Source organism: Undibacterium sp. GW821-FHT07F11, from assembly GCF_059418665.1.
In genome coordinates this window covers 343,292-400,962 of sequence record NZ_JBWKQH010000006.1, presented here as the reverse complement: position 1 = coordinate 400,962, position 57,671 = coordinate 343,292, and the positions used below count along the sequence as shown (strand labels likewise).

The 57,671-nt window shown below is 51.5% G+C and carries 45 protein-coding genes and 1 tRNA gene (2 of these 46 running past the window's edge); 24 read left to right on the top strand and 22 right to left on the bottom strand.

Going from position 1 to position 57,671, the window contains the following annotated elements:
- Nucleotides 1-7,822, top strand: the 3' portion of a protein-coding gene (locus tag AC07OI_RS17505; RefSeq protein ID WP_495258068.1) for a DUF4347 domain-containing protein. It extends 3,017 nt beyond the left edge of the window; 7,822 of the gene's 10,839 nt are visible here — the last part of the coding sequence; its start codon lies off the left edge, out of view; the stop codon is at nucleotides 7,820-7,822.
- Between the two features lie 120 nt (nucleotides 7,823-7,942).
- Here the strand turns inward: AC07OI_RS17505 and AC07OI_RS17500 are convergent, their stop codons facing one another.
- Nucleotides 7,943-8,077 (bottom strand): hypothetical protein, encoded by a 135-nt coding sequence (locus AC07OI_RS17500; protein ID WP_255431525.1) that lies wholly within the window; start codon nucleotides 8,075-8,077, stop codon nucleotides 7,943-7,945.
- Between the two features lie 220 nt (nucleotides 8,078-8,297).
- Between AC07OI_RS17500 and AC07OI_RS17495 the strand changes: the two genes are divergently transcribed.
- From AC07OI_RS17495 to AC07OI_RS17455, 9 genes are all read left to right on the top strand, one after another.
- Nucleotides 8,298-9,167, top strand: a complete 870-nt coding sequence (locus AC07OI_RS17495; protein ID WP_492705038.1) for an ABC transporter ATP-binding protein — start codon at nucleotides 8,298-8,300, stop codon at nucleotides 9,165-9,167.
- The gene (locus tag AC07OI_RS17490; protein WP_495258067.1) at nucleotides 9,164-10,738 is read left to right on the top strand and encodes an ABC transporter permease; all 1,575 of its coding nucleotides are present in this window, start codon (nucleotides 9,164-9,166) and stop codon (nucleotides 10,736-10,738) included. Before AC07OI_RS17495 ends, AC07OI_RS17490 begins: the two co-directional genes overlap by 4 nt.
- A gap of 319 nt (nucleotides 10,739-11,057) precedes the next feature.
- Complete coding sequence (locus AC07OI_RS17485; protein ID WP_495258066.1) at nucleotides 11,058-12,902, top strand: M48 family metallopeptidase; 1,845 nt, start codon at nucleotides 11,058-11,060, stop codon at nucleotides 12,900-12,902.
- A gap of 193 nt (nucleotides 12,903-13,095) precedes the next feature.
- On the top strand, nucleotides 13,096-14,364 hold the full coding sequence (locus AC07OI_RS17480; RefSeq protein WP_495258065.1) for an efflux RND transporter periplasmic adaptor subunit: 1,269 nt from the start codon (nucleotides 13,096-13,098) through the stop codon (nucleotides 14,362-14,364).
- Nucleotides 14,365-14,407: 43 nt separating this feature from the next.
- Complete coding sequence (locus AC07OI_RS17475) at nucleotides 14,408-15,163, top strand: ABC transporter ATP-binding protein (protein WP_492705034.1); 756 nt, start codon at nucleotides 14,408-14,410, stop codon at nucleotides 15,161-15,163.
- An 8-nt stretch (nucleotides 15,164-15,171) separates the two neighbouring features.
- Nucleotides 15,172-16,476, top strand: coding sequence for an ABC transporter permease (locus tag AC07OI_RS17470; RefSeq protein WP_492705032.1), 1,305 nt, complete (start codon nucleotides 15,172-15,174; stop codon nucleotides 16,474-16,476).
- Nucleotides 16,477-16,483: 7 nt separating this feature from the next.
- Complete coding sequence (locus AC07OI_RS17465; RefSeq protein WP_492705031.1) at nucleotides 16,484-17,731, top strand: ABC transporter permease; 1,248 nt, start codon at nucleotides 16,484-16,486, stop codon at nucleotides 17,729-17,731.
- A 41-nt stretch (nucleotides 17,732-17,772) separates the two neighbouring features.
- Nucleotides 17,773-19,107: a sigma-54-dependent transcriptional regulator gene (locus AC07OI_RS17460; RefSeq protein WP_492705030.1), complete on the top strand. Its 1,335-nt coding sequence runs from the start codon at nucleotides 17,773-17,775 to the stop codon at nucleotides 19,105-19,107.
- Nucleotides 19,104-20,468 carry a sensor histidine kinase gene (locus AC07OI_RS17455; RefSeq protein WP_492705028.1) on the top strand — a complete coding sequence of 455 codons (1,365 nt, stop codon included), beginning with the start codon at nucleotides 19,104-19,106 and terminating at the stop codon, nucleotides 20,466-20,468. Before AC07OI_RS17460 ends, AC07OI_RS17455 begins: the two co-directional genes overlap by 4 nt.
- 102 nt (nucleotides 20,469-20,570) lie before the next feature.
- On the opposite strand, the gene AC07OI_RS17450 is transcribed toward AC07OI_RS17455, so the two are convergent.
- Complete coding sequence (locus AC07OI_RS17450; RefSeq protein WP_492705026.1) at nucleotides 20,571-21,836, bottom strand: ATP-binding protein; 1,266 nt, start codon at nucleotides 21,834-21,836, stop codon at nucleotides 20,571-20,573.
- Nucleotides 21,837-21,838: 2 nt separating this feature from the next.
- Nucleotides 21,839-22,528 (bottom strand): response regulator, encoded by a 690-nt coding sequence (locus AC07OI_RS17445; protein WP_423005881.1) that lies wholly within the window; start codon nucleotides 22,526-22,528, stop codon nucleotides 21,839-21,841.
- A 195-nt stretch (nucleotides 22,529-22,723) separates the two neighbouring features.
- On the opposite strand from AC07OI_RS17445, the gene AC07OI_RS17440 reads away from it, so the two are divergent.
- A complete protein-coding gene (locus AC07OI_RS17440; protein WP_492705024.1) occupies nucleotides 22,724-23,623 on the top strand; it encodes a dioxygenase family protein in 900 nt (299 codons plus the stop codon).
- Nucleotides 23,624-23,921: 298 nt separating this feature from the next.
- Nucleotides 23,922-25,670, top strand: a complete 1,749-nt coding sequence (locus tag AC07OI_RS17435; protein WP_495258064.1) for an ATP-binding cassette domain-containing protein — start codon at nucleotides 23,922-23,924, stop codon at nucleotides 25,668-25,670.
- 75 nt (nucleotides 25,671-25,745) lie between these two features.
- Here the strand turns inward: AC07OI_RS17435 and AC07OI_RS17430 are convergent, their stop codons facing one another.
- From AC07OI_RS17430 to AC07OI_RS17420, 3 genes are all read right to left on the bottom strand, one after another.
- A complete protein-coding gene (locus tag AC07OI_RS17430; RefSeq protein ID WP_492705021.1) occupies nucleotides 25,746-26,018 on the bottom strand; it encodes a hypothetical protein in 273 nt (90 codons plus the stop codon).
- 71 nt (nucleotides 26,019-26,089) lie between these two features.
- Nucleotides 26,090-27,598, bottom strand: a complete 1,509-nt coding sequence (locus tag AC07OI_RS17425) for an ATP-binding protein (RefSeq protein WP_492705019.1) — start codon at nucleotides 27,596-27,598, stop codon at nucleotides 26,090-26,092.
- 58 nt (nucleotides 27,599-27,656) lie between these two features.
- Nucleotides 27,657-28,298 carry a response regulator gene (locus tag AC07OI_RS17420; protein ID WP_495258063.1) on the bottom strand — a complete coding sequence of 214 codons (642 nt, stop codon included), beginning with the start codon at nucleotides 28,296-28,298 and terminating at the stop codon, nucleotides 27,657-27,659.
- Nucleotides 28,299-28,729: 431 nt separating this feature from the next.
- Here AC07OI_RS17420 and AC07OI_RS17415 point away from each other — a divergent pair, with 431 nt between their 5' ends.
- The 3 genes from AC07OI_RS17415 to AC07OI_RS17405 all read left to right on the top strand — a co-directional run bounded on the left by AC07OI_RS17415 (nucleotide 28,730) and on the right by AC07OI_RS17405 (nucleotide 31,595).
- On the top strand, nucleotides 28,730-29,395 hold the full coding sequence (locus AC07OI_RS17415) for an energy transducer TonB (protein WP_492705015.1): 666 nt from the start codon (nucleotides 28,730-28,732) through the stop codon (nucleotides 29,393-29,395).
- Between the two features lie 99 nt (nucleotides 29,396-29,494).
- The gene (locus AC07OI_RS17410; RefSeq protein WP_495258062.1) at nucleotides 29,495-29,881 is read left to right on the top strand and encodes a hypothetical protein; all 387 of its coding nucleotides are present in this window, start codon (nucleotides 29,495-29,497) and stop codon (nucleotides 29,879-29,881) included.
- An 85-nt stretch (nucleotides 29,882-29,966) separates the two neighbouring features.
- Nucleotides 29,967-31,595, top strand: coding sequence for an alkaline phosphatase D family protein (locus AC07OI_RS17405; protein WP_495258061.1), 1,629 nt, complete (start codon nucleotides 29,967-29,969; stop codon nucleotides 31,593-31,595).
- 91 nt (nucleotides 31,596-31,686) lie between these two features.
- Here AC07OI_RS17405 and AC07OI_RS17400 read toward each other — a convergent pair whose 3' ends face one another.
- The 7 genes from AC07OI_RS17400 to AC07OI_RS17370 form a co-directional block, all read right to left on the bottom strand.
- Nucleotides 31,687-32,526, bottom strand: a complete 840-nt coding sequence (locus tag AC07OI_RS17400; RefSeq protein ID WP_492705009.1) for a hypothetical protein — start codon at nucleotides 32,524-32,526, stop codon at nucleotides 31,687-31,689.
- A 46-nt stretch (nucleotides 32,527-32,572) separates the two neighbouring features.
- Nucleotides 32,573-33,187: a penicillin-binding protein activator LpoB gene (gene lpoB / locus AC07OI_RS17395; RefSeq protein ID WP_492705007.1), complete on the bottom strand. Its 615-nt coding sequence runs from the start codon at nucleotides 33,185-33,187 to the stop codon at nucleotides 32,573-32,575.
- A 47-nt stretch (nucleotides 33,188-33,234) separates the two neighbouring features.
- Nucleotides 33,235-33,636: a YcfL family putative periplasmic lipoprotein gene (locus AC07OI_RS17390; RefSeq protein WP_495258060.1), complete on the bottom strand. Its 402-nt coding sequence runs from the start codon at nucleotides 33,634-33,636 to the stop codon at nucleotides 33,235-33,237.
- Between the two features lie 23 nt (nucleotides 33,637-33,659).
- Nucleotides 33,660-35,201 (bottom strand): COG3014 family protein, encoded by a 1,542-nt coding sequence (locus AC07OI_RS17385; protein WP_492705003.1) that lies wholly within the window; start codon nucleotides 35,199-35,201, stop codon nucleotides 33,660-33,662.
- A 216-nt stretch (nucleotides 35,202-35,417) separates the two neighbouring features.
- A complete protein-coding gene (locus tag AC07OI_RS17380; RefSeq protein ID WP_495258059.1) occupies nucleotides 35,418-36,311 on the bottom strand; it encodes an alpha/beta hydrolase family protein in 894 nt (297 codons plus the stop codon).
- 92 nt (nucleotides 36,312-36,403) lie between these two features.
- Nucleotides 36,404-36,790, bottom strand: a complete 387-nt coding sequence (locus AC07OI_RS17375) for a hypothetical protein (RefSeq protein ID WP_492704999.1) — start codon at nucleotides 36,788-36,790, stop codon at nucleotides 36,404-36,406.
- A gap of 82 nt (nucleotides 36,791-36,872) precedes the next feature.
- The gene (locus tag AC07OI_RS17370; RefSeq protein ID WP_492704998.1) at nucleotides 36,873-38,069 is read right to left on the bottom strand and encodes a toxin-antitoxin system YwqK family antitoxin; all 1,197 of its coding nucleotides are present in this window, start codon (nucleotides 38,067-38,069) and stop codon (nucleotides 36,873-36,875) included.
- 235 nt (nucleotides 38,070-38,304) lie between these two features.
- On the opposite strand from AC07OI_RS17370, the gene AC07OI_RS17365 reads away from it, so the two are divergent.
- From AC07OI_RS17365 to AC07OI_RS17350, 4 genes are all read left to right on the top strand, one after another.
- Nucleotides 38,305-39,438 carry a hypothetical protein gene (locus tag AC07OI_RS17365; protein WP_495258058.1) on the top strand — a complete coding sequence of 378 codons (1,134 nt, stop codon included), beginning with the start codon at nucleotides 38,305-38,307 and terminating at the stop codon, nucleotides 39,436-39,438.
- A gap of 247 nt (nucleotides 39,439-39,685) precedes the next feature.
- Nucleotides 39,686-42,034 carry a Tex family protein gene (locus tag AC07OI_RS17360; RefSeq protein ID WP_495258057.1) on the top strand — a complete coding sequence of 783 codons (2,349 nt, stop codon included), beginning with the start codon at nucleotides 39,686-39,688 and terminating at the stop codon, nucleotides 42,032-42,034.
- Between the two features lie 293 nt (nucleotides 42,035-42,327).
- The gene (adh, locus tag AC07OI_RS17355) at nucleotides 42,328-43,848 is read left to right on the top strand and encodes an aldehyde dehydrogenase (RefSeq protein WP_492704993.1); all 1,521 of its coding nucleotides are present in this window, start codon (nucleotides 42,328-42,330) and stop codon (nucleotides 43,846-43,848) included.
- 190 nt (nucleotides 43,849-44,038) lie between these two features.
- Nucleotides 44,039-44,428 carry a DUF779 domain-containing protein gene (locus AC07OI_RS17350; protein ID WP_492704991.1) on the top strand — a complete coding sequence of 130 codons (390 nt, stop codon included), beginning with the start codon at nucleotides 44,039-44,041 and terminating at the stop codon, nucleotides 44,426-44,428.
- On the opposite strand, the gene AC07OI_RS17345 is transcribed toward AC07OI_RS17350, so the two are convergent.
- Entirely contained in the window at nucleotides 44,429-46,276 is a 1,848-nt protein-coding gene (locus tag AC07OI_RS17345; protein WP_495258109.1) for a sigma-54-dependent Fis family transcriptional regulator, read from the bottom strand.
- Between the two features lie 283 nt (nucleotides 46,277-46,559).
- Between AC07OI_RS17345 and grxD the strand changes: the two genes are divergently transcribed.
- Nucleotides 46,560-46,871 (top strand): Grx4 family monothiol glutaredoxin, encoded by a 312-nt coding sequence (grxD, locus tag AC07OI_RS17340; protein ID WP_110256538.1) that lies wholly within the window; start codon nucleotides 46,560-46,562, stop codon nucleotides 46,869-46,871.
- 7 nt (nucleotides 46,872-46,878) lie between these two features.
- Nucleotides 46,879-47,469 (top strand): UbiX family flavin prenyltransferase, encoded by a 591-nt coding sequence (locus tag AC07OI_RS17335; protein ID WP_492704989.1) that lies wholly within the window; start codon nucleotides 46,879-46,881, stop codon nucleotides 47,467-47,469.
- A gap of 192 nt (nucleotides 47,470-47,661) precedes the next feature.
- On the opposite strand, the gene AC07OI_RS17330 is transcribed toward AC07OI_RS17335, so the two are convergent.
- On the bottom strand, nucleotides 47,662-48,504 hold the full coding sequence (locus AC07OI_RS17330; RefSeq protein ID WP_495258056.1) for a hypothetical protein: 843 nt from the start codon (nucleotides 48,502-48,504) through the stop codon (nucleotides 47,662-47,664).
- A 168-nt stretch (nucleotides 48,505-48,672) separates the two neighbouring features.
- On the opposite strand from AC07OI_RS17330, the gene AC07OI_RS17325 reads away from it, so the two are divergent.
- On the top strand, nucleotides 48,673-50,760 hold the full coding sequence (locus AC07OI_RS17325; protein ID WP_495258055.1) for an esterase-like activity of phytase family protein: 2,088 nt from the start codon (nucleotides 48,673-48,675) through the stop codon (nucleotides 50,758-50,760).
- A gap of 55 nt (nucleotides 50,761-50,815) precedes the next feature.
- On the opposite strand, the gene AC07OI_RS17320 is transcribed toward AC07OI_RS17325, so the two are convergent.
- The gene (locus AC07OI_RS17320) at nucleotides 50,816-51,712 is read right to left on the bottom strand and encodes a LysR family transcriptional regulator (protein ID WP_492704984.1); all 897 of its coding nucleotides are present in this window, start codon (nucleotides 51,710-51,712) and stop codon (nucleotides 50,816-50,818) included.
- A gap of 78 nt (nucleotides 51,713-51,790) precedes the next feature.
- Between AC07OI_RS17320 and AC07OI_RS17315 the strand changes: the two genes are divergently transcribed.
- Together AC07OI_RS17315 and AC07OI_RS17310 are read left to right on the top strand one after the other, a co-directional pair.
- On the top strand, nucleotides 51,791-52,219 hold the full coding sequence (locus tag AC07OI_RS17315; RefSeq protein ID WP_495258054.1) for a DoxX family protein: 429 nt from the start codon (nucleotides 51,791-51,793) through the stop codon (nucleotides 52,217-52,219).
- A 14-nt stretch (nucleotides 52,220-52,233) separates the two neighbouring features.
- A complete protein-coding gene (locus AC07OI_RS17310) occupies nucleotides 52,234-52,896 on the top strand; it encodes a glutathione S-transferase family protein (RefSeq protein ID WP_495258053.1) in 663 nt (220 codons plus the stop codon).
- 47 nt (nucleotides 52,897-52,943) lie between these two features.
- Here the strand turns inward: AC07OI_RS17310 and AC07OI_RS17305 are convergent, their stop codons facing one another.
- The 6 genes from AC07OI_RS17305 to AC07OI_RS17280 all read right to left on the bottom strand — a co-directional run.
- A complete protein-coding gene (locus AC07OI_RS17305) occupies nucleotides 52,944-55,133 on the bottom strand; it encodes a S9 family peptidase (protein ID WP_495258052.1) in 2,190 nt (729 codons plus the stop codon).
- A gap of 184 nt (nucleotides 55,134-55,317) precedes the next feature.
- Nucleotides 55,318-55,393: transfer RNA gene (locus AC07OI_RS17300), tRNA-Thr, on the bottom strand.
- Between the two features lie 58 nt (nucleotides 55,394-55,451).
- Complete coding sequence (locus AC07OI_RS17295; protein WP_492704976.1) at nucleotides 55,452-55,943, bottom strand: ClpXP protease specificity-enhancing factor; 492 nt, start codon at nucleotides 55,941-55,943, stop codon at nucleotides 55,452-55,454.
- A gap of 123 nt (nucleotides 55,944-56,066) precedes the next feature.
- Nucleotides 56,067-56,678: a glutathione S-transferase N-terminal domain-containing protein gene (locus AC07OI_RS17290; protein ID WP_110256517.1), complete on the bottom strand. Its 612-nt coding sequence runs from the start codon at nucleotides 56,676-56,678 to the stop codon at nucleotides 56,067-56,069.
- Between the two features lie 151 nt (nucleotides 56,679-56,829).
- Nucleotides 56,830-57,594, bottom strand: a complete 765-nt coding sequence (locus AC07OI_RS17285; RefSeq protein WP_492704974.1) for a cytochrome c1 — start codon at nucleotides 57,592-57,594, stop codon at nucleotides 56,830-56,832.
- Nucleotides 57,595-57,616: 22 nt separating this feature from the next.
- Nucleotides 57,617-57,671, bottom strand: the 3' portion of a protein-coding gene (locus tag AC07OI_RS17280; protein WP_495258108.1) for a cytochrome b. The gene runs 1,358 nt beyond the window's last position; only the last 55 of its 1,413 coding nucleotides appear in the window; its start codon lies off the right edge, out of view; its stop codon occupies nucleotides 57,617-57,619.

Below are 57,671 nucleotides of genomic sequence, written 5' to 3'. Positions count from 1 at the left end.
CACGTCCTCCGCCAGCAGTTCCACCACTTATAATCTCGCTGCAGCCGACGACTGGAATAGCGTCATCACTGGCGGCAATATCGCCGACCTGACTGGCAATGGCATCACCGTTTCCAATGCTGCACCTAGCATACTCAGTTCTACCTATGATGCGGCAACAGGCATCCTGAGTGTGTCCGCCATCAATATTGTCGGTGGTGACACCATTGATGTATCCAAACTGTCGATCACCGGTCAGGCTGGTTCATACACGCTGACCACCGCCAATGTCACCGCCAGCAGTTCGACTGCTTTTTCAGTTACTCTCAATGCCGCCGACAAACTGGCGATCAACGGCATATTGAACAACAATGGTACGACTGCAGTTGATACCACTACTTTCAACCTGGCCGCTGCCGCCAGTTGGGATCAGACCACAACGTCCAGTGCGGATTTGACTGGCAATGCCGTCACCGTCTCGAACGTCACAGCACCAACAATCACGTCAGCAACTTATGACGGCACTACCCATGTCTTCACCATTACAGGCACCAATCTGGTCAAGACCATAGGTGCCACCAATGACATCACGATTTCTAAACTGACCATCACCGGCGAAGGTGGTGCCACCCGTACTTTGACCACCACTGGCAATGTAGAAGTTACCAGTGCCACCAGCTTCACGTTCACACTCGCTGGCGCAGACATTGCAGCGGTCGATGCCTTGCTCAACAAGAATGGCACCTCCTCAGTCACCAGCGCCACAACGTATAACATCGCAGCAGCCGATGACTGGGACAGTGTCATTACCGGCGGCAATATCGCCGACCTGACAGGTAATGGCATCACCGTATCGAATGCCGCACCAAGTATTTTGAGTTCCACTTACGACGCAGCGACTGGCATCCTGAGTGTGTCTGCTGTCAACATCGTTGGCGGCGACACCATTGATGTATCGAAATTGTCCATCACCGGTCAGGCTGGTTCTTATACCCTGACCACCGCCAACGTCACAGCCAGCAGCTCGACTGCTTTTTCAGTCACGCTGAACGCTGCCGACAAGCTGGCCATTAACGGGATTTTGAACAACAACGGCACGACTGCCGTTGACACCACCACGTTCAATCTGGCCGCTGCTGCCAACTGGGACCAGACTACCACGTCCAGTGCAGATCTGACCGGCAATGCAGTGACAGTGTCGAACGTCACTGCTCCGACGATTACTTCAGCAACCTACGATGGTACTACCCATGTCTTCACCATCACTGGTACCAATCTGGTCAAGACCATAGGCGCGACCAATGATGTCACGATATCCACACTTACCATTACTGGCGAAGGCGGTGCAACGCGTACGTTATCCACCACTGGCAACGTCGAAGTCACATCTGCGACCAGCTTTACCTTCACTCTGGCTGGTGCTGACATTGCAGCTGTTGATGCCTTGTTAAATAAAAATGGCACATCCTCTGTCAGCACCACTACCTACAACCTGGCTGCAGCCGATGACTGGAACAGCGTCATCACTGGTGGCAATATCCAGGACCTGACTGGCAACGGCATCACCGTTTCGAATGCAGCACCAAGTATTTTGAGTTCCACCTACGATGCTGCTACTGGCATCCTGTCGGTATCTGCGGTCAATATCGTCGGTGGCGACACCATCGATGTCTCCAAACTGTCGATCACCGGCCAGGCTGGTTCTTATACCCTGACCACCGCCAATGTCACTGCCAGCAGCAGCACCGCTTTCTCCGTCACGCTGAATGCTGCCGACAAACTGGCAATCAACGGCATATTGAACAACAACGGTACGACTGCGGTCGATACAACGACGTTTAACCTGGCCGCAGCTGCCAACTGGGATCAGACGACAACGTCCAGCGCAGATCTGACCGGCAATGCAGTGACTGTCTCGAACGTCACTGCTCCGACGATTACTTCAGCAACCTACGATGGTACTACCCATGTCTTCACCATTACAGGCACCAACCTGGTCAAGACCATCGGTGCCACCAACGACATCACCATATCCAAGCTGACGATTATCGGAGAAGGCGGTGCGACACGTACTCTGAGTACTACTGGCAATGTAGAAGTGACGTCGGCGACCAGCTTTACTTTCACACTCGCCGGTGCCGACATCGCCGCCGTTGATGCTTTACTCAATAAGAATGGCACCTCTTCTGCCAGCAGTGCAACTACCTATAATCTGGCTGCTGCCGATGACTGGGATAGTGTTATCACTGGCGGCAATATCCAGGATTTGACCGGCAATGGCATCACCGTTTCAAATGCTGCACCAAGCATACTTAGTTCGACCTACGATGCCGCAACCGGCATCCTCAGTGTGTCAGCTGTCAATATCGTCGGTGGTGACACCATAGATGTATCCAAGTTGTCAATCACAGGTCAGGGCGGCTCCTACACCCTCACCACTGCCAACGTCACAGCCAGCAGCTCGACCGCTTTTGCAGTCACCCTGAACGCTGCCGACAAACTGGCCATTAACGGGATTTTGAACAACAATGGCACCACAGCAGTTGATACGACGACTTTCAACCTGGCCGCTGCTGCCAACTGGGATCAGACCACAACGTCCAGTGCGGATTTGACCGGCAATGCCGTGACCGTCTCAAATGTCACAGCCCCAACGATCACGTCTGCAACCTATGATGGTACGACACATGTCTTCACCATCACTGGTACCAATCTGGTCAAGACCATCGGTGCCACCAATGACGTCACGATATCCACGCTTACCATTACTGGCGAAGGCGGTGCAACGCGTACGTTATCCACGACTGGCAATGTCGAAGTTACTTCCGCCACCAGCTTTACCTTCACCCTGGCTGGTGCTGATATCACGGCAATCGATGGCTTGCTCAACAAGAACGGCACCTCCTCCGCCAGCAGTGCTACCACCTACAATCTTGCTGCAGCCGATGACTGGAACAGCGTCATCACTGGCGGCAATATCCAGGACCTGACTGGCAACGGCATCACCGTTTCGAATGCAGCACCTAGCATACTCAGTTCTACCTATGATGCGGCTACTGGCGTCCTGAGTGTGTCAGCCGTCAACATCGTTGGCGGCGACACCATTGATGTATCGAAATTGACCATCACTGGCCAGGCTGGTTCCTACACCCTGACTACCGCCAACGTGACTGCCAGCAGCAGTACCGCTTTCTCCGTCACCCTGAATGCTGCCGACAAGCTCGCCATCAACGGCATATTGAACAACAACGGTACCACAGCGGTTGATACCACCACCTTCAACCTGGCCGCTGCTGCTTCCTGGGACGCCACCACCACCTCCAGTGCCGACCTGACCGGTAATGCCGTGACCGTCTCCAACGTCACCGCACCAACGATCACCTCTGCAACTTACGACGGCACCACCCATGTCTTCACCGTCACCGGCACCAATCTCGTTAAAACGATAGGTGCCACCAATGACGTCACCGTTTCCACATTGACGATTACCGGTGAAGGTGGCGCAACCCGCACCCTGTCCACCACTGGCAACGTCGAAGTCACATCCGCTACCAGCTTTACCTTCACCCTCGCTGGCGCCGATATTGCAGCGGTAGATGCCATTCTGAATAAAAACGGCACCTCTTCTGCCAGCAGCGCTACGACTTATAATCTGGCTGTTGCCGACGACTGGAACAGCGTCATCACTGGCGGCAATATCCAGGACCTGACTGGCAATGGCATCACTGTGTCCAATGCTGCACCTAGCATACTCAGTTCCACTTACGATGCAGCTACTGGCATCCTGAGTGTCACTGCTGTCAATATCGTTGGTGGCGACACCATTGACGTATCCAAACTCTCTGTTGTTGGTCAGGGCGGTGGTTCTTATACCCTGACCACCGCCAATGTCACCGCCAGCAGCAGCACCGCCTTTGCAGTCACCCTCAATGCTGCCGACAAAGTGGCCGTCAACGGCCTTTTGAACAAGACTGGCACCACCGCCGTTGATACCACCACCTTCAATCTGGCTGCAGCTGCATCCTGGGACGTCACCACCACATCCAGTGCTGACCTGACTGGCAATGCCGTCACTGTGTCCAACGTCAATGCACCGACAATCACCTCAGCAACCTACGATGTCACGACCCATGTACTGACCGTCACCGGCACCAACCTGGTCAGCACCCTGGGTGCCACCAATGACATTACCGTCTCAGCCCTGACCATCAAAGGTGAAGGTGCGGCCACCCGTACGCTGTCTACGACCGGCAATGTCGAAGTTACTTCCGCCACCAGCTTTGCAGTGACACTGGCCGGTGCTGACCAGGTTGCCGTCGAAGCCCTGTTCAACAAGAACGGCACCACATCGACTGGTGGCACCACTTACAACCTGGCCGCAGCCGATGACTGGGACAGTGTCATTACTGGTGGCAATATCGCTGTAACGACTTCACCTATTACCGTCAGCAATATCCCTGTCCCGACCATTACCTCCTCCACCTATGATGCCGTGACTGGTGTACTGGTAGTGACAGGTACTGGTCTGAGTGCCCTGACAGGCGCGACCAATGACATCGTCGCCAACAAATTCAGCCTGCAAGGTGAAGGTGGCGCCAGCTATGCCCTGACCACCACCAGCAATGTCGAGATCACCTCGGCTACCTCGTTCACCCTGACCCTCAGTGCCGCAGACCGCCTGGGTGTCAATCTCATCATGAACAAGAATGGCACCAGTTCCACCAGTGTCAATACCTATAACCTGATCGCTGCCGAAGACTGGAATGCCGGTGCCGATGCAGCGGTTGTCATTGCCGACCTGACCGGCAATGGCATTACCGTCACCAACGTGGTGGCACCTACCGTCACCTCGGCGACTTACAATGTCGCCACCGGTGTACTGGTCGTCACTGGTAACAACTTCCTGACATTGACAGGTGCGGCCAATGACATCACCGCCAACCGTATCCGTTTGCTGGGACAAGGTGCTTTCAACTACACCCTGACTGACACCTCCAACGTCGATATCACCTCCAATACCAGCTTCACCATCACCATGAGTGCCACCGACAAGGCGGCTCTGGCGTTGAGGATGAACAAGGACGGTACTTCGTCCACCGACACCACCACCTACAACCTGGGCATGCTGGAAGACTGGAATACCGGTGCTGCCACGGCGGTGGTCATCGCTGATTTGTTTGGCAATGGCATTACCGTTACCGGTAATAATGTTGCCCCCGTTATCGGTGGTGTTGTTGCTGGCCAGACCGTGACAGAAACCACCACGGTTTCACCTTTCGCAGGCGTGACTATCACCGATCCTGATGTGGGTGCTTCAGAAACCATCATCATCACTCTCGATCTGGCAGCCAAAGGTGCTTTTACTGCTGCCTCACTGGCAGCGACTGGCTTCTCGACGGCAGATGGTGGTTTGACCTATACCCATGCTGCCGGTACCCCGGCTGCCGTACAGGCTGCCATCCGTGGTCTGGTATTCCAGCCTGCTGCTGGTCGTGTGCCTGTCGGTAGTACGGAAACCACGACCTTCACCATCAGTGCCAATGATGGCATTGCTTCTGCGGTACTCAACAACACCACCACTGTGATTGCGACGGGTGTCAATGCCGCACCGACCAATATTAATCTGGTCCCTGCTTCCATCCTGCAAGGATCACCAGACAACAGCAGCGTTGGCACGCTAACAGCCGTTGATCCTAATCCAAGTGATACTGCCAGCTTTAGCCTGGTGAGCGGTAATGGTACGAATGATAAAGACAATGCCAAATTCGCGATCTCGGGGAATAGCCTGGTGGCGAAGAACCCGCTGGGCATGACACCGGGTAACTACACTGTGTATATCAGGGCAACTGATGGCATGGGTGCTGCTTATGAGAAGAGTTTTACTATCGCTGTCGGTGACAATGTCAACCCGAATGCCACCGGCATTGCCCGTGTCCAGTCTGAAAACACGAATCTGGGTGCGGTGGATTACAAGGTCACGTTCAGTGAAGCTGTCACGGGTGTGAATGCGGCAGCCTTTGCGCTGGCCACCACAGGCACGGTTGCAGGCACCATCAGCAGCGTGACCCAGCTTGATCCTTCTACCTATAGTGTCAGGATTACTGGTCTGACAGGCGATGGTACGCTGGGGCTGAATCTCAAGAATGCAGGAACGGGGATTGTGGATACGGCCAGCCTGGCCTTGAATGGCGGCTTTACCGGGCAGTTGTATCAGGTGGATCATACGGCACCGACGACTGGCATAGGTTCTGTGCGCCTATCCAATGATGATGGTGCCAGCAACACTGACTTCATTACGACTATCAGCGATCAAACTATTTCGGGCAGCCTGAGTGCTGGCCTGCTCGCAGGTGAAACCGTACAAGTCTCGCTTGACAATGGTGTCAACTGGATTAATACCCTGGCGACAGCGGGTAGCACAAGCTGGAGTTTGCCAAATCAATTGCTGACTGGCAGCAATACCCTTAAAGTCAGGGTGGCAGATCTGGCTGGCAATAGCGGGGCGACGTTCTCCCAGGCTTTCAGCATCAACCCTAACAATGACAATCCTGGCACGGGTGGCTCGGATGCAGACGGCGATGGCATTTTGCAGCGTGTAGAAGCAGAAGTACCTAATCTGCTGGGTTCAGGCAATGGCGACGGTAACGGCGACGGCATACCGGATCAATCGCAGAAGAATGTCAGTTCACTGTTATGGCATAACAACACAGCAGCGATTAATCATTATGTGACGCTGTCCAATAATAATTTCCTGTCGCAAACCAATGTGAACACCACGGTAACGCCAGCTACACTGCCAGCCGAACTGACCATGCAATATGGCATGATCACCAGCCAGCTCACAGGCCTTGCCGCAGGTCAGGAAACCACGATGTCGCTGTACACCGATGCCCTGGGTCCGGTGAATGGCTATTGGGTACAAGACAAAACCGGTACCTGGACTAATATCGCCACTAATATTGCGACGGTGAACGGCAAGCTGAAAGTGGACTTCAAGATAGCCGATGGTGGCTTGTATGACAGTGATGGCAAGGTGGATGGCAAGATCACTCTCAACGGCGGTCTGGGCTTTAAAACCACGATCCCGACCAACCCGAATACATCCCTGCCCGGCGACAAGGATGGCGATGGCATCCCGGATGCCATCGAAGCCAGGGTAGGTACCAAGCTGGATGTCAAAGATAATGACGTGCTGCATCGTTCTGACCTGTTTGCCATGCAGCTCTACCGTGATGTGCTGTTCCGTGAAGCCGATACGGCAGGGGTACAGTACTGGCAGGGGCAGATAGACAGCGGCAAGATGAGCCGTGCCCAGGTAGCGGCATCCTTCATGGAGTCGGCTGAATTCCAGGGCGGTATCGGTGGTATCACGCGTCTGTACTTTGGTGCCTTCGACCGCTTGCCAGACCGTGAAGGCTTGGCTTACTGGATGCAAGCGCAAAAGGATGGCATGAACCTGAGTAAGATCAGTGCATCCTTTGTGTCCAGTGCAGAGTTCCAGAAAACCTATGGGGCGCTGGACAATACGGCCTTTGTAGACCGGGTTTATCAGAATGTCTTGCACCGTAGTTCAGATGCAGCAGGCAAGGCTTACTGGCTGGGACAACTGGGGAATGGATTAAGCCGTGGTGATATGCTGGCGGGCTTTACCGAGTCGACCGAGTTCAAGGCGAATTCGCAATCCAAAGTGTCACTGACGCTGGATTACATAGGTTTGCTGGGTCATGCACCGGATCAGGCGACGTTTGATACCTTGCTGGCGCAGTCAGGTACCGACATGGTGACACTGATAGGGCAGTTTATTAATTCGCCTGAGTATCTGGCGAGATTTATGCCCGTGTGATTTACTAATGTGCGTTGCTGATGTCCGGAGTTCATTTCAAAATGAACTCCGGACATAGATTATCTTTGATTCAGATACATTCACACCAGGCTGAAATATTCTCCCTGGTGCTGTTCAAAACTATGCGCCTGTGCGCTGTGTCCATGGAATTGCCGTTCCAGCTTCCTTCTTGGCTTGCTTGGCGGCTTTCTTTTCTTTAGGCGTACTGGCTGCCTGCTTCTTTGTCTCTTTATTGCTTTGCTGAACTTTACTCATGATTTTGCTCCCGGGAACACCAAGGCCTTGGTGATAAGCCAGTATAAGCTTCAATTATCGTATTAACCGTTTTATAAAAAATATAGTCCTTGCATTTAAAAGTCATTTTAAAGCCACTTCATACCGCGATTTAAGCAATCTGTCTCAATGTCGAGGCAAAGCAAGCTGCTTTTCTCTACAGTCACCCTATTCAAAAAAATGACGATACCAGGGGGACAAGATGCTGGAAATCCGGAATGTCACAAAAAACTTTGGCAAGAAACTGACCGCAGTACATGACTTGTCACTCAATCTGGGTCAAGGTGTAGTCGGCCTGATAGGACACAATGGCGCGGGCAAGACCACGCTCATGCAAATGGTGGCTACCCTGACGCGTCCCAGTAGTGGCAGCATATTTTTCCAGGGGCAGGACATTATTAAAAAGCCGCAAGCCATACGTCAGCGCCTGGGATTTTTACCACAGGATTTTGGTATTTATCCAAACCTGACAGCGCTGGAATTCATGCAGTATTTTGCTGCTCTAAAAGGTGTACGCGATCCGGCCAGGATCAGACACTTGCTGGAAATGGTGAACTTGCATGACCAGGCCAAACGTCAGGCATCGACCTTCTCTGGCGGCATGCGGCGGCGTCTGGGCATAGCGCAAGCGCTGCTGAATGATCCTGACATACTTATCGTTGATGAGCCAACCGCCGGCTTGGACCCGGAAGAACGTTTGCGCTTCCGCCATTTATTGAGTGAGCTGGGCTTCAAAAAACTGGTGATCATGTCCACCCATATAGTCTCTGACGTAGAAAGCATTGCCAGTCAATTGGCCATCATGCGTCAGGGCAAACTGATTGCTCATGCAACGCCAGATGAAATCCTGGCGCAGGCGCATGGGCAAATCTGGACTGCCGAAATCGCCAGCCATGAATATGATGCCTTGCGCAACAAGGTACATGTATTGCAAACGCAAAAGCAAGGCAATCAAATGAGCTTGCGTATCGCCCACCCGCACCAGCCTTGTGCCGGTGCCCGGCATGCAGCTCCCAGTCTCGAAGAAGCTTTGATGGCACAACGCTATGCGGTACAGGAGCTGGCAGCATGAGCCCTTCCCTGCTGAATACGCTGACTATCCTGGTATTGAATGAAGCCCGCCTGCGCCTGCGTCGTTTGAGCAGCGTGGTCGCCGTCCTGGCAGTCATCGCTTTAGCCTGGATCATGATCCCTGATCCGCAAACAGGTACGGCTTTGATGGTGATTAAAAATACCCGGGTGCTGTACACCAGTTCTGCCCTCGCATATGGCAGTGCGGCACTGGCCAGCCTGCTGTTTGGCCTGGCCGGTTTCTATCTGGTACGTGGTCGTATCGCAGAAGACATGCGCAGTGGTTGTGGCGGTGTTATCGCTGCCACGCCTATAGGTAATGGCATCTTCCTGCTGGGTCGCTGGATGGGCGGGGTGGTGTATTTGCTGGCTTTGACCGGTGCATTCATGGGTGCGATGCTGGTCTGTCATTTAGTGCGTGGCGAAGGGCCGATAGACTTGTTCATCTATCTGCAAACCTATCTGGCCCTGCTCTTGCCCATGGTATTTTTTGCCGTCAGTTGCGCCATTTTGTTTGACAGTTTTTCGCCATTGATGGGCAAGCTGGGTGACGTGATTTTCTTTTTTATCTGGGTTGCGCAAATCGCCCTGATGGAAAAAGTGGATGGCAGTATCGCAGGAGAAATCAATCCCTATATGTATATCGATTTCATAGGCTCAGCAACATCGATAGCGCATCTGAAGCTGTATATGAGTACCAAGTACATGTCTCTGGGTACGGCCACTTTTGATGCAAAGCTCACCCCCATACTTTTACCTGCCGTCATGTGGTCGGGCAAATTATTGGCCTTGCGTGGCGCCACTGCCATGCTGGCTTTATTGCCGCTGCTGCCAGCGATAGTCCTGTTCCACAGGTTTTCACCTGATCGTGTCAAAGTCAGCCAAACCCGCAAACGCCGTTCACCTTTGAATTTCCTGAATCAATTGTTGCGTCCTTTCGCTGGCATGACCCAGCCCCTGTTTCGCCTGGCGCAAGCCTTGCCAGGCCTGCCTGGACAAATATGTGCAGATATTGCACTGACAGTGGCAAGCACACCTGTCGCCGGACTGGCATTGCTGCTCATTCCCTTGTTGTCTCTGTTTTTCCGCACAGGTGCTTTGCCTGGTTTGCTAACGATCAGTGTTGCCATCTGGGGCATACTCATCAGTGACCTGAGCAGCCGTGACCATCAGACTGCGACTGATGAAATGACCGGTGCTTTATCTGGCGGCATTGCCCAACGTTATTTGCGCCAGTTTGCGGCAACTGCCTTGCTGGGTTTAATGTTGATGGGTGTCATCGGCTTGCGTTGGGCTATGCATGAGCCTGTACGTGCACTGGCATTACTGACCGGCATTTTCAGCATGAGTGCGGTAGCCTGCCTGCTGGGGCGCTTATCGAAAACGCCTCGCACCTTTTTGTCGCTATTCCTGTTCGGCATTTATGTCGCAATCAATGCAAGCAAAGCACCGATGATTGATATATTTGGGTTCAATGGCGTGGCAAACAGTCATTCCGTCATATGGCAAATCATGCTGGGCATGGCAGCGCTGAGTATCGGGTATGTTTACAATCGCCGCGCCGCAGCATAAAACAGGGTACTGTTGATAAGTCGGTGGACAAGCTGTAGACAAGCCTGCCTTTGCCTGTGGAGAAACTGTACATAAGCTGTGGATAGATGGGAAATAAGTTTTATTTCTTTTCAGCAAAGCACAAATTGTATTAATTGTAAGCAGACTTTAGTTTGATTGTTTTAGCAAATTTATGTCCCTATACTTTTGTTGATCTGATGACGACCATGTTTCCAGATCCTCTGGAATCCTGTCTGCTGAGCTATCTGCCGCCGTTACATCTCGGCTGTTCATCAGCATCGTTCCCCCCGCATGTTGATGAACAGGAAAAATTACGCTTATGTCCGCCGGACTCTCCCTAAAAAAAGATTTAGCAAAAATACTGCTGTATTCGCTGCTGTCACTGTTCCTGATACCCGCGTTTACTTACTGGTTTTCCCAACATGTGGAAAATAAGCAGGATGAGAAATTCCTGAGTTTTGTATCACAGCAAATTGATACAGACAGCAAATTGACTGCAGACGAGAAATTTCAGCAGCAAGAATTTTTCCGCCAGTATCCGCCTTCGAAAATCTGCGACAGTAATATAGCCGAAGCTGCCAGTTACAGAGAACGTGTATGCGCCCGCTATTCAGATAACTGGCAATTCATCATGGCCAGAAAAGTTTCGGCCTGGACCATGGCCGGTGGTGTGGTCTTGCTGATCAGCGTACTCTTGCTGGGTGCCCTTGCCTTCCTCAACGAAAAAGCCCAGTACCTGAGTTTTGTCACAGGCTGGCGTGTGCTGACGTTGAGTTGTACTGCCGGGACAATTGCCCAGGGTGCGATGCTGATGTGGCTATCGTTCTGGGTCACTGCCTATTTCATGAACCGCTATTCCGTCAAGCTGATTGGCATCGCCGTCATCTTTGTGGCGATTGCGGTTTTCTATGTGATCGTCAGTATCTTCAAACGTGTTAATAACAATCATCAGATTCAGGGTGAATTGATTTCTGAACAGGCAGCACCCGGCCTGTGGCAACGCATACGCGATCTGGCGACACGTTTAAAAACTGCTGCCCCAGACAATATCGTCGCAGGTATTGATGCCAATTTCTTTGTCACCGAATCGCCCCTGAATGTCAGCGGCAGGAGTTTGCGTGGACGCAGTCTGTTCATCAGCATCCCCTTGTTGCGTTTGCTGAGCCAGTCTGAGGCAGATGCAGTATTGGCACATGAACTTGCGCACTTCCGTGGTGGCGATACGGCAAATAGTGCAGCGCTTGGCCCCAAGCTTGCACAATATGATCAATATTGTTTTGAGATGCGCAGCGCCCATGTACCTACGGTGTTTTATCTCATGTGTCTGTACCGCATGATTTTTGAAATTGCCTCTGCCCGCAATAGCCGTGACCGTGAATTTCTGGCTGACCGCATCGCTGCAAAAGTGATTGCCCCAACCGCAGTCACCTATTCATTGATCAAGATTGCCGCATACGCCAACTATAGAAACGAAATCGAAAACCAGTTGTTTTCGCGTAATGAAAGACATGGTGCCAGCCTGGGGATAGCACAATTTGTGGCTTCCGGCCTGCACCCTTACGCACGTTCTTCAGCGTTCATAGATACCATGAAGGATGCCAGCGTACCGCATCCGTATGACAGCCATCCCAAGATGACTGAGCGCATGAAAAATGTCGGTCATGTCATTGCCGAAACTGATTACGGTGCTATCGTCACCAGTGTACCCGCACAAACCTGGGCCACGGATATACAGGTTGCCGACGAAATTGAAGCGCGTTTGTGGGCCAGCTATGAAGAAGATTTTTCTCAGGCGCATGAGCATAGCCTGGCCTACCGTTATGAGCCTGCCAATGAAGAAGAGGCAGCACTGGTGCTACGTTATTTCCCACCTGTGGAATTTTCCCTGAGCGAAGGAAAAGCCATACAAGTGACTTATGCAGGCTGGGTCTTGCCTGATGAAGCTGAACCATTGTCATGGGACAGGGTAGATACTTATGAATACGAAGATGGCATGCTGTCGGACACACTGACCATCAAGCATCCTGAAAAAGGCATGCTGGGTGCCAAATCGACCAAGGTGAAACTCGCCGGCATCAAGAAAGTGCGGGAAGAATTCAAGAATGTCTCTGGTCATTACTGGCACCGGCATCAAGTCATGCGCCATCAGCAATCCTTGCAGTAAATCTCTGGTATTTACGCCCTTGAAAATCCCGTCTCTGCAGGCGGGATTTTTTTATGTTGTGTACGACACACTGTACGGACAAGAGTACGGACAGTGCGGACAAAAACACAATAAAAAATACCCATACAAATCAACAACTTAAGTCTGGCACGGTTTCTGCTAAACAGTATGCAAACTGTTTAATGGAAACATCATGATAAGAGACACTTCAGGCCAGGACACGGTGCTGTCCGCCAATAAAGGACAAAAACGCAAGCGTGTCATCATTGCAGGCGTCGCTACTCTGGTGGGCATCACAGGTCTGGTATTGCTGATGTCAGCCTGGCGCGGCAGCAGCCAGTCTGTGAATGCGGCACGTTTGCGCATTGCTACAGTCGGCCATGGCACTCTGGTCAGGGATGCGTCGGTGAATGGCCGTATAGTCGCAGCAATCAGCCCGACCTTGTATTCCAGCGCTGGCGGTACGGTGACACTGAAAGCCAATGCTGGCGACACCGTCAAGAAAGGCGATATCGTCGCTGAGATAGAATCGCCTGATCTCAACGACCAGCTCAAACGCGAGCAATCGAATACCGAACAACTCGAAGCTGAAGTCGCACGTCAGCAAATCCTCGCCAAGAAACAAAAACTGATCGCCAGACGCGATGCCGACCAGGCCGAGATAGAGCGCACAGCGGCACAGCGTGCCTTCCAGCGCATAGAAGCAGCGGGTGTTGTTGGTGTGGTTGCCAAGAATGACTTCCTGAAAGCCCAGGATGCCATGCATTCCACAGAAATCCGCTCCAAACATGCAGCACAGGCGGCCGATCTGGAAAACGAAGATGTGACGCTGGAATTAAAAACCAAGATGAGCCAGTTGCAACGCCAGCGCCTCGCCCTGGACTTTGCCAAACGCCGTGTCGATGAATTGAAGTTGCGTGCGCCAGTAGACGGCATCATCGGCAGCCTGGCAATTTCCAACCGCAGTGTGGTGGCCGCTAATACCGCACTGATGACCCTGGTGGATCTGTCTCAGCTTGAAGTTGAAGTGGAAATCCCTGAATCCTATATGACAGACCTGGGTCTGGGAATGAAGGCAGAAATCATGATCAACAATAACAAGATCATGGGTACCCTGACCGCCATTTCGCCAGAAGTGGTGAAGAACCAGATACTCGCCAGGGTACGCTTCAGTGACAAACAGCCTGAAGGCTTGCGTCAAAGCCAGCGCGTTTCAGCCAGATTGCTGATGGAAGAAAAAGCCAACGTCATGATCTTGCCACGCGGCCCCTTCGTCGAGGCAGACGGTGGTCGCTTTGCATACGTCGTTGAAAACGGTGTCGCCCAGCGCCGTCCTATCAAAATGGGTGCAACCAGTATCTCTGCAGTAGAAATTCTCAGTGGTTTGAAAGACGGCGACAAAGTCGTGATATCCGGTACCGATACATTTGAAAGCGCGAACAGCGTTTCCATCAATAACTGATACCGATAAAAACATCAACAATTAATTTAAAAAGGAATATCCCATGTTACGCATGAAAAGCCTGAGCAAAGTTTACCGCACCCACCTGATAGAAACCCATGCCCTGCGTGGCTTTGACATCCATGTCAAGCAAGGTGAATTCGTCACCGTGACCGGGCCTTCCGGTTCTGGCAAAACCACTTTCCTGAATATCGCCGGTTTGCTGGAAGAATTTAATGATGGTGATTACCTGCTCGACGGCATCAATGTCAAAGGCATGGACGACAACGCCCGCACCCGTCTGCGCAATGAAAAACTGGGTTTCATCTTTCAGGGTTTCAACCTGATTCCTGATTTGAATTTGTTTGACAATGTCGATGTGCCGCTGCGCTATCGCGGCCTGAATACCACCGAACGCAAGGACCGCATAGAAGCAGCACTGGCCCAGGTGGGTCTGGCTTCGCGTATGAAACATTATCCTGCCGAATTGTCTGGTGGTCAGCAACAACGTGTGGCAATTGCCCGCGCCCTGGCTGGCTCACCCAAACTCTTGCTGGCCGATGAACCGACCGGAAATCTGGATACCCAGATGGCGCGCAGCGTCATGGAATTACTGGAAGAAATCAATGCCAAGGGCACGACTATTTTGATGGTAACGCATGACCCGGAACTGGCCGTACGTGCCCAGCGCAATGTGCACATCATTGATGGCCAGGTTAGTGATCTGGTGCGCAAAGTGCCTTCACTCTATGATGCCAAAGCAGATGGGCATACAGATGCTGATTCTGCCAATGAAATTGACAGTTCGGCAGTCGCCTGAGGAGCCGCATGATGTTTCGTTATTATTTTTTACTTGGCATACGCAGCCTGCGCCGTAACCCGGCACTAACTGCCCTGATGGTGCTTACCCTGGCAGTTGGCGTCGCTGCCAGCATTTCCACCCTGACGATCTTGCATGTGATGTCGGGTGACCCGATACCACACAAGAGCAGCCGCCTGTTCACGCCCCTGATGGATAATGGTCCACTGAAAGGCTACTCTCCGGATGACAAGCCGAATGATACCCAGATGAGTTACCGGGACGTCATGAATCATTTGTCAGCCAGGATAGGAGAAAGACGTGCGGCTATGTACGGCATATTAATGGCAATAGAACCGGCACGCAAAGACTTGCCTGTAATAGAGCCGGAAGGCGCCGCCGTCACCAAGGATTTTTTCGCCATGTTTGATACGCCGTTTTTGCATGGACAGGGATGGACTGAAAATGATGATGCAAAAGCCGCAGACGTTGTCGTACTTGGGAAAAAATTGGCGGATAAACTGTATGGCAATGCCAATCCTGTTGGTCAGTACCTGACCATGATAGGCCACCAGTTCCAGATAGTCGGCGTACTCGACACCTGGGAGCCAAGTCCCCGCTTTTACCGCAACGCCACTTTTGGTGTGCAGGAAGATTTCTTCATCCCTCTTGCCAGCGCCATCCGGCATGAAATTACCCACGCAGGCGGCATGGGCTGCACTGGCGACACTGCTCCCGGCTGGCAGGGACGACTGGATTCTGAATGCACATGGTTGAGCTTCTGGTTTGAATTAAAGTCGGAAGGCCAGCGCCAGGAACTGCAAAGCTACCTCGATAATTATGCATCTGAACAGCGCAAGCTTGGGCGTTACATGCGTCAGGCTAAAAATAAGCTATTCAATGTCATGGAATGGCTGGATGAGTCGAAAGTGGTAGGCAATGATAACAAGCTGTCTGCATGGCTGGCATTTGGTTTCCTGTTATTGTGTCTGGTGAATACCGTGGGTCTTTTACTGGCAAAATTTTCTGCACGGGCATCGGAAGTCGGCGTACGGCGCGCGCTGGGGGCATCCCGCAAAGAGATATTCAATCAATTCCTCATCGAAAGCAGTGTCATTGGCCTGGCTGGCGGTGTTGCCGGCCTGCTTTTGGCGTTTGGTGCGCTTGCCCTCATAGCCAAGCAATCGAAACAGCTTACTGTCGTGGCACACATGGACTGGCAAATGCTGAGCATTACCTTTGTGATGTCAGTCACTGCGGCCATATTGGCGGGATTGTTCCCGACCTGGCGTGCATGCCAGGTAACGCCTGCGATACAACTCAAATCACAATGAGAACAATATGAAACTCAATCTGGAAATTCGCCCCATATTATCTGCACTGCTGCGCAGCAAGACCGGTGCCATCCTGGTAGCCCTGCAAGTTGCCATCAGCCTGGCAATTTTAACCAACGCTGTCTACATCGTTCAACTGCGCATGGAAGTGGTGGCGCGCCCCAGCGGCCTGACAGAAGAAAATGATCTGTTTTCCATCAATATCAGCAACCGCAAAGTTGCTGATCATGCAGAACAGATCGCTACGCAAAAGCAGGAAGAAGCAACAATACGCGGTGTCCCTGGCGTACAAGGCGTCACCCGGGTCAGCCAGACACCATTATCGTGGTCAGGCAGTACCACTGGTATTTCGCTGGACAGAAAACAGGCTGCTACCAGCGCCAACGTGTCGATGTATATCGCGTCAGAATCCGTGATGAAACTCTGGGGTCTGAAGCTGGCTGACGGGCGCGACTTCAATCAGGATGAATTCCGCGAAATTGACACCAGCACCAGCAAGGAATTTCCTGATGTCGTCATCATTACCAAGAGCCTCGCAGAGAAACTTTTCCCCGGCCAAGCTAGCGTGGTAGGGAAAACAATTTATTTTGGTACTGGTGACGATGCGAATGGGACAAGGATCATTGGCGTGCTTGACCGCTTGCAAACCCATGGAGCCCAAATTGGTGCAAAAGGTGAAATTTCGGTTGTCTTGCCGACACGTCTGTCGAATGACCCTTACTCCAAATATTCGATACGTGCTGAACCCGGTCAGCGTGAACGTGTCATGAAGGATGTTGAGATGGCGCTCAGGAAAGCATCTGCCACACCCATCGTCATCAATATGCGTAGCTTCCAGGAAGACCGGACCAGACGCTACCGTGCTGACAATGGCCTGGCCTGGATGCTGATTGCAGTCTGCGTCTTGCTCTTATTGGTAACCGCCAGCGGCATCGTCGGCATTTCCAGCCTGTGGGTGACGCAGCGCCGTAAGCATATCGGTGTGCGCCGTGCATTGGGTGCGCGCAAGATAGATGTGCTGCGTTACTTTGTCACAGAAAACCTGATGATCACCAGTTTTGGCATTGCTTGCGGCCTGGCACTGGCGGTAGCCTTGAATCAATTATTGGTCAGCAAACTGGAATTAACGAAATTGCCTGTCCCTTATTTGCTGGGAGGCAGTGTAATTTTCTGGATACTTGGTATCATCGCGGTGGTGGGACCGGCGGCGCGTGCTGCGTCGATTTCACCTGCCACTGCTACCCGCAGTACCTGATGTGCTGAAAACCTGAAGCCGTGAAAACTCAAACACTGACAATGCCTACCGTATTAATTATTGATGACAACGCCACCGTCGCAGTGGCACTGGAAGTGCTGTTTTCCCTGCATGATATTGATGCGGTCTGCGCCACATCGCCAGAACAGGGTCTGGCGATGCTGGAACATCAGTCTATTGATCTGGTGATACAGGATATGAACTTCACGGCCGACACCACCTCTGGTGATGAAGGCCGTGCCCTGTTCACTGAAATACGCAAGCGCTATCCTGACCTGCCCGTGATCTTGCTGACAGCCTGGACACATCTGGATGCGGCGGTGGAACTGATCAGGTCAGGCGCTGCCGATTATCTCGGCAAACCCTGGAATGATCAAAAACTGCTGACTACGGTCAGGAATCTGATAGAACTGGGGCAAAGCAACCGTGCCCTGCAACAAAGACTGCAACGTGAACGCAAGCAAAAACGCGAGCTTGAACAAAAATTCAATCTCTGCAATCTGGTATGGAATGATGCGGCCACCGAGCGGGTACTGGGCATGGCTTGCCAGGTAGCCCGCGCCGATGTGCCCGTGCTGATCACCGGGCCGAATGGCGCAGGCAAGGAAAGAATCGCCGAAATCATACAGGCCAATTCCAGTGTCAAGGACGGCCCTTTTGTTGTATTGAATTGCGGTGCCCTGCCTGCAGAACTGATAGAAGCAGAGCTCTTTGGTGCTGAAGCTGGTGCGTACACTGGTGCCAGTAAAGCCCGCGAAGGCAAGTTTGAAGCAGCAGATGGCGGTACCCTGTTCCTTGATGAAATTGGTAATCTGCCGCTGGCAGGCCAAATGAAATTATTGCGTGTGCTGGAGACCGGGCGCTTTGAAAGGCTGGGCTCGAACAAGGAAAGACAGGTCAAGGTACGCGTCTTAAGCGCCACCAACGCTGACTTGCCAGCCATGATCAGGGCTGGCAGCTTCCGCCAGGATTTGCTATACCGCCTCAACGTCATTGAATTGCATTTGCCAACGCTGGCAGAACGCACCGGCGACATCTTGCCGCTGGCAGAATACTTTCTCAGCAATGGCAAGACCCTGCATCCCAGTACAGCATCAGCACTGGTGCAATATGCCTGGCCAGGTAATGTCAGGGAGCTTAAAAATGTCATGCAACGCGCCTGCCTGTTGGCAGCCAAGTCCGAGATCATGCCAAGCGATCTTGGCCTGCCATTGGTGAATAGCTGGGTCAGTGAGCAGGAGCCAGACAAGGATGCCATAGAACGCGCCCTGCAAAAAGCCCATGGCGTGGTGGCGCAAGCCGCCGCCGAGCTGGGCCTGAGCCGCCAGGCACTATACCGGCGCATGGACAGGCTGGGCATCAGTCGCAGCGCATGACAGATCAGGTGCCTCCATCAACTGGCGCGGTCGGTAAACGCCCGCTGTTTTCCATGCTCACGCGGTTGAGCCTGTTGATGGCGGCAATGTTATTGCTGGCAGTCGCTATCAGCATGCTCATGCTGCATTTGTTGCCAGACCAGCTCTGGCTGGCTACTGGCCTCAGTCTGTTGATCATCTTGCCCATAGGCGTGAGTCTGTTGCGCAGCCAGTTGCAAGCCATGATACGTTTGTTTCATACTCTGGCAGGCACGGTCATCAGTTATCAGGACAATGATTTTTCCATCGGTGTGCACTGGCCGCTACAAGATGAGCTGGGTGAACTGGTAGAGGCCCACAATGCGCTGGGCGATGTATTACGCAAGCAGCGATTGAATCTGGTACAGCGCGAATTGCTGCTTGATACCATGGTGCAAAATACGCCAGTAGCAATGATGCTGGTAGCCGACCATGGCCCCATTGTGTTTGCCAATATCGCTGCCAGGCAATTACTGAACCAGGGACGCAAGCTGGAAGGTTTCAGCTTTAATGAAGTGATGATGCAAGTCTCGGCCTCCTTGCGCGAAGCCATACTGCGTGGGGGTGATGGCCTGTTCACAGTGGCCGCCAAAGACCCGGAAGAAGAGGAAGAAGTCTATCACCTGGCGCGCCGTCATTTCAGCCTTAACGGTCGCCATCATGAATTATTCTTGCTACGCCACCTGACGGTGGAATTACGCCGCCAGGAAGTGCAGACCTGGAAAAAAGTCATACGCGTTATCAGTCATGAATTGAATAATTCTCTGGCACCGATTGCTTCACTGGCAAATTCTGCTGCTGTACTGGTAGGACGTGGCCAGACCGAGCGCTTGCCAACTATCCTGCAAACAATAGAAGAACGCACCCGCCATCTGGAAAGTTTTATCGATGGTTATGCGCGCTTCGCCAAATTGCCAACACCCAGGCTGGAGAGTACGCGCTGGGATAGTTTTATCGCAGGCCTGAAGTCACAAGTTATCTTCACCGTCATCGACAATTTGCCAGAAGAAGCCATCAACCTGGACCGTGCGCAGATGGAACATGCCTTGCTGAATTTATTGAAGAATGCCCACGAATCCGGCTCAAGGGAAGATGAGGTCAGCCTTGGCATACGCAACTTGCAAGGCGTCATACGCATCGAAGTCATGGACAGGGGTAGCGGCATGACGGATACGGTGATGTCGAACGCCCTGATCCCCTTTTATTCCACCAAGCGTAGCGGTACAGGCCTGGGCCTGGCACTGGTGCGTGAAATCATAGAAGCACATGGCGGCAGAATCAGCCTGCAAAACCGTGAAGGCGGCGGCTTGACTGTTAGTCTGTTCCTGCCTATACCGTCATAGAAGCTGCTGCAAAATTAACCTGGCGTTGTTGCACCTCCTAGTCGTACTAAAAGTACTGCCTTCGTCGGTGACGCCTGGCCAGTTTAATTTTGCAACGGCCTCTCAGGCAAATGCAATAGGCAAGATCAATAGCATACATAAACCCGCAGCGCGGCGATTGCTGGCGGTGATGCTGCCACCATGCGCCTGTATCACGCGCTGGGTAATCGCCAGACCCAGGCCATATCCCTCACTGCTTTGTTCGGCCAGCACACTACGATAAAAGGGTTGGAAGATACTTTGCAATTCAGCTTCCGGCACCCCCTGTCCTTCGTCCAATATGGAGACATGCAATTGACTGTCCTTGACCTCGGCCTGCAGGGTCACTGCAGTGTCAGGGCGGGTATGCCGTATGGCATTGCGCAAGACATTTTCCATGGCACGATGCAGTAATTCATAACGGCCCAATACACAGACCTTGCTGATTTCATCGGCAGAAAATTCCGTCTTGAAAGCCTTGCCTGCGGTCTTCGCTTCAAAATGGGCATTGTCGGTCAGGTCGGCAAATAATTCATCCATGTGTATCAGGTCTTGCCCCGCGTTGGCGCCAGCTTCCAGCCGCGATAAAGTCAGGATTTCGCCCACCAGCTTGTCCATGCGCACAGCCTCCCTGTCCATGCGTACCATGTATTCTTCGGCCTTGTCCGGCTGCTGGCGTGCCAGGCCTATGGCTGCCTGCAGGCGTGCCAGTGGTGAACGCAATTCGTGCGAGACATCGTGCAAAAGGCGGCGCTGGTTTTGCAGGGAGCCTGTCAATTGCTCGGCCATGCGGTCAAAATCGTGCCCTAGCTCGGTCAACTCATCCTTGCGCTTTCCCATGCTATCCCCTATGCGCGTTTGCAGCTTGCCACCGGCCAGTTCATGAAAGGCTTCACTCAGCCTGCGTATGGGTTTGGACATATACCATGCCATCAGGGCTGCAAACAGCAGACTGGCGAACAATGCAACTACCATAGGGATAAAGGCACGTGAATCGCCGCCATCAGGTGGGGGCTTGCGCATACCCATAGGTGCTTGTCCTGGCTCACCTGGCGGGCGGTCCGGTCTGGCACCATCAGGAAAATCAGGCTTTGCGCCTTGTCCAGGTCCGGGCCCAAGTCCTGGCCCTGGCTCTGGTCCCGGACCACGTTTGGATCCAGGCCTAGCTCCAACACCACGCCAGTCTTCGTGCGGTGGCTTGCTGGCAACCGGCTCTCCGGCAAGCGATTTAGCCATTTCTTCATTACTGTGTTTAATCCAGAAGGTGATGCTGATACCAGCGATCGCCGTCAATTGCGCCAGCCAGATGAAGAAAAAGAACTTCCAAAACAAACGTCCGAGTTTCAGCATAGTCACTCGCGCGTCAGCATATAACCCTGGCGGTACACGGTCTGTATGACGGTGCGGCCATCAGCAAAGGCGCTGATTTTCTGGCGTATGCTGCTCAGGTGGACATCGATATTCCTGTCGAACCTGGCCAGTGGCCGACCCAGTCCCTGTTCGGATAATTCATTCTTGCTGACGGTTTGTCCGGCATTTTTTACCAGCAATTCCAGCAAGGTAAATTCGGTGCTGGTCAGGTCCAGCATTTTATTATTCCATTCTGCACGGCGCTGCCCCGGCCACAATTGCAAGGCACCGACGACCAGGCATTGTCTGTCCTGATCTGCATTCATGCCACTCTCAGTACGGCGCAGGATGGCCCTGAGCCTGGCCAGCAATTCGCGTGGGGTACATGGCTTGGGCACATAGTCATCGGCACCCAGCTCAAGGCCGATAATGCGGTCTACATCATCACCACGGGCTGTCAGCATCAGCACAGGCATACGGCTATGTTCACGTATGCGTCGCAAGGCATCGATACCATTCATGCGCGGCATCATGACATCCAGCACGGCAATCGCATGCTGGCCGGACAGAGCTTCCACCACCGCCTGCTCACCATCATGTACTGTAGTAATGACAAAGCCCTCACGCTCAAGATATTCCTTGAGCATGCCTACCAGTTCGACGTCATCGTCTGCGAGCAATACCTTGGTCATGTTGTAAGAAAGAAAAAAGATTGTATGTTGATGTTGATCATAGCAAAGCCATCCGCATACTTGGGCAAATTTACCTGCTTTTACAGTCCTGCTTCTGGCATGACACAAAATCCTTACCTAACTTTACCTTTGCTTTACTGCACTTAACAAGTCGGCGCGACACAATGCAGCAACACCAACGTAAGGAGAGACATCATGGACAAGCATACAAATCAACTGGAAACCGATCTTCATACCCTGATGCAGGCAGCCGCGTCACGCAGGCAAATGCTGCGCTGGATATCAGTTGGCGGCGCTGCAACTTTACTGGGCTGTGGTGGCGGCAGTGATGCCACCACGACCTCATCTACCAGCACTGGCACCACTACTACTGGGACTGCTACTGGGACCACTACCGGCACAACTACTGGTACAAGCACAGGCACTACAACAGGCACCAGTACTGCAAGCTGCAGCATCATCCCGGAAGAAACAGCCGGGCCCTACCCTGGTGACGGCAGTAATAGCAATGGCGCAAGTATTGCCAATGCGCTGGCCTTGTCTGGCATCGTGCGCAGTGATATACGTTCCAGTATAGCTGGTGCCAGCGGTGTGGCAGCGGGTGTGCCTTTGACCATCAAATTGCAATTGGTGAATACCAAGACCAGCTGCGCCTCACTGGCCGGTTATGCAATCTACCTCTGGCATTGTGACAGGGATGGCAATTACTCCATGTATTCATCCGGCATCACCGCTGAAAATTACCTGCGCGGAGTGCAGGAGACGGACAGCAACGGCAGTGTCAGTTTTACCACGATATTTCCTGGCTGTTATTCAGGTCGTATTCCACATGTGCATTTTGAGGTTTACCCCAGCGTCGCCAAAATCAGCAGTGCCAATAACAAGGTCAAGACTTCACAATTCACCTTCCCCATGGCAACCCTGAATGAAGCTTACCAGGCCACTGGCTATACAGCCAGTGTGCGCAACCTCGCACAAATTACGTATGCAACTGACAATGTCTTTAGCGATGGCACCAGCCTGCAAATGGTCAGCGTGACTGGCAGTGCGACACTGGGCTATGTGGTAACTTTGACGGTAGGCATATCTGCGTAGTGTTGACATGGCGGGAGTATGGACATCTTGCCTTGCTCCCGGTATTTCAATAGAATCGGGCTTCTAATCAACTCCTCAACTCTTTTTAATGAAAGGAGGAAAACATGGAAGTTCTAAAGTATGCCATCAGCGGCATACGCAACTTTGGTATATTTGCCAGCTCTTGTCCTAGTTCCATCGCGCTGCGATAACAAGACGAGAGCACTTATCCCACTTACCCTCCGGGCCTGTTCTCGGCTCATTATCGTTAGCGCTCCTGTTGACGTGGATGCCTGCATCCCAAATCAAAGACAAGAGCATGACTACCTTATTATCTGCACAAGCATTACAACTGGAAACCAGCCATGGCGTTTTATTCCAGGATCTTAACTTCACCCTGCAAGTCGGCCAGCGCATAGGCTTGATAGGCCACAATGGTAGTGGCAAATCCACATTGCTTTCGCTGCTGGCAGGGCAACGCACTGCCAATAGCGGCAGCATACAGATGGCACGCCTGTGTCGCCTGCAATATGTCGAGCAACACTTGCCACCTGCCCTGCATACCCTGAGTCTGTATAACGCCATGCTGGATGCGATCAACGACGTGCCAGAACTGCACTGGCGTGTCGACAGCCTCTTGCACGAACTTGGCATAGATGCAGCCACTGCCGGGGTCGCCGTGCAATCCCTGTCCGGTGGGCAGCATACCCGCCTGCTATTGGGACGCGCCTTATTACGCGATCCCAATCTCTTGCTGCTGGACGAGCCCAGCAATCATCTCGACTTGCCATCCCTGTTATGGCTGGAAGAATTTTTGTTGAACTGGAAAGGCGCATTCGTATTGGTATCGCATGACCAGCGCCTGTTGAATCGGGTGACACGACAAAGCTGGATCTTGCGTGACAGGCAAATCACCTGCTTTGACCAGCCCTGCTCAGAAGCCCTGCAATCTCTGGCTCTGGCGGATGACGCCGCGCAAGCCAGGCGTGACGCAGAACAATGCGAAATTGACAGGCTGGCGGCCAGCAGCAAGCGTCTGGCTATCTGGGGCAGCGTCTATGACAACGAAAAGCTGGCACGTAAAGCCAAGACCATGCAAAAACGGGCCGACCGCTTGAAGGAAGAACAAACCACAGTCACTGAAGGCCAGCCATGGACTTTGCAATTGCATGGCAAGGCATTGGCGGCCAATCATTTGTTGCAACTGGACGCCTTGACGGTCAGAGCTGCCCCGGGTTTGCCCGGCCTGTTCAGGCTGGAGCAATTCGGTGTACGGCCAGGTGACAAGATCGCTTTACTGGGTGCAAATGGCACAGGCAAATCTTCCTTGCTCAGGCAATGCTGGCAAGCGATATTATCAGGAGAGATATCTGAACAAATTCGCTGGCATACGGCAGCACAGATAGGTTATTACGACCAGTCTCTGCAGCAACTGAATAGCGATGCCAGCCTGCCGGATGCGCTGTATCCCTTTGTCGCTGGTTCGGAAACTGCCAGGACAGAACTGGCGCGTAAACAGGCGCTGATTTCAGCAGGCTTCCCGTATCACCGTCATCAGCAAAAAGTGGCATCGCTGAGTGGCGGTGAACGCGCCCGTCTGCTGTTTTTGGCACTCTCACTGGCCAGCTATCACTTGCTGTTTCTCGATGAACCGACCAATCATCTGGATATGCAGGGCAAGCAGGAATTGACAGAGGCGCTGGCAGGATTTGCTGGTGGCTTTTTGCTGGTTTCCCATGACAGGGATTTGATAGAACAAAGCTGTCAGGAATTCTGGGTGGCGCAGGATGGGCACCTGGAAAGATGGCTGGATGCAGAAAGCGCCTATCAGTGTCTGCGGCAAAAACAGCAGACATCCGCAGCCATGCCCGTTGAACGTAATACAGCGAATAACAAAGTTGGCGAAAGCCTGCTCAGCGATACTGAGCAGGCTTTGCAAAGACTGTGTGAACTGGAAGAGTTATTGCAGGCTGACCTGGCTCGCAAACCCAAACATCAAAAGCCACAACAGCAGGCAAGCTGGCATAGTGAAATGGTGCGTTTGAATCATTTTCTTGGTCTGGATTAGTCCATCTGATCAGGAATTTATTGCCATCCTTACCGAAGCACAACATCAGGCAGGATAGTTGTTGTGTTTCGGTTTTTAACTCCCAGGCAAACCCTGGTCACACCACATGCATTCTTCGCGCTGACTATCGGTACGCATACTGCATTTCGGGCAAGCGATCAGGTTTGCATTTTGTGGCGAGCCAGTAGAAAACACACTGAAAAATATCCATGTCGCAAAGGCTGCGAATGCGACAAAGAAAACCAGATATGCGGCAGCAGAACTGGATATCCAGTTCTGCAATACCGCCATACCTGTCAGTAAAAACAGCAGCGCACTGGCACCTGCTATTTTGAACAAGAGTTTCATCTTGTATATCCGTTCAAAAAACTACTCATTGCACATAAAACATTATTCGCCAGACTTGCAAATTCCACACTTTATGCCAATGGAAAACGTATGATCAATTGCGTTCCCGCCTCTGTCGAAGATTGCAAATCTATCTCACCATTGAATGCCGCAACACGTTCACGCATGCCGGTAATACCTATGCCAGCAGAACTGTGATGTATGTCAAAACCCTTGCCATTGTCACTGACCTCTATCTGCAAACTTTTTTGTTCTTCCAGCATGCTCAATGCGACTTCCACCTGGGTAGCCTGCGCGTGCTTCATGACATTCGACAAAGCCTCCTGGATGATCCTGTAGACAGAAATCGCCAGACCGCTATCCAATCCTGAAAAATCTCCGTCACTGTCAAAATGAAACTGGCAACCTGGTACATTGCTGTGGAAATGCCTGAGCATGTCTTCGACCGCACCTTGCAGACCCAGCATGTCCAGTACTTCAGGCCGCAGGCGGCGTACCAGGTTGCGGCCATTGGCATATAAGTCCAGAGTCAGTTTGGTGATAGCCTTGGCGCGCTCCTGGATTTCGCCTGCGACTTCACCATTCGCGTCGACCACATCTATCTGTGCAGCCAAATGCTGTATGCGTTGTGCCTCCAGCCTCGCTGCAATCAATGAGGCATTCAATTCATCATGAATTTCTATGGCGATGCTCTTGCGTTCATCTTCAACAATGCTGTGAACCTTTTGTATCAGCTTGCGTTTTTCTGCATTGGCTTTCAAAGCTTCATTGCGCGACTCCATCAAGTCCCGTGTTCTTTCCTGCACCTTGTTTTCCAGATCCTGCTTGGCTTGTTGCAGGCTGACAGACATGGCATTGATGGAAGTCTGCAAGTCACCTATCTCACCACCCGTTGTCACTTCCAGTGTATTCGAATAATCACCTTCGCGTATTTCACGCAGGGTTTCTATGGATTTTTGCAAAGGACGTGTCAGGCTTAAAGCCAGGTATACAGCCAGCACCGCGCTGACGAACAAGGCCAGTGCACTCATCGCCAGTTCAAACATGAAACGCTGGCTATGCTTGGCCAGCATGCGCGTAGCCGACATGGTGACCCTGACATAGCCCAGCATATCTGCATCTTTGCTCTCAGTACTGGTGGTCGTTAACGGTAAAACACCAGATTTCGCGGACTTGGATTCCTTCAGCAAATTCACCCACACCAGCTGACGTCTGACCGGTACTTCGACCGAATGTTCCGCTTGCTGAATTTTTTCGGTAGAAATAATATGCAGGATGTCTTTCTTGTCCGTATCAAGCACGTCTATCCTGGCAATGCTGCGGTCTGACAGCATGACATCGGCCATGGTATTTTTCAGTCCCGCCAGGTTTTTGGTCAGCAGATTGTATTCGACACTTTCAGCCAGTGTGGTGGAGACCACGTAGGCGCGCTCCAGCAATTCTGCCTTGCCCTCCTGCAAGCGAGACTGATAGGAATACCAGACCACAGCGCAAAACATATAAATCACCGGCAGCAAGATGATGAGAAACAGGCGCGATCGCAAGTCCCAGTTACGCCAGCGTAGCGCGGCAAAATTCATTGCGTGGTTGCCTGCATTATTGCAGGTGCCAATGCTTGCATCTGTGTCTGTGACTGCATCACGTTGCAATCAGGCCATGCTTGACCGCCAGCTTGGTGATGTAGGCAGGTCTGTGTACACCCAGTTTTTCCTTGATGGCCTGACTGACATTGCTGATGGTTTTTAACGACAGGTCCAGTCTCTCGGCAATCTCGGCATTGGTCAGCCCCTCTGCCATGAACTTGAAGATTTCCAGGTCACGCTCATTCAACAGCGATTGTGGTGATTCATCCCCACGCACTGATAAATTCGCAAGGCGCTCTGCAATCTGCGGCAGGAAATACAATTCTCCCTGATGCGCACGCTGCACTGCCGTTGCCAGATCAGCCGGATCACAGTCCTTGGTGACAAAGGCCTTGGCACCGAGACGATAGGCTTCCTTGATCAGTGCATCCTGGTCAAACTGACTGAGGAAGACAATTTTCGCATCGGCAAATTGCGCCAGGATATCGCGCGCAGCGTCCAGACCAGTCAGGTCAGCACCAAAACGTATGTCCAGTATCACTACATCCGGTTTCAAGCTTGCATATTGCTCGAATGCCTCTTGCGGCGTCCTGGCTTGCCCCAGTACGGCAATACCCAGACTACCCAGCGACATGGCAAAACCTGTCATCACGATGGGATGATCATCGGCCAGTAATACCCGTATGCCATTTTCCATAATTACAACACCTTATTATTTAGCACAATAATTTACTCATTAAACGCAATAGTAATGCTTTTCACTAGCAATTGCATCATTGAGAGTGCTGAAATACGCCTCGCAGCAAGAGTAGCCAGCATTTAGAACTTTTTACCTATTGCAGATCAACAAAAACAATGGACAGCGAACGTCAATTTTTTACTTTTCAGCAATAAAAGTAGTAGCCAATTTCTTTAGCTTCACTATCAAAGAAATAAAAAATCATAATTAAATCAACAAAAATGCTTTTAAAGTGACATTTTTATTGCTATATTAAAGCACATGGATTGCACATTACTGCCATTTCACTTGCGCTTACAGCAACGAAGGCATTAGCTGATGCATCTCCAAGCTAGTCCCCGGCATGTGTTGTCGCACATGCCGGGCCTGACCCTAAACTGGAGAACAAAATGGAATTTTCAAAAAACCAACAGCATCCCTTCAAGCGTATGTCACATTTGGGTGTCGTCGCCTTGCTGCATGTAGCTTTGCTGGCCGCCTTGCTGAACAGCATGAAAATCAAGATCAGCCCGCCTCACAGTGAGCCATTCCATGTCGAATTTGATGAACCTAAAGCAAAACCACTTGAGCCTGAGCCAAAATTCAAACCTGACTTGCCTCTGCCCAAAGACCCTCCACCATATATTCCTGAGGTTGAGGTTGCAGTTAAAAATCCAGTTAGCGATTCACCGATTTCAAAAGTAAATCCAGTTCCAGACAAGGGAGAAAAAATAAGTGATCCTGGTGGAAGCGGCGATGGTCCTTTGCTTATAGCAACAGGCCCAACAAAAGCGCCGGTGCATATCGCAGCCGTAGTTGATATGAGTCGATGCGAAAAACCTGTCTATCCTGCAAGCTCCATCCGCAACTCCGAAGCGGGAACAGTCACCCTCGCCATGTTGATAGGTGCAGATGGACGCGTACTTGAAACCAGGACAGAGGGCAGCAGCGGCTACCGCAATCTCGACAAGGCCGCCAGCCAGGCCCTGTCACTGTGCCGCTTCACGCCTGGCACCATCGATGGCGTAGCGCAGCAAAGCTGGACCAAAGTGCAGTATGTCTGGAAGATAGATTAATCAGAAAGGGAAGCAACAAGGCATGTCTTTCCCGATGTCTTTCCCATTTTGCTGCCTGCCTTTCGCACCGCGACTGGCATGGCAGTTTTTTTAAAAAATATGGACTTACACTTCAATAGTGAGCAAGCCATGCACCGCCAATACAGTCACTCCAGCTATCTTCGTGCCCTGTGCTTTTCCATCAGCATGATGCTGACTTCTTACGCTACAGCTATTTTGCCTCCCGCGACAAAAAACGAAGAAAAATTACCTGTGCTCATGATCAATATCCAGCATCATGGAGTCGCCCCGGCTGCGGCGAGTACCCCTTTCTTTACGCCCTATCACGGTGCCATTGAACGCTCACCCTACCTGGGCTGGATTATCCTGATGTGCGCCTGGCTGCTGCCAACGGGCATGCTGGTAGTGACAGTCGCTACCGTCTTTGACTTTAGCAAGCGCAGGCGGAACGATCAATTATTTAGCGCAACTCTGGCAGTCAGCTAAATTATCACTGCATTAGCATTGACATGCTTTGGTAACACTGACACTTTAGAATAAAGCTCATCTAAAGTTCTCACAGGGAAAAGCCATGTCCAAGGATCGCAAGCCAGGCAAGAATGAATTGCAACGCCGGCAGTTCCTCTGCAATGCCAGCGCCAGTGCTGCTGCCATCATCGCGGCAACCAGCCTGCCCAAAATAGCACTTGCGCAAACTACTGCACCGGCACTCATCACGACAGACAAGTTGCGCCCACAACTGCCCTGCGGTGTCATGAGTGGGGATATCACCAGAGACAAGGCCATCATCTGGAGTCGTACCGACAGGCTCGCACGCATGCTGCTTGAATATGCCAATAATGAAGCATTCAAGAATGCCAAGAGCATCAATGGCCCGCTTGCATTGCCCAGCGCGGATTACACTGCCCGCATAGACCTTAGCGGTTTGCCTGCAGGCCAGCGTACTTTTTACCGCGTGCGTTTCCAGGATGTGCAAAACCTGTCTGCTATCAGCGAAGCAGTGCAAGGCAGCTTGCTCCTGCCTGGCGGTACAGAACGCGACATCACTTTTGCATTTTCTGGCGATGAAGCTGGCCAGGGCTGGGGTATCAATGAAGCTTTTGGCGGCTACCGCATTTATGAAAGCATGCGCCGCTTCCAGCCTGATTTTTTTATTCACTCAGGTGACCAGATTTATGCTGATGGCCCCATACATGCGCAAGTCAAACTGGACGATGGCAGTCTCTGGAATAATCTCGTCACGCCCGCCAAATCCAAAGTGGCAGAAACCCTGGACGATTATCGCGGCAATTTTGCCTATAACTTCCTTGACACCAACAAGCGCCGCTTTGCTGCAGAAGTGCCCTTCCTGGTGCAATGGGATGATCATGAAGTACGCAATAACTGGTACCCGGGCCAGCAGATGGGTGAAGCAGAAAAACGTTACCAGCAGCGTGATTTGAATACCCTCGCGGCGAATGCGCGCCGGGCCATGTTTGAATACAATCCCTACCGCATAGACCAGCATGATCCAGACCGCATCTACCGCATGTTCAGTTATGGCCCCCTGCTGGAAGTATTCATGCTCGATGAGCGTAGTTACCGTAGCAAGAATTCACCGAATCTGCAAACAACATTGAATGATGATTCTGCCTTTTTGGGCAAGCCGCAATTGCAATGGCTGAAGCAGGCCCTGCTGCGTTCACGTTCTACCTGGAAAGTCATCGCCAGCGACATGCCCATCTCCATCATCGTGCCTGACCTGAACTCTGATGTACCCAAAGGTACTTATGAAGCCTGGGCTAATGGCGAGCATGGCAAGCCGCTGGGGCGTGAACTCGAAATTGCCGAGATACTCAAATTTATCAAGCAGCACAATATCAAGAATGTGGTCTGGGTCACTGCCGATGTCCATTATGCAGCAGCAACTTATTACACACCTGAAAAAGCCCAGTTCACTGACTTTAAACCCTTTTGGGAATTTGTCGGTGGCCCGCTGAATGCCGGCACCTTTGGCCCGAATGAAGTTGATCAGACCTTTGGGCCCGATGTGAAATATGTCAGCGTGCCACAAGGCATGAAGCAAAACCGTTCACCGGCAGAATTGCTGCAATTCTTTGGCATTGCAAAAATCGATGCGAAGACCAGGGCAATGACAGTATCCATCCATGACATAGATGGCAAGAGTTTATATAAAGTCGATATACACCCAGAAACCTGATAGCGCCAGTCCTGCGAACAATCTGGTATTCCAGAATGCAAAAAGCCTGGTGAAAACACCAGGCTTTTTTATTGCAATTACTACCGGTTGACTACTTGTAAACAGTCACTGGTTCAGTATTTTGCACAGGCACGACAGGTTGGCCATTTTGCACGCGGCCATACTGACCACGGTTGGCACCGCGAGGTGCGCCGAACTGCACCAGCAACTCATCATAAGCTGCGTCAGCCAAACTACGTGAAGTTTCTTGCATGACCTTGCCACGACTGAAGACGACACGGTCACCAGCACGACTGATGATCTTGGTATCGACACCAGAACCGCTGGCGCTGAATGCTGCCTTGACTTCATAAGTCTTGGTATTGATCAGGCTGAAATCAGCCACCAGATCAAGCGACAGACTGGCTGTCATGGAATTACCGTATTGCAGCTGGTTACTCTCCTGGCGGAACTGGATATTACTCACAGTGCCAAACAAGACATAGTCAGCGCCAGGATACATACCCTGTTTGATACGACCTATGATGTCGTAAATTTTCTCCATGGGCTTGCCCACGTATGGACGAGCCTGCACCAGGGACACACCGCCACCCTTGATCAATGCGCCTTTCAGGTCCGCCGTGTAAGTCTTTAATTCACCACGGTCGATATAGGTATAGAAACCCTCGGCTTCGTAGTAATTGCTTTCACTCTTGGCGTTGATATTGCCACGCTGCGAATAGCTGCGGTCAGTTTCACGCTCACTATAGCTACCCTTGACACTGCTCTTGCTGGAAGCAGACACAACGCGAAAATATTCACTGACTTTTTCTTCATAAGTCAGGTCAGTCACCGCAATTTTTGGGATGGTAATTTTTTGTTCAACTGCACTGGCACTGAATGCCGCGACAGAGCAGAACAAGCCTGCCATCAATTTTTTCAGATTCAACATCGTATTGCCTCTTTAAGAGATGAGCGTTTCAGAATGACGCCCGAAATTAACGCTTGGAAGTTTTACGAATTTCTTTTTCGTCTTGCCATTCGATGGAACCATCTTCAACGTCATACAGCTTCAAAGTCATTTTGTAAAACACGTCTTTGGTATTGGCATTTTGCTTGACGATGGAAACGATCTCGCCTTCCAGAGAGTACTTGGCAGCACTCATATTACCGACCTTGGCCTTGCCCTGTGCCTTGTACAAACCACTCTGGTTCTGGCGCTGCAATTCATCCACACCTTGCTGCATTTCATCAGCACTGCGAGTGAACTTCACCTTGCGGCTTTTCACCAGTGCAGTCTGAATACTGTTCATGATGGACTTGGTATCAATGTATTCGCTGGTCTTGTTGCGCACACCAGCCAGTGTCATGGTCGGACGATTTGCCAATACCGGATCCTCCAGCAGGGAACCGACCATTTTTTCTGCAATCATTTGCAGGTCGGTAGAACCAAATTCATTAGTGACAGTTTCTACCGCCTTGTTGTCACCATAGCTGACCTGGCGTGCCAGGCTAACAGTCGGCTGTGACAACCTGGTCTGGCAGGCTGTCAATGTGAGGCCAAGCAGTACCACCAGGGCGCAGCTTTTGGACAGTGAGGAAATGCGTTTCATATGTACTCCTTAAAAATAATCTTGTTGCTACTTTTTTCTATTGATAATTAGCGTGGCTCAGCACTCAGTTCTATCCTGAAATCCGTCGCTTGCGGACCATAGGCTGTGCTCTTGATGAACTGGCTTTGCTGACCCAGGATCATCAATGGCTTCCAGACTTCGCCATCACCTACCTGCATGCCTGCTGCATCAGTCCAGCGGAAACGGTAATACACGCGCACATCACGATTAGTCAGGTTGACCATCTCGGCCTGCACCACCATGACGTCATTTTTGCGTTGCGAACGCAGGTCAGTCACCTGTACACCTTCAAGAGTGCCGCGTACCATCAATTTGGCAGCAATACCAGGGGAAGATGCGTTAGGGATATCCTGGGCAAAGACAGGAGTGGTAAAGCAGGCAGCAAGCAAAACAGTGCATGCGGCAAATTGTTTGGAAATCAGTTTCATATATCCTCTTCTATCCTCTAATATCAGTTGGATTTGGTACCCGTGGCACTTGTTGTGGCCGTTGTGCCTGTCGTTGCTGTCGCTGCATTTGTTTTCACTACAGGTTTTGCCTTGACTGGCTGTTTGCCTTTCACCGGCGGCTTAGGTGCTTCAGCTGCCTTGACTTCTGGCTCAGCCTGCAATTGTGCTACGGGTGTCACGCTGCCAAATTTTGCCAGGTCACCCAGATAAGTCTTGTCCTGATAAATACGCACAGGCACTACCATGTAACGACCATCGACAGTGATCTTGCCTGCGTCACCACGATTGCCGAAATTCAAATCATAATCGCCTGGTGGCAAAAATGCACGTGCCACAAACACGCGCTCTGGCAGGCTGCGCCACATACGATCATCTGCCGGGCTTTCGGTCGCGGCAACAGCCAGATTGGCAGCCAGACCAGCAAGTGCACCAAAGTTTTTATTGACTTGATCCTGCACCACACCTTTAGTCACGGCGCGCACCGCAGCACGGGTGTAAATACCAGGCAATTCATCCTTCAATGCCTTACGTGCCATCACATTAAAATCGGTGACCAGCGCTGTTGGCAACACCTGATTACCAACACGGATATTATTGATCACAGGTGCATTCGGATCTGGGTAAATCACCGGGAACGCGAAAGAGATTGTCACCAGACCACGGCCAGTTGGCACGGGGAAGGCGATTTTCTTGGATTGACGCGCAGGTGAATTGCCCGCCTCGATAATGAACAGCACATCGGTCACGCCTTTTTTGCGGCGGAAGCTGGTACGTTGATCCAGACCTTTCAAGCCATCTTCCAGCACTGGCAAATCCGGGCGCAATTCAATTGCCTTGCGGTAGCCAGGCGCAGCCAGGCCTGGTTCATTCAGCGCTTCATAGACAAAACCTGCCAGATAATGGCTGAGGGCATTCTGGTAGCCGTTTTTCAGCTTCAGCACTTCAGGATCATTCAGGGTTTCAACCGGGTAGCCATTCAATTCCTTACCGGTTGAACTTACGCCCTTGTCCTTCGCTTCTTTTTCTGCTTCTGCGGTTTCCTTGGAACGGAATTCTGCGATGACAGCTTCACGTTCATGCGTGCGTTTGATATCCACGCGGGCGGTATCCAGGTCACCCAAATTCAGACGATCCATGGCCATGCGCGTTGTCAGCATGACTTTTTCATAGTCCTGGCCTTCATAATCACGGCTGGCATCGCCCATGATGGTGGCGCCAATCTGGCCCATCAATTTTTGAGGAGATGACTTGGCAGTTTCTTCCCAGATTTTTACCTTGGTATCGGCCACGTCAAAGGCGTCAAGACTGTCCTTGTAACGCTTGCCTACGCGCATCAATTCGCCTTTTTCGAGATTCAGCAGCAAATCAGCTTTATTAGCGCCTTGTGTTTGCGCTTCTACCTGTCTGATCGCTTCATCAATCTGACCAGATTTTGCGACTGAGAGTGAAGCAGCAACCTTGCTGTCATGGGTAGGCGTAGTCACGCAACCCGTCAGCACAAGTGCTGCAACAATAGGGGTCAGGGTAAAGGTGGATAGGCGCATAGTTATCATTATCAGAGAGCAATTGTAGGGTGAAATGCAAAACGCACGCATGGAAATATCCACACGTACGCATAGGCGCTAAGTATAGTAAGGCTTTACATTTTTGTCATAGCTTTAACTGCTACGAAATCGAAGTTCTTGTAACTAGTTGTAATGAAATAGAGGAAATAGAATACTGTTTCGATATGAATTGCCGTGCATCAACAGTAATTCATCTCACTGCTTATTTTCCGTCTTATTTTCTATCTTATTTTCCAATAACCAGAGGTCAATCTGATGCATGAAATCAGGCAGATAATTTTTATCCTTTGCGCTGAGACTGTGGTCAGCATCTGGAAAAGACCGTATGTCCATGATTTTTCCGGCCGCCTGAAAATGCTGCTGCAATTGGGCAATCGCATGAGCAGGGATAACCGGATCAGCATCTCCTACCGCCAGCAATATCGGTATGTCCAGCGCCAGCAGATTGGCAGTTTGCGGAATGGCAGCAATTTCTGACCAGTACCTCCAACTGCGGCTATGGATGCGTACCGCATCTGGATCAATTGGCGTGACACTTAAGCCAGCCTGTAATTGCTGCCAGGCGGGTCGCATCAAAGGATTTTGCTTGCCCAGCGCAGCGTACACATCCAGCGCATTCATGCCTGCATGCGACAATAAAACCAGATGGCTGGCATGCAATTGCTGCGCCAATAGTGGTGCCAGCTCTGCCCCTTCGGAGATACCCATGATGATCAGGCGCTGAGGTTGTTGAGCTTGCGTTTGCAAGGCAGCCATTTGTGCCCGCATGAACTCCAGCTGATCAGCTTGCCAGCGTGAAGGATGATCAGCACGCGTATAGGCCTCGCCACAATTTGTTCCATCTGACCCTGGCAAGATATGACGCTTGTGCATGATAAAAATCCGCGTGCGACCACTCTCACCTTCCAGTCCAGAAAAATACTGCGGCAAGAACGGTCCCATGCTGATGCAATCTGAACCGGAAATCACAAACATCACATTGGCCAGCGGTGCATCTTCATCCTGTTGCTGCCAGGGTTTTTTATCCATTTCAAAATAAATCGCCTTGCCGCCATCACTGAACTGGAATTGATTCACGGCTACGGCCATGCTGTCACGCCGCAATTCGGGCACGTTGCAGGCAGATAGCAGGCAGCACAATCCAAGGATCGTGGATATAAAAAAATAGCTGAAATTAAACTTCATGCTGAGCGAGCGACCACAACACTGCAGGCCAGTAAAAGCAAGGCAACAGGAGCCCAGATTCTGCGTTCCCATTTGCTTGGAGTAATGAGATTTAACACACTGCTGATGGACATGAAAGTGACTACTCCCCAGATCGCCTTACGCGACCAGTCCAGATAATCCGGCAACATCATGCCAGCGCGGATAAAAATGATCAGCGCGATGAATGCCAACAAGCCCAATTGGACCAGCGCAGCGATACGCAGGCGAAATGGCAATTTGCCCGGGTACTTGCCACCCAGGGCCACACTGCCCCATGGCGCACCACATGCCAGACATAACTGAAACAGGGCGACCAGTAACAACAAAATACCGGCGATACTGGCAGCCATCATTGGATTCATTATTTATTGATCGCCCAAATCAACACTAAATGAACACTCATTGAGTACTTCTGTGTCTGATATCCGCACTGCAGAGTTTGCCTCATTTTGAAAATGCCTTGCGTGAACCATCTTCGTAGACCTGATCATCCGCCAGCAACTTGCCGCTGTCATCCCAACTGCGTTCGCGCTGTATGCGACCACGCTCGTCGTAATGAGATTCACGCACCAATGTGCCATTTTGCGCAAAACCCTGATGGATGCCAACAGGGCGTTCGCGGTAACGCCCTTCATAGACATAACGCTCAAGGCTGGACATTTTTCCGCTATCAAAATAATTGCGTACTTCCTTGATCTCGTCCTTGCCATCGATAGTGAATTTCTCGCTGCGCTTGGCCTGTCCGTTCAGATAAAAACTGCTGTCTGAAATCAAGCGATTTTGGCGGCGGCCATCTTTTTCGGCAAAAGCAAAAAGCTGCTCACGTACTTTTGAGCCACTCTCGTGATACTCAACTTCACGCTCCAGGGCGGCAGGTTTTTCTATGACATTCCACACCGTTTCTTTACGCAAGACACCCTTGTCGGAATATTGTTTGCGTGTTTTCTGTTTGCTGCCAACTTCTTCTACAGTCTCGGGCTTGCCATTGTCATGAAAATAGGTGGCTTGTTGAGAAACACCGGCCAGCAAAGTAAACTGACTGCGCAAACGGCCACTGTCAGAATACAATTGCACCTGCGAAGGCTTGCCATTGAAGCCGCACAAGGCTGCATCGTTGGCATGGGGTGCCAGCAAAGGTTTATCCGCGCATTCAATTTCGCTTAATTGTTTGTCCTGTGTGTATCTGATGGCAGCTTTTTCTTTTGGGTTGTCACCAATAAAGGCAATCCGCTTGACTGCGCCATTTGGATACCATTCACGCACCAGGCCACGGGCACTGCCATTCACATTATTTTCTTCACGCAGCACTTGCCCATTCGGAGCAAATTCACGCGAACGTCCATGGGTATTACCACGCTCATTGACGTTATATTCCTTGGTCAGGACGCCATCCTTGTAATAACGCACCAGGCCTATATAGACACCGGCACGTAATTCCTGCTCGCGCACCAGCTTGCCGGTATCTCTTTCCATGCATTTCATGATGCCAGTCTTGCCAGCCGTGGTGCTACCGTTGGCGGGATTGACGTGCTCTTTGTTCAGCTCGCAATCTTCGACAGCCATCGCATTCGACATACCCAGCACGGTAACAGCAAGAATGGGGACGATGCCCCGCAAAATGGATTTGGCAGATATAGTCATCTTGAAATAAAAATAATGTTTAAAAGCAAGAACTAATACAATGGCAACATTGTCAAAGCTATCTTTATTTGCAAATTGGACTAGCTTTTCTCACATCATACCAATTAAACCAACAAGACCTGCGAAAACTGAAGATCAAGCTCTGACCGTAGTGTGGGCTTAGTGCGCAATTCAGTGTTCGCGTGTCTCGTTGCAAAGAATTTTTTTTGATCAATTAATTATCGGAGTCTGCAGCATGCCATCAAACGAAGTCAGTTTTCAATCACCCAAGTACACCTATGCAGATCTGAGTACTTTTGGCGGTCATCATAGTTGTGTCCATGCTGTCAATAATTATGGCCAGATGATAGGCAGTGACACAAAAAATGAAACCGGCGGCTCTCATCAATACGGCACACAAACTACTTATGCAGCGCTTTGGGATAATTCATATTACGTGCCCAAAACTTCATTGCTTGCGGAAGTCGATAGCCATGCCTACGGGATTAACAACCTGTCTACCATCGTCGGCTCTTCAGTGAAAGAAGTTGACGGCAGCTTCCAGGTAATGGCCACAGTGTGGCAAGATGGACATACAAACTATCTGGCATCCTTGAGCAATGGACAATACAAGAGCATAGCCAGGGCCGTTAACGACAAAGGTGTCATCGTTGGAGAAAGCTTCACTGCTGACATATGGTATGCCCATCATGCTACCTTGTGGGATGACAAAGGGATCACCGATCTTGGTACTCTCGGAGGTTCGGACAGCAATGCACTAGCCATCAATAATGATGGCCTGGTGGTAGGCTGGGCCTCAGGTTCTGCCGCAGAAGACTACATGCACCCTGTCATGTGGAAAGATGGCAAGATCATCAACCTGTCGCCTGCACATCACGGTGCGGCAAACAGCGTCAATGACAATGGACTGGTGGTCGGCTATGTTCTCGACGATGAGATGTATGCTCATCCCACACTATGGAATAATCAAAAAGAAAGCCTTCTGCAAAGTGCTGCAGGATCCTTTTGTTATACAAGTGCAATCAATAACAAAAACCAGATCGTCGGTTCTGAAATTACTGCCGATGGTCAATTCCATGCCTTGCTCTGGAACACGCCTGACAGTGCCGCCATAGACTTGAATCAGTTTTTGGACAAATCCCAGCGTGACGCTGGCTGGACACTTGCCAACGCTACCGACATCAATGACAAAGGCTGGATCGTTGGTTCAGCCATGAATACCAAGACTTATGAGTCGCATGCCTTTGTGCTGACAGCCGACGGTGTCACAGGATTGGCTGCTGCCGTCCCTGCACCGGCAGAACTGGTCGCAACTGCAAGCCCTGCTTCACAAGAAGCGAGCGCGGATGTCTGGTCAGGTGCTTACTAAAAGAATAAGCTTCCTTAAAGCCAGCCTGATAAACTGCCCCTGGTGCCTTATTCCAAGGGCAGTTTTGTCATTTTTGCTTGGTGAATCAGTTTGAACACGGCAGCTCAAGCATGGCAGAAATGAAAGCTTAAATAATAAATACCTGGCTCTAAGCCTAGTCTGCACCCGCTGTCAAGACTGGCGCAAAGTCACAAATTGCGTATCATCTGCGCCTTGATTGCTTTTTTTATGTCTGGATTCTGGATTTATGTTGCCTTCGATTGAACAAAGACTCGCCGTAGAGCTGGCTGCCAAGCCGGTTCAGGTTGCCGCTGCTGTTGCCTTGCTGGATGAAGGTGCAACCGTCCCGTTTATTGCCCGTTACCGTAAAGAAGTGACCGGTGGCCTGGATGATATACAGTTGCGCCTGCTGGAAGAGCGCCTGCGCTACCTGCGCGAACTGGAAGACCGCCGCACCGCCATCATCGCCTCGATAGAAGAACAGGGCAAGATGACGCCAGTACTGCTGGACGCCATCACCCACGCCGAAGACAAGACCCGTATCGAAGATTTGTACCTGCCATACAAACCCAAGCGCCGCACCAAGGCCCAGATCGCTGTTGAAGCTGGTTTGCTGCCACTGGCCGATGCCCTGCTGGCCGACCCGATGCTGAACCCGGATACCGAAGCGGCGAATTACCTGAAACCTGCCTTCACTACCGACAATGGCGACAACCCCGGAGTGGCAGATGCCAAAGCCGCACTCGACGGCGCACGCCAGATCCTGATGGAACGTTTCTCGGAAGATGCGACCCTGTTGCAAGCCCTGCGTGAATACCTGAATGACCACGGCATCGTGGAATCCAAGGTCGTTGCCGGCAAAGAAGAAGCCGGTGAAAAATTCGCCGATTATTTCGACTATTCAGAAACCCTGGGCACCATCCCTTCCCACCGTGCTCTGGCCCTGTTCCGTGGCCGCCGCGAAGAAATGCTGACCGTGACCCTGCGTCTGGACAGCGAAGAGGAAAAACCGAAGTGGGATGCGCCGCTGAACCCCTGCGAAAGCCGCATTGCTGCCCGCTTTGGCGTCAGCCAGAAAGACCGCCCTGCCGATAAGTGGCTGGTCGATACCGTACGCTGGGCCTGGCGCGTCAAAGTCTTCATGCATCTCGATACCGAACTGATGGGCAAGTTGCGCGAAACCGCAGAAATCGAAGCCATCAATGTATTTGCCCGCAACCTGAAAGCCCTGTTGCTGGCCGCCCCCGCTGGCCCACGCGCCACCATGGGTCTTGATCCTGGCCTGCGCACCGGCGTCAAGGTGGCGATAGTTGATGCCACCGGCAAGGTAGTTGAATATGCGACGATCTACCCGCATCAGCCACGCAATGACTGGGATGGTTCCCTGCATGTACTGGCACAACTGGCGGCCAAGCATAATGTTTCGCTGATCTCTATCGGTAACGGTACGGCATCGCGTGAAACCGACAAACTGGCGGGCGACCTGATCAAGCTCAAGCCAGAACTCAAGCTGACCAAGATCGTGGTCTCTGAAGCTGGCGCATCGGTGTATTCCGCCTCTGAATTCGCTTCCAAAGAATTGCCTGACCTGGATGTCTCCATCCGTGGTGCGGTATCGATTGCACGCCGCCTGCAAGACCCATTGGCTGAGCTGGTGAAGATTGATCCCAAGTCCATCGGTGTTGGTCAGTATCAGCACGATGTCAGCCAGTCACAACTGGCACGTTCACTTGATGCTGTAGTCGAAGATTGCGTGAATGCGGTGGGTGTCGATGTGAATACAGCTTCTGCGCCTTTGCTGGCACGCGTGTCTGGCCTGTCATCGAGCGTGGCGCAAAGTATCGTTAATTTCCGCGATGCCAAGGGCATGTTCAACTCGCGTTCTGACCTGCGTGCAGTACCGCGCCTGGGTGACAAGACTTTCGAGCAGGCAGCCGGTTTCCTGCGCATCATGAATGGCAGCAACCCGCTCGATGCGTCTGCTGTCCACCCTGAATCTTATCCGCTGGTAGAAAAAATCCTGGCGGATATCAAGAAGGATGTGAAGGGTGTGATCGGTGATTCTGGCTTGCTGAAGTCTTTGAACCCTGCCAAATACGCCGATGAAAAATTCGGTGTGCCGACCATTACTGACATCATAGGCGAGCTGGAAAAGCCGGGCCGTGACCCACGTCCTGAATTCACCACTGCTACCTTCAAGGACGGCGTGGAAGAAATCAAGGATTTGCGCCCTGACATGATTTTGGAAGGCGTAGTCACCAACGTTGCCGCCTTTGGCGCTTTCGTTGATATCGGTGTGCATCAGGATGGTCTGGTACATATCTCTGCCTTGTCCAACACCTTCGTCAAGGACCCGCATACAGTTGTTAAAGCTGGGCAGGTCGTCAAGGTCAAAGTGCTGGAAGTCGATGTCAAACGCCAGCGCATCGCCCTGACCATGCGCCTGACAGATGCTGCACCTGTAGCTGGCAGCAAGCCTGAACAGCGCGGCGACCGTAATGATGCCAAACGCCTCAATCAACACCGCTCACAAGCCCAGGCACCAGCACCTGCTGGCAATGCCATGGCGGCGGCGTTTGCGAAATTGCGTGGATAAGTAATAACTAAGCAATAAGTACGTAATGAACTCACTGATCAGACTGTCCCAAATTGTGACAGTCTGATCAGTGTTGCGAAATAATGTGACATCTGGATTTTCCACTTATCTCTTCTCAGCAAATCCTTCTACAGCATCAGCAGTAAATTCCCCTCTGTACCTTCTCCACCTCCAGTCTGCACCTGCTGTGTTTTTCCACCGGGAAAACATTCCCAGCATGGCACGCCGTTTGCGTAGTTATTCCCGTGTCGCAGCACATGCGCACCATCTAATCAACAACGGAGACCACCATCATGAACATGGCAGACATCAGCAAACTAGGTATCAGCAATCCTTTCGCCAAACGCTACGATAATTTTATCGGTGGCAAATTTGTGGCCCCGGTCAAGGGTGAATATTTCGAGAACATCAGCCCTGTCATCGGCCAGGCATTTTGCGAAGTAGCGCGTTCCACCGCAGAAGACGTGGAACTGGCACTCGATGCTGCCCATGCTGCAAAAGTGGCCTGGGGCAAAACTTCACCAGCTGACCGTGCCAACATCCTCAACAAGATTGCGGACCGCATGGAAGCCAACCTGAGCCTGCTGGCCACCGCAGAGACCATAGACAACGGCAAACCCATACGCGAAACCATGGCGGCAGACATCCCGCTGGCGATTGATCACTTCCGTTATTTTGCTGGTTGCATACGTGCACAGGAAGGTTCGGTTTCACAGATCGATGACCAGACTTACGCCTATCACTTCCATGAGCCACTGGGCGTCGTCGGTCAGATCATCCCCTGGAATTTCCCTATCCTGATGGCAGTGTGGAAAATGGCACCCGCCCTGGCTGCAGGCAATTGCATCGTCATGAAACCGGCAGAACAGACACCCGCCTCCATCATGGTACTGGTTGATCTGATCAAAGACCTGTTACCACCCGGTGTCTTCAATGTCGTCAATGGTTTTGGCCTGGAGGCTGGCAAGCCACTGGCATCAAGCAAACGCATCGCCAAGATTGCCTTTACTGGCGAAACCGGTACTGGCCGCCTGATCATGCAATATGCCTCGCAAAACCTCATCCCCGTGACCTTGGAACTGGGTGGCAAATCACCAAATATCTTCTTTGCCGATGTCATGGAAAAAGATGATGCCTTCTTCGACAAATGCCTGGAAGGCTTTGCCATGTTTGCACTGAACCAGGGTGAAGTCTGCACCTGCCCTTCGCGCGTGCTGATACAGGAATCCATCTATGACCAGTTCATGGCCAGGGCCATCAAGCGCGTCGCCGCGATCAAACAGGGCAACCCGCTGGACAGTACCACCATGATAGGTGCACAGGCTTCACAGGAACAACTGGAAAAAATCCTGTCTTACCTGGACATAGGCAAACAGGAAGGCGCGCAGCTCCTGGCTGGTGGTGAAAGGAATGTACTCGAAGGCGACCTGGCCAAGGGTTATTACGTGAAACCTACCATCTTCCAGGGTCACAACAAGATGCGTATCTTCCAGGAAGAAATATTTGGTCCGGTGGTTTCCGTGACTACCTTCAAGGATGAAGAAGACGCAATAGCTATCGCCAACGATACCCTGTATGGCCTGGGTGCTGGCCTGTGGACACGCGATGGTTCCCGCGCCTTCCGCGTTGGCCGCGCCATCGAAGCTGGCCGCGTCTGGACCAATTGCTATCACCTGTATCCAGCGCATGCGGCATTTGGTGGTTATAAACAATCCGGCATAGGACGTGAAAATCACAAGATGATGCTGGATCACTATCAGCAAACTAAAAACCTGCTGGTGAGCTATAACCCGAATGCGATGGGGTTCTTTTGATTGACATTTAAGACCTCTCAACACAGAGGCACAGAGGAAGGAAAAGCGGCCTGCATGCCGCCTTCGTTCCCCTGGCAAGTAGCATGCTACTTGCTTACGCAACGATAAACTTTTGCAAAAGTTTATTCCCTCCTCCGTGTCTCTGTGGTGAGCTTTTTGGTCTTTACGTAAAACAACCGAAACAAACAAAATGACCAACACACCCGCCCGCGTCACAGCCACACCTGCTGCGCTGGAATTTATCAGCGCGCTGCAAACCAAATACGGCCCGCTATTATTTTTCCAGTCTGGCGGTTGCTGTGATGGCAGTTCACCGCTTTGTTATGCCAGGAATGAATACGGCATCGGTGATGCCGATGTCTATCTGGGTGATCTGGATGGCACACCGTTTTATATGGGCAGCGATCAGTTTGAATACTGGCGGCACACGCAACTGATCATCGATGTCGTCAATGGCATGGGTGGCATGTTTTCACTCGACAATGGCACAGGCAAACGCTTCCTGACACGCTCACGCCTGTTTACGGATGAAGAAAATGATTTGCTGGGTACCGCGGTCTTGCACGGCCCGCAAGCTTGATCAATCATTCTTCAAAGCCGCCAGCTTGCGGTAGATTGTGTTACGCGACACCCCCAGGGCCTTGGCTGCAGCAGTGACATTGCCCTGATGTTGTTGCAAGGCTTGTTGTATGGCATCCATTTCCAGGGCGTCCAGACTAGCGGGTGTTTGGCTCAAAGCTATGGTGGCGGGCTTGAGTGCCACATCCATATCTTCCAAAAAATCCTCAGGCAAATGTTCGAGGCGGATTTCCATATCGGCGTCCGTCATGACGATGGCGGTGCGCAAGAGATTCGTCAGTTGGCGGAAGTTGCCTGGCCAACCATGGGCATGAAATAATTGCATGACCGCAGGCGCTATCCTGTATTGCCTGCCTTCGCTTTCTGTCGCCAGGACTTTGGCTATAACGACATCGAGGTCCGTGCGTTCGCGCAGCGGTGGCAGGCGCACTACCAGGCCATTCAAACGGTAATACAAGTCGTCACGAAATTCACCTTTACCTATCATGTCGCGCAAGTTGCGGTTGGTGGCGCAGATCAGTGCGAGGTTGACGGGGATGGATTTGCTGCTACCCAGAGGTGTCACCATGCGTTCCTGCAAGACCCGCAGCAAACGGGCTTGCAAATTGAGTGGCATATCACCGATTTCATCCAAAAATAGCGTACCGCCATTGGCTTGCAATATCTTGCCGACATTGCCTTTCTTGCGCGCGCCAGTGAATGCGCCATCTTCATAGCCGAACAGTTCTGATTCAATCAGGGTTTCTGGTATGGACGCACAATTCACTGCAACAAAGGGGCCGGATTTACGGGGTGAATCATTGTGTACAGCCTGGGCTAGCAATTCCTTGCCTGTGCCTGTCTCGCCCGTCACCAGTATCGAGATATCACGGCCTATGACGCGTTTGAGTTTATCGATGGCGCGGGCAAGCTGCTCATCCCCGGTATCCAGATAATGCAGGCTGGATAGCTTGGGTTTGACTTCTGCTGCCTGCGGTTCACGCGCATTGTCCAGCACATGCCTGGCGGCGGCTGAAGAGCGCTTGAGGCTCTGGCTTTTGGCATACACCCGCACGCCATTGTGCAGGCACAGCGTCAGCAAACCCGGTGTCGCGGTGCGGTAGTGTTCATGCAGGGCAGACACCGGCAAACCGAACAAGGAACTGAAGGTATGCATCTGCAAGGCAGATAGTGGCAAGCCCAGCTGGAACAAGCCACTGCGGCTGGCGGATAAAAAGCGGCCATCGCTGTCAAAACAGGCGATGCCTTCCATCAGGGTGCCCAAAAATTCCGGGCGGCTGTGAAAACTCAGTTTGATGGCATCCTGAAAAGAAGAGGCAAATAACTGGTTTTCTATCATCTGCGCCGACATGCGCACCAGGGCCATGGTGTGCTTATGGAAATTATGCTGGTCACCCGTCACATCCAGCACACCGATGACATTGCCCATGACATCAAAAATAGGTGCGGCTGAGCAAGTCAGAAAATTGTTGGCTTCAAGATAATGTTGGTCTGCATGGACGATGGTAGGTGTTTTTTCGGCAATGGCCGTGCCTATGGCATTCGTGCCCTTGCTGCGCTCTGACCAGGCGACACCGGGGCTGAGCGCCACCCTGTCCGCTTTTTCCAGAAAATCAGCGTCACCGAGGGTGTGAATGATGAGCCCATTCACATCGGTCAGGATAACCATATTATGCGTGTTGATTATTTGCTCATACAGAGTTTCCATGACGGGCAAAGCATGCTGATGCAAGACCCTGTTTTGCTCCAGCAGGGTCTTGAGATCAGTCTTGCCCAAAGGGCCATAGTCTGGCGCAGCCGTACGCGGCAAGCCATAGGCGGCAGAGCGTTCATGTGCCTGTTCTATCATCATGTGGGCAGATGAAGCAGAACTTATGCCAGGGCCAGGCTTTGTTTGCCCGGAGGAAATTCCAGTGTCACGCATTTGCATACGGGTCTCCAGCAACATGGCCAATTTTTTGGCTCTAGGTAGGATGTTAAGCACTTAATGTAACACTAATAGCTGATGGTGCCGGAAACTGCAAATTGATTTGCATTAAGTTTCCAGCAGTCAGATACGGCGCTGCGGCACTATGAGAGGCTTTCTACTATAATGCTGGTATTCGCAATTCAAGTATTTAAGGAAGATAGCCATGAGCGACGTACAAAGCTGGATCAAAGAAACTGTTACTGCAAACCCTGTCGTGTTATTCATGAAGGGTACTGCCCAATTCCCGCAATGCGGTTTTTCTGGCCGTGCGATTCAATTGCTGAAAGCCTGTGGCGTGCAAAACATGGTCACCGTGAATGTGCTGGAAGACCCGGAAGTACGCCAGGGCATCAAGGATTTTTCCAACTGGCCTACCGTACCGCAACTGTATGTCAAAGGCGAATTCGTTGGCGGTTCTGACATCATGAATGAAATGTTTGACAGCGGTGAATTGCAGACTTTGCTGAAAGACTAAGCAAGGCATGACTGATGCCGCAGCCCCCAAGCGCCTGATTGTTGCCATTACCGGTGCAACAGGTGCCATCTATGGTGTGCGGCTGCTGCAAGTCTTGCGTAATATTTCTGGCGTGGAAAGCCATTTGCTGATTTCAGAAGCAGGTGTACTGAACCTGCATCAGGAAATGGACTTGAAGCGCAAAGATGTAGAAGCTCTGGCCGATGTTGTCCACAATGTGCGCGATGTCGGTGCCAGTATTGCCAGCGGCTCTTTTTTGTCAGATGGCATGGTCATCGCACCCTGTTCGATGAAAACCCTGGCAGCCGTGGCGCATGGTTTGTCCGACAATCTCATCACCCGTGCCGCCGATGTGGTCTTGAAAGAACGTCGCCGCCTGGTTCTGATGGTGCGAGAAACACCCTTCAACCTCGCACATTTGCGCAATATGACCGCCGTCACAGAAATGGGCGGCGTCATCTTCCCGCCCCTGCCCGGTTTTTACCACCGCCCGCAAAGCATAGAAGAGATGGTCGACCATACCCTTGGTCGCGTACTCGACATGTTTGCCTTGCCGCATGAGCTGACGCCACGCTGGCAAGGCCTTAAAGATTCTTAGCGGATTTACACAAAACCGCCCCAGCTGCGTTGCAGCTCCCGCATTTAGTAAAACCCGGTACTAAAGTACTGTCTTCGTCGCTACGGTGTTTTGGGGTTTCAGACAACATGTTGTCTGCCAACGTAACGAAGCTCTCTTGCAAGAGAGCTTACCTAAAGCGTTAGCCTTGCTGGGACAATTGTGTGTAAGTCCTTAGTACCTGTCCATGATGAGCTGGGTCTTCAGCGAATCTTCTGCCACAAACCATCCACGCGAAATCAGGTAAGCCTGCAATTCATCATGCTTGGCTGATGCTGTTGCTTCGCTCGTGGTCTTGAAAGAAGCTTCAACGATGTAGTCAGTACCTGTGCCTGCCTGGTTCAGGATAGGCCAGACTTCGATATACAGTTTCAGACCACTCCAGGTGCCGACTGAGCGTTTGGCCAGTATCGGGCCATACTTGCGCGAATTATCGAGCATAGACGTGCCCCAGCCGCCATACAGCCAGTTATTCAGCTTGCCCGGGATATTCTTTTTGAGCAAGCTGCGGGAGTCACTGTTGGACGGCAAGTCCATGCCGCTGTAACCGGATTTGCTGTCAGTCTTACTGTTGGAAATACTCAGGGTTTTCTTTTGATAGCCCCATTCAACCTGGGCTCCGTAATTCTTTTCGGTAGAGTCAAAGCCTTCTGCGTTGGCTTTATACAAGGCTTCACTGATATTGCCATTGTCTATGGCATAGCGCTTTTTGTAGGTCAGCTCAAAATCACTTTCACCTTCTGTCTTGCGTATCCGCGCTATCCAGGTATTACCGTAAATATCTTTGGCATTGGTATCCATGAACAGGACATTCATCTTGGTCACGGATGTTGGCATATTGAAGGTGTTAAGCACTGTGCTCTTGAGTTTGTGGTCGGCATCCAGAACCACATTCGGGTTCATGAGCAATTTGACTTCATAGTCAGGGACCATATTGCTGGCGGCAATAGCATTAGCCAAAGGCAGCAGCAAGCTCAGAGCGAGACCGGTTATTGTGCGTACAGCAAATTTCATCATGACAGGCACTCCATAGAAAAGGTGCGCACACTATAGTTGTCATTTATGACCTTAACATTACGACAGCCAATCAGAGGTGGCTATGCTGTCATTGCTGCGTCACATGCCGCTAGTACATTCGCGGGCAGGCATTTTCACGCAAATTTACTACTCAAAAGGTCATATCAAATGAAGCAAAGTAGCAAAAACCTGATGCTGGGCATCAGTAGTCTGACTGCAGCAATGTTGCTCACGGCCTGCGGCGGCAGTAGCAATAGTACGGTCACCACTCCGGCCACACCTACTCCGGTGAGTGGCGTATTCCTCGATGCCTCAGTTGAAAACCTGGATTATTCCATCGCTGGCGGCAGCAAGCTCAGTACATCGGCCACCGGCGGTTTTAACTGCAACGTGGGCGATACAGTCGCCTTCTCAGTCGGCGGTATCGCCCTGGGTAATGCGCCTTGCGCAGCAACTGCTACACCATTGACCCTGGCCAATTCCAGCAACGTCAAGGATGACAGCGTCGTCAACCGCCTGCTGTTCCTGCAATTGCTGGACGAAGACAATGATGTTGCTACCGGTATCAAAATACCTGCTACAGTAAAGACTGCACTCGCTGGCCAGACTCTGGACTTCAATGCCACTGCTGCCAACTTCAATACGGCACTGACGGCAACTCTGGCCAAGCTGCCAGCGAATTACCAAAAGCTCACCGTGGATGCAGACCGCCGCACCCTGGTACGCGAACATTTTGAAGACACCATGGCATCCAAGCTGGGCACACCTGTCGTTGATACTGTGACGCAAACCAATGCCCTGGGCACGGTCAGCGCCGCCATCACGCGCTATCAGGTGCAGGCTGCTGATAATTTCTTTGTGCCGTATGAGGGTACGAATGCCGCAGTCAAGGCAGAATTCCCGAAAGGTTTCTTGCCATCTTATGGCTCAGGCCTGACCTTCAAGGGCAAAGCCGCTGATGGCTCGCTGGAATTCTATGGCATCACCGACCGCGGCCCGAATGGCGATGGCCCCAAAGTGCCTAACTCTGTCGTCACTGCAGGTGCCACTGGTACCAGCGATGCCAAGTTCTTTCCTTCCCCCAGCTTCACACCTTCATTTGGCCTGATCAGCATAGGCAAGGATGGCGCGGTACTGAAATCCAGCACGCCCATCAAATTCAGCTCCACCATCAATGCATCTGGTCTGTCTATCGCGGCTGGCAAGGTTGGCTCTTCTGCCGAAGTACCTTTGAATGATGCAGCCAAGTTTGATGCCAGCAGCAAGACTACTTTCAGCGACTATGGCCTCGATACTGAATCCATCGTCTATGACGCAGCACGTGGCGTGGTCTGGGTGTCGGATGAATACGGCCCTTTCATTTTGAAGATTGATGTTGCCACCGGCATCATCCTGAAAAAATACCAGCCAGGCACAGGTACAGCCGACCTGCCCGCTGTCTTGCTGAAACGCCGCGCCAACCGTGGCATGGAAGGTCTGTCACTGGAAGTCGCCACTGGCAAATTGAATGGCTTTGTGCAAAGCCCACTGGATGATGGCAAGGCCAATTACCTCGTGCCAGGTGCAACGGCAGCGACCAGCGAAAGCATCAAGGACTATGCCAAATTCAACCGCTGGGTAGAGTTTGACCCGACCACAGAAAAAACCAGGTTGTATGCCTACCCTATTGACAGCACGCAATACACCGCAGGCAAGACAGGCAATGCCAAACTGGGTGACATGGTGTCACTGGGGAATGGCAAATTCATCGTACTTGAGCAAGGTACGGGCCCGGATGGCAAGGCCTTCAACAAGCTGATGCTGGTGCAAGTACCGGGCAATGCGACCGATATCGCCAACATGGGCACAGACCTGGAAAAAAGTAGCATGACAGGTACAGCAGTCAATGGTGTCAATTATGCTGATGTGGTCTTGCTCAAGAAAACACAGTTGTTTGATTTGAACAATGCAGGCTGGCTGGCCGAAAAAGCTGAAGGTCTGGCGCTGGTCGATGACAGCACGCTGGCGCTGACCAATGATGACGACTTTGGCATGAAAACTGTGATCCTTGATCCTACCGGTGCCATCGTGGTTGGTGCCGATGTGACCAAGTGTACGGTAGATGCCAATGGCGCCCTGACGACCACGGCTGGAGCACTGGGCTGTACCGCAGGCAATACCATGCGTGTAGCCCGTGGTGCAGATACTGAACGCCCTAACCGTATCTGGCTGTTCAAGTTCAGCAAGAAACTGGCTGACTTCAATATCCCTTCCTGATATTGTCTTACCGATAGAAAGCCGCTGTGAGTGATCAAGCTCACAGCGGCTTTTTTCAATTCAAGACCATCTCTTGCGACAAGTAAGAATACACCGCCGACACCCGGCGCAAATGCCTGGCCTCGGTATGCGTGAGCAGCCATAGTTCGGTCTGGCATTCATCCAGCACATCACTCAGTTGCACCACATCTTTGCGTCCCTGTGCGAGGAATAGCGGCAAGATACCCAGGCCCAAGCCCTGCCCCACCAGCTCTGCCACGGTGAGTATGCTATTGACCTTATAGGTCGCCTGCAACTTAGGAAAATGCTTCTTGCGCCACACCACAGATGGATGCTCTGGCAAGGCATCGTCAGGTGCTACCCAGTGATGGCGCTGAGCGACATCAACATCAAAGTGCTTTATCCTGGTGGCCTTGCCTGCATACAAAGCCACCCGTATAGGCCCCAGGTGTTTGCCTATCAAATGCTGAGGTGGTCGCTTGCTGGCCCGTATGGCAATGTCGGCATCGCGCCTGGTCAGACTGGCCAGCTCATTGCCTGCATGCAGGTCCAGACTCAAGAGAGGATGCAGCAATTGCAAGGGCTTCAAGACAGGTGCCAGCAATCCATGCAATATGGTGTCTGTGGTCGTAATACGCACGGCTCCTGCTACCTGGTCTGGCTGCATTTGCATGGCTGAACGGGCAGCTTCAAGCTGCGCTTCCATTTGCTCTGCATGTACCGCCAGTTCCTGCGCCAGCTCATTGGCCTGATAACCAGTGCGTGAACGTTCAAACAGGCGCTGCCCCAGGCCTTTTTCCAGCTTTTGTATACTGCGGAAGACAGTGGATGCATCCAGTGCCAGCCGTTCTCCTGCCTCAGCCAGTTTGCCGGTACGCACCAGCGCCAGCACCACTTCAAGGTCAACCGCAGTTAATCTGTAATTTAGTCTATATTGCGTTTTTGCATTCATAGTTTGCTCCACTGCCTATTTTCATTGCAAATACGAAATCATATAGTAACTCCATCAAACACTTTTTTGGAGAGCAAAATGACTCACTCAAATCCTTCGGCAGATCAAGGCAGCAATGCCTACGGTATTACCCTGTTACGCATCAGCCTTGGCATCATGTGGATAGCCCATGCCTTGCTGAAACTGTTTGTGTTTACCCTGCCCGGTACGGCGCAGTTTTTTACCAGCATAGGGTATCCGGGCTTTCTCGCTTATCCCGTGTTCGCGCTGGAATTACTCGGTGGCTTGGCGCTGGTACTCGGCATCTACAGCCGCCAGGTTGCACTGGCACTGGTGCCCATCATGGCAGTTGCCGCGACTGTGCATTTTGGCAATGGCTGGGTGCATACCAGCCCAAATGGTGGCTGGGAATATCCAGTGTTTCTGATCGTGACTTCAATTGCCGTCTGGTTGCTGGGTGACGGGGCATTTGCCCTGCGCCGCAGCTCACGCTTTTCACTGACATAAGAGAGGGACAAATCATGAGTAATCAATATACCCTGATCAGCCACAAGCTTTGCCCTTATGTGCAGCGCGCGGCCATTACCCTTGCAGAGAAAGGTCTGCTGTTTGAACGTATAGATATAGACCTGGCGAACAAGCCTGACTGGTTCCTGCAAGTGTCACCACTGGGCAAAACGCCAGTGTTGCTGGTGGATGGACAAGCCATCTTTGAGTCAGCAGTCATATGCGAATACCTGGATGAAACCATGCCACACCGCCTGCATCCAGAAGCTGCACTGGAAAGAGCGCAACACCGCGCCTGGATAGAATTTGCCTCTGCCACCCTGAATAGCATAGGCGGTTTTTACAATGCCGCAGATGCACAGATCCTGGATGCCAAAGCAGCAGAGCTAAAAACCAAGTTTGCGCAACTGGAAAAGCAGATTGGCGATGGACCTTATTTTTCAGGCGAAAATTTCAGTCTGGTGGATGCGGCATTTGCACCAGTATTCCGCTATTTTGATGTGTTTGAACAGATAGCAGATTTTGGATTTTTTACTGACCGCCCTAAGTTAAAAGCATGGCGGCAAAGCCTGCAGGCACGGGTCTCCGCACGAACTGCTGTCAGTGAAGATTATTCCGCTTTATTACATGCTTTCTTGCATGCACGTCATTCTGCCTTGTCAGCTTTGATGTCATAAAAAAACGGTGCAGATTTTTCTGTACCGTTTTTTTGTATCTCAAATAATCAGAGATTATTTTTCAAAAATTCCCATTTGGCTTTTTGCAGTGACCACATGGTCCAGTCGCCACGCGGGCCATGACCTGCACCGGGATACAATTGCAGGCTGTAATCCTTGCCATTCTTGATCAGTTCATCAATAAACATGATGGTATTTTGCGGATGGACATTGTCATCCATGGTGCCATGCATGAGCATGATCTTGCCGCTCAGGTCTTTAGTGGCTTTCAACACGCTGCCCTTGTCATAGCCCTCTGCATTGTCTTGTGGCAGACCCATGTAGCGCTCGGTATACACGCTGTCATACAAACGATAATCCGTCACTGGCGCGCCAACGAAACCTATCTTCCAGGCCTTGCTGTGGGTCATCGCATACGAAGTCATATAACCGCCATAACTCCAGCCATTCAGGGCTATCCTGTCCATATCTGCCCAGCCCTGCTTGCGCAACCATTCCAGGCCATCAAGCTGGTCTTGCAATTCCAACTGGCCCAGTTTCTTGTGTATGGGCCAGGCGCTGACCAGGCCCTTGTTACTGGCACTGCGGTTATCCAGTATCCAGACGATATAACCTTGCTGCGCCAGGAAGTGGTGCCAGAGATTGTTGTTCCAGCGATCAACCACCTGTGGTGCCATGGGGCCAGAATACAGATGCTGGTAAACCGGGTATTTCTTTTTCGGATCAAAATCCGGTGGCAGGAAAAGCAGGCTTTCCATCAGGAAGCCATCACGCGATTTGATTTGCTGCTGCGTGACTTTAGCCAGTTGCAGACCCTGCATTTTTTCGGGCGCACCAACATCATCGACCAGTTTCAGTGAGGCCCCTTCGGCATTGAATACTGCCTGCTTTGGCGCTTGCTTGAGACTGCTCCAGCTATCAATGAAATGCGTATAGGCACTATTCCAGCGTGCATTGTGGGTGCCTGATTCTGTCGTCAGTCTTTGCAGCTTGCTGCCATCAAGATTGACGGCATACACATCATTACCTATGGGGTTGCGTTCATTGGCTGCAAAAAAGACTTTGCCTTTGGCTTCATCAACGCCATAGACGCTGCGGATATCCCAGTCACCCTTGGTGATCGCGCCCTTGAACTGATATTGCTGGTCATAGCGATACAGGTGATGGTGACCTGTACGATCAGATTCCCAGACAAAACTGCCATCTTTCAAGAATTGTGGCAAAGGCAGGCGCTCCACCCAGGCCGGGCTGCTCTCGCGCAGTAATTGCCTGCTGCGATACTGAGCATCATAGATACGCAAGTCCAGCCAGGTTTGCACGCGGTCTTGCCAGGATGCCAGCAACTTGCCATCCGGCGTCCAGCCTACCTGCACGATCAGGGTTTCCTTGCCTGCATAAGGGTCTTCAGTCCAGCTGGTTTTGCCCGTCATATCCACGACACCCAGCTTGACTTCAGGATTAGGGTCACCGGCCTTGGGGTAGCGCGTACGTTCGCTCCTGATAGGTTGTGCATGGTCGCCGCTGAGGGTATAAACAGGAACCTTGCTTTCGTCAAAACTCAGGTAGGCGATTTTTTTGGAATCCGGTGCCCACCAGAATGCACGCAGGCGGCCACGGCCATAAATCTCTTCCATGTACACCCAATCAAGGCGGCCATTGAAAGTGGTTTCATTGCCACCTGTGGTCAGGCGCTTTTCTGTGGCATCAGCGACATCCGTCAGATAAATATCATTCCCCTTCAGATAGGCGACTGATTGCAGGTCTGGCGACAAGATCGCTTCATCTTCTACCTGATCTGGCGTATGTGTCAGTTCCCTGACCTTGTTCAATTGCAGGTCAAGCAGCCACAAATCATTTTTATATGTGAACAGATAAGACTTCAAGTCAGGCTTGATTTGCGGCGTCAGCTTATCTATCTGGGCTTTGGCCTCTTTTTCAGGTATGCCCGCAGCTGTCATCATCGCCAGGATATTGCCATCTGCCAGTAAAGCCTGTTTTTCCCAGGTCGCTGGATTAACCACAAACTGCTGCACCACCCCAGCCGTATTCTGGGTTTCTATGAGCCGGTTTTGCGCATCCCAAGCCAGGCGAGTCAGGGGTTTGACATCAAATTTTTCTTTTTTTGTCGGGTGATAAATCATTTCAAGGCTGAGCATGCCATCCTGGGCCTGCGCAACACTACCACCGGCAAGAACAGGACTGATGGCCAACAAAAAAGACGCGATACGAATCCGCATAAAACTCCTATGCCATAAATTGAAGAAACAGTGTGTCAAAGCCCATGCATGGAAATTTAACAGATACGGATTATGACCGTGACAGACTTGTGCAGTTCAAGAAAAATTCGCTTTGTGAAATAAACCGGATTCTTGAGTGATAAAGAAAAAACCCACCGTTATTGCTAACGATGGGTTTTTAATTTGGTGCCGACTGCCGGAATCGAACTGGCCACCTGATGATTACAAGTCAACTGCTCTACCAAATGAGCTAAGTCGGCGAAACTTTTTTCGTTTTTGCTTCGTTGCCGTTGCATTCCCGAAGACCAAGATTATAGGCTACTTTATTATTTTTAGCGAGGGCTTTTCTGATTTTTTTTCAGATTTTTTTATTTCGTCTGCAGAAACCGGATTTTCTACTGGTGTCGGCTTGCTACTGACTGCCGCCAGACCAAGTACAGGCTTGGTATTTTCTTCAACTTCATTGGCTGCGTCTGAGCTGTCTTCCTCTGCTTCGCTGAGATCAACTTCAAACGCCATGCCCTGGCCATTTTCACTGGCATACACTGCCAGCACGTTTTCTACCGGTACATAGATTTCCCGGGATACACCACCAAAGCGGGCCTTGAAGGCAACCGCATCATTATCCATCTTGAGGCCACTGGTCGCGCCGAAACTGATGTTGAGTACAATTTCACCGTTCCTGACGAACTCCATGGGCACGCGTGCAGCATGGTTGACCTTGACCGCCATATAAGGCGTATAGCCATTGTCGGTGCACCACTCATAGATGGCACGCATAAAATAAGGCTTGGTAGATATTTCTTGCATGTTTATACAATCGGTGAAAATGTATGTTAAGAAGTGCTTTAAGGTACTTTAGGCGGACAGCCCAAAAACAACAAGGCTGACGTTTGCATCAGCCTTGTTATCTTATCCTGAAACAGGTCTTGCTTATCTGCGCATGACTTTTTCAGATGGTGTCAGTGCCTCGATGTAGGCAGGACGGGAGAAAATACGTTCTGCATATTTCATCAAAGGTGCTGCTGTCTTCGACAATTCTATACCGTAGTGATCGAGGCGCCACAACAATGGGGCAACGGCCACGTCGAGCATGGAGAATTCATCGCCCAGCATGTATTTGTTCTTGACGAACAAAGGTGCGAGCTGAGTCAGGCGGTCGCGGATTTCTGCACGAGCCTTGTCCTGTACTTTGGCCGACGCTGTGTTCTTGTCGTTTTCCAGAGTATGGACATGGATGAACAATTCTTTTTCAAAATTGAACAACATCAAACGGGCGCGGGCGCGTTGCAGCGGGTCTGCCGGCATCAGTTGCGGATGCGGGAAGCGCTCATCGATGTATTCGTTAATGATATTGGATTCATACAATATCAATTCACGTTCAACCAGGATAGGCACCTGACCATAAGGATTCATGGTCGAGATATCTTCAGGCTTGTTAAACAGATCAACATCGCGGATTTCAAAATCCATGCCTTTTTCGAACAGAACCAGGCGGCAACGTTGAGAAAATGGGCAGGTTGTACCCGAGTAGAGAACCATCATTTTTATAGTTCCTTAGAAACGATCAGGGCGAGGAGCCAGTTTTGCGCACCTCACCCCAGGGATTACACGTCCGTCTACGACGGAGAAAAACGGACGATCTCAAAAAATTTCTGGCTCATGCCGTTATCAGCGCAAGCCCGAAACCTTACATTTATTTTACTTCTTTCCAGTACGATGCATTCAAGCGCCATGCCAGAGTTGCCAGCGTAGCCAGGAACAGCAAGACCCAGACGCCGAGGCGCTTGCGTGTGCTTTGGGCTGGTTCGCCCATCCACTGCAAGTAGGCAACCAGGTCGCCGACAGCATTGTCATATTCTATCTTGCTCATCGTGCCAGGCTTGACAGTGTCAAAGCCAGCGACCTTGTGAATCTTTTTGGATTCATCATGCGGATCGCTTTCTTCTACCATCTTGATGGTACGTACACCTTGCAATTCCCACAATACGTGAGGCATGCCAACGTTAGGAAACACCAGATTGTTCCAGCCACTTGGGCGGGAGTCGTCTTTGTAGTACGTACGCAGATAGGTGTAAATCCAGTCAGCGCCAGTACCGGCACCAGATGCTTTGGCACGGGCAATCACGGACAAATCAGGTGGCACTGCGCCAAACCAGTCCTTGGCATCCTTGGCTGACATGGTGGTTTTCATCAGGTCGCCGACTTTTTCGCCAGTAAACAGCAAGTTTTGCTTGATCTGCTCATCTGTCAAACCGATATCTTTCAAACGGTTATAACGCATGGCTGAAGCAGAGTGGCAATTCAGGCAGTAGTTGACGAACAGCTTCGCACCATTTTGCAAAGCAGCCATGTCTGTGGAACGGTCAGGGGCACTATCCAGAGGGATGGTGTCACTATTTGCCAGTACCATTGCAGGAGCAAATGCCAGCACAGCGATCAGTTTTTTAAGTAATTTCATGCTTATTCTTCCTCGCTTTTTCTCAGTGCGCTGCAAATGTAACGCGCTTTGGCACGGGCTTAAATGTGCCCATTGCA

What these genes read in the sequence shown, in the direction of transcription:
- AC07OI_RS17500 (WP_255431525.1), bottom strand. Translation starts at nt 8,077, where the DNA reads ATGAGTAAAGTTCAGCAAAGCAATAAAGAGACAAAGAAGCAGGCAGCC.
- AC07OI_RS17495 (WP_492705038.1), top strand. Translation starts at nt 8,298, where the DNA reads ATGCTGGAAATCCGGAATGTCACAAAAAACTTTGGCAAGAAACTGACC.
- AC07OI_RS17490 (WP_495258067.1), top strand. Translation starts at nt 9,164, where the DNA reads ATGAGCCCTTCCCTGCTGAATACGCTGACTATCCTGGTATTGAATGAA.
- AC07OI_RS17485 (WP_495258066.1), top strand. Translation starts at nt 11,058, where the DNA reads ATGTCCGCCGGACTCTCCCTAAAAAAAGATTTAGCAAAAATACTGCTG.
- AC07OI_RS17480 (WP_495258065.1), top strand. Translation starts at nt 13,096, where the DNA reads ATGATAAGAGACACTTCAGGCCAGGACACGGTGCTGTCCGCCAATAAA.
- AC07OI_RS17475 (WP_492705034.1), top strand. Translation starts at nt 14,408, where the DNA reads ATGTTACGCATGAAAAGCCTGAGCAAAGTTTACCGCACCCACCTGATA.
- AC07OI_RS17470 (WP_492705032.1), top strand. Translation starts at nt 15,172, where the DNA reads ATGATGTTTCGTTATTATTTTTTACTTGGCATACGCAGCCTGCGCCGT.
- AC07OI_RS17465 (WP_492705031.1), top strand. Translation starts at nt 16,484, where the DNA reads ATGAAACTCAATCTGGAAATTCGCCCCATATTATCTGCACTGCTGCGC.
- AC07OI_RS17460 (WP_492705030.1), top strand. Translation starts at nt 17,773, where the DNA reads ATGCCTACCGTATTAATTATTGATGACAACGCCACCGTCGCAGTGGCA.
- AC07OI_RS17455 (WP_492705028.1), top strand. Translation starts at nt 19,104, where the DNA reads ATGACAGATCAGGTGCCTCCATCAACTGGCGCGGTCGGTAAACGCCCG.
- AC07OI_RS17450 (WP_492705026.1), bottom strand. Translation starts at nt 21,836, where the DNA reads ATGCTGAAACTCGGACGTTTGTTTTGGAAGTTCTTTTTCTTCATCTGG.
- AC07OI_RS17445 (WP_423005881.1), bottom strand. Translation starts at nt 22,528, where the DNA reads ATGACCAAGGTATTGCTCGCAGACGATGACGTCGAACTGGTAGGCATG.
- AC07OI_RS17440 (WP_492705024.1), top strand. Translation starts at nt 22,724, where the DNA reads ATGGACAAGCATACAAATCAACTGGAAACCGATCTTCATACCCTGATG.
- AC07OI_RS17435 (WP_495258064.1), top strand. Translation starts at nt 23,922, where the DNA reads ATGACTACCTTATTATCTGCACAAGCATTACAACTGGAAACCAGCCAT.
- AC07OI_RS17430 (WP_492705021.1), bottom strand. Translation starts at nt 26,018, where the DNA reads ATGAAACTCTTGTTCAAAATAGCAGGTGCCAGTGCGCTGCTGTTTTTA.
- AC07OI_RS17425 (WP_492705019.1), bottom strand. Translation starts at nt 27,598, where the DNA reads ATGAATTTTGCCGCGCTACGCTGGCGTAACTGGGACTTGCGATCGCGC.
- AC07OI_RS17420 (WP_495258063.1), bottom strand. Translation starts at nt 28,298, where the DNA reads ATGGAAAATGGCATACGGGTATTACTGGCCGATGATCATCCCATCGTG.
- AC07OI_RS17415 (WP_492705015.1), top strand. Translation starts at nt 28,730, where the DNA reads ATGGAATTTTCAAAAAACCAACAGCATCCCTTCAAGCGTATGTCACAT.
- AC07OI_RS17410 (WP_495258062.1), top strand. Translation starts at nt 29,495, where the DNA reads ATGGACTTACACTTCAATAGTGAGCAAGCCATGCACCGCCAATACAGT.
- AC07OI_RS17405 (WP_495258061.1), top strand. Translation starts at nt 29,967, where the DNA reads ATGTCCAAGGATCGCAAGCCAGGCAAGAATGAATTGCAACGCCGGCAG.
- AC07OI_RS17400 (WP_492705009.1), bottom strand. Translation starts at nt 32,526, where the DNA reads ATGTTGAATCTGAAAAAATTGATGGCAGGCTTGTTCTGCTCTGTCGCG.
- lpoB (WP_492705007.1), bottom strand. Translation starts at nt 33,187, where the DNA reads ATGAAACGCATTTCCTCACTGTCCAAAAGCTGCGCCCTGGTGGTACTG.
- AC07OI_RS17390 (WP_495258060.1), bottom strand. Translation starts at nt 33,636, where the DNA reads ATGAAACTGATTTCCAAACAATTTGCCGCATGCACTGTTTTGCTTGCT.
- AC07OI_RS17385 (WP_492705003.1), bottom strand. Translation starts at nt 35,201, where the DNA reads ATGCGCCTATCCACCTTTACCCTGACCCCTATTGTTGCAGCACTTGTG.
- AC07OI_RS17380 (WP_495258059.1), bottom strand. Translation starts at nt 36,311, where the DNA reads ATGGCCGTAGCCGTGAATCAATTCCAGTTCAGTGATGGCGGCAAGGCG.
- AC07OI_RS17375 (WP_492704999.1), bottom strand. Translation starts at nt 36,790, where the DNA reads ATGAATCCAATGATGGCTGCCAGTATCGCCGGTATTTTGTTGTTACTG.
- AC07OI_RS17370 (WP_492704998.1), bottom strand. Translation starts at nt 38,069, where the DNA reads ATGACTATATCTGCCAAATCCATTTTGCGGGGCATCGTCCCCATTCTT.
- AC07OI_RS17365 (WP_495258058.1), top strand. Translation starts at nt 38,305, where the DNA reads ATGCCATCAAACGAAGTCAGTTTTCAATCACCCAAGTACACCTATGCA.
- AC07OI_RS17360 (WP_495258057.1), top strand. Translation starts at nt 39,686, where the DNA reads ATGTTGCCTTCGATTGAACAAAGACTCGCCGTAGAGCTGGCTGCCAAG.
- adh (WP_492704993.1), top strand. Translation starts at nt 42,328, where the DNA reads ATGAACATGGCAGACATCAGCAAACTAGGTATCAGCAATCCTTTCGCC.
- AC07OI_RS17350 (WP_492704991.1), top strand. Translation starts at nt 44,039, where the DNA reads ATGACCAACACACCCGCCCGCGTCACAGCCACACCTGCTGCGCTGGAA.
- AC07OI_RS17345 (WP_495258109.1), bottom strand. Translation starts at nt 46,276, where the DNA reads ATGATAGAACAGGCACATGAACGCTCTGCCGCCTATGGCTTGCCGCGT.
- grxD (WP_110256538.1), top strand. Translation starts at nt 46,560, where the DNA reads ATGAGCGACGTACAAAGCTGGATCAAAGAAACTGTTACTGCAAACCCT.
- AC07OI_RS17335 (WP_492704989.1), top strand. Translation starts at nt 46,879, where the DNA reads ATGACTGATGCCGCAGCCCCCAAGCGCCTGATTGTTGCCATTACCGGT.
- AC07OI_RS17330 (WP_495258056.1), bottom strand. Translation starts at nt 48,504, where the DNA reads ATGATGAAATTTGCTGTACGCACAATAACCGGTCTCGCTCTGAGCTTG.
- AC07OI_RS17325 (WP_495258055.1), top strand. Translation starts at nt 48,673, where the DNA reads ATGAAGCAAAGTAGCAAAAACCTGATGCTGGGCATCAGTAGTCTGACT.
- AC07OI_RS17320 (WP_492704984.1), bottom strand. Translation starts at nt 51,712, where the DNA reads ATGAATGCAAAAACGCAATATAGACTAAATTACAGATTAACTGCGGTT.
- AC07OI_RS17315 (WP_495258054.1), top strand. Translation starts at nt 51,791, where the DNA reads ATGACTCACTCAAATCCTTCGGCAGATCAAGGCAGCAATGCCTACGGT.
- AC07OI_RS17310 (WP_495258053.1), top strand. Translation starts at nt 52,234, where the DNA reads ATGAGTAATCAATATACCCTGATCAGCCACAAGCTTTGCCCTTATGTG.
- AC07OI_RS17305 (WP_495258052.1), bottom strand. Translation starts at nt 55,133, where the DNA reads ATGCGGATTCGTATCGCGTCTTTTTTGTTGGCCATCAGTCCTGTTCTT.
- AC07OI_RS17295 (WP_492704976.1), bottom strand. Translation starts at nt 55,943, where the DNA reads ATGCAAGAAATATCTACCAAGCCTTATTTTATGCGTGCCATCTATGAG.
- AC07OI_RS17290 (WP_110256517.1), bottom strand. Translation starts at nt 56,678, where the DNA reads ATGATGGTTCTCTACTCGGGTACAACCTGCCCATTTTCTCAACGTTGC.
- AC07OI_RS17285 (WP_492704974.1), bottom strand. Translation starts at nt 57,594, where the DNA reads ATGAAATTACTTAAAAAACTGATCGCTGTGCTGGCATTTGCTCCTGCA.